The organism is Pseudoclavibacter sp. RFBB5, from assembly GCF_002931555.1.
In the GTDB taxonomy this organism is placed as follows: Bacteria; Actinomycetota; Actinomycetes; order Actinomycetales; family Microbacteriaceae; genus Pseudoclavibacter.
Map to the genome: position 1 here is coordinate 57,441 of NZ_PSTZ01000010.1, position 57,671 is coordinate 115,111.

Below are 57,671 nucleotides of genomic sequence, written 5' to 3' on the forward strand. Positions count from 1 at the left end.
GCGAGCCGTTGCACGTGGCCGGCGCCTTCACGATCGACTCGCTCGGGGCGCCGTTCATCGACCGCATCGAGGGCGACCCGTCGACGGTTGTCGGACTCTCGCTGCCCGCGCTCCGACGGCTCGTGCGCGGGTTCGGCGTCGAGTGGCCGGAGCTCTGGAACCGGGCCTGACCCTCCGCGACCCACGGGCTCGCGGCATCCCCCCGAACAAGCGATCTCGCGTATTCGGACACAAAATGAGCACAGACGCTCCTCACGTCTAGCGAATGTCGGAGGCCGGGCGTAACGTCGCGCTCGAGTCGTCAACGGTGACGCCTCACAGGGGAGGGGTCCTGCCATGTCCGCACACTCATCAGGAGCTTCTGGGCCAGCCCAGGAGATCGTCGACCAGCTCGGTGGGGCCGGGAACATCGACAATCTCACGCACTGCGCCACCCGGCTGCGATTCCAGCTTCGCGACGCATCCGGCATCGACCAGGCGGCCGTCGAAGCCATCCCCGGCGTCATGGGAGTCGTACCCCAGTCGGGTGACCGCTACCAGGTTGTCATCGGTGGCGGCGTGCAGAACGTCTACAACGACATCCAGGCGCTTCCCTCCATGTCGGGAGGCGGGGCGCCCGCTGATCCGGAGGACGCGGCGTCCATCAAGGCGGCCGCGAGGGCGAAGGGGCCTCGCGGCAAGTTCGCCTGGCTCGACAGTGTCTTCGAGTTCCTGTCCGACTCGTTCCGGCCCATCCTCGGCGCGCTGCTCGGCGCATCCCTGTTCATCACGTTCATGGCGCTCATGAGCACCCTCGGCGTCATCCCCAACTGGGCCGACCCGCGCACCGACCTGCCACCGTCGTGGCGCTTCCTCAACCTGTGCTGGCAGGCGGTGTTCGTCTTCCTCCCCCTCTACATCGCCTACAACGCGTCGAAGCGAGTCGGGGCCGACCCGTGGATCGGCTTCGCCATCATGGGCGTCGTCATGCTGCCCGGGTTCACGGGACTCGCGGACGGCATCGACCCGATCGAGGTCTTCGGCTCCGAGGTGTCGGTCGTGCCGATCTTCGGACTGCCGCTGACCGTCTTCGACTACAGCTCGCAGGTGTTCCCGCCCCTGCTCATGGCCGCGCTGCTCGGACCCCTGTACAAGGGATTGAAGAAGCTCATCCCCGAAGACCTCCACCTCATCTTCGTGCCGTTCCTGAGCATGCTGATCATGATCCCGCTCACTGCATTCCTCATCGGGCCCATCGGCGTCTACACGGGTGCCGGCCTCGCGAACCTGCTGCGGGCGATCAACGACTTCTCGCCGCTCATCTTCGCCATCGTCATCCCGCTCGCCTACCCGTTCATGGTGCCGCTCGGCCTGCACTGGCCCATCAACGCGATCATGCTCCTCAACATCCAGACACTCGGCTACGACTACATCCAAGGCCCCATGGGTGCTTGGAACTTCGCCTGCTTCGGCGCCACGGCGGGTGTGCTGTACCTGTCGATCCGCGAGAAGGATGCGCAGATGCGGCAGACCTCCACCGGCGCCCTCGCAGCTGGCCTCCTCGGCGGCATCTCGGAGCCGTCGCTGTACGGCATCCATCTGCGATTCAAGCGCATCTACGGGCGGATGCTCGTCGGCTGCCTCGTGGGCGGCGTCATCATCGGCATCGGCGGCGGCGTCAAGACGAGCGCCTTCGTCTTCACCTCGCTCCTCACGATCCCGGCCTTCGACAACATCCCGCTGTACGCCACCGCGGTCGGCGCGGCGTTCTTCGTGGCGATGTTCCTGGTCATCTTCTCCGGGTACCGCAGCCCCGAGCAGCAGGCGGCCTTCGAGGCGGCCCGCGTGCCTGTGGCCGATCTCGAGACCGCGAAGAAGGGCGAGAGCACGGACGATGTCATCGCGGCGGCCGGCGCCCGCGAGGCAGAGACGCAGCCGCACACCGTCGAAGTCCTCTCCCCGCTCGACGGCGAGATCGTGGCGCTCGCCGAGGTCCCGGACGCCGTCTTCAGCCAGGGCATCATGGGCCCCGGCGCCGCCATCAAGCCGAGCGGGAACGTCGTCTACGCGCCCGGAACCGGAACGGTCGCCGTCGCGCAGGCAACCGGGCACGCGTTCGGCCTGCAGCTCGACAACGGGCTGGAGGTGCTCATCCACGTCGGCATCGACACGGTCGAACTCGACGGGAAGGGGTTCGACGTCAAGGTCAAGGCTGGTGACACGGTGACGCCGGAAACCGTGCTCGTCGAGTTCGACCGCGACGTCGTGGAGGCAGCCGGCTTCTCACTCATCACGCCGGTCATCGTGCTGAACGCGGCCGCGTTCGCGTCGGTCGAGGCGGTCGGCCTCGGGGACGGGAAGGTCGGCACCCCGATCCTCGAGGCGGTGACGAAGGTGACCGCCTCCAGCGACGTGTAGCTGGCGCCGCTCGTCTCGACCAGGGGACGGCGCGCGTCAGCCCCGCGCGGCGCGGATCTCCCTCGCTGAGACGAGCAGCGTCAGGGCGCGTGCGTCGAACGAGTGGAACTCGGCGACCTTGCGCGCAGTCGCCAGTCGCTCCTCCGGAGTCGGCCATCCGGCCGCCCCTTCCGCGAGAAGACCACGCAGCTCATCGACGGAGGAGTAGGTGCGCACGGAGCCACCGAACTCGACGGGGAACCCACCGGTGATCTGGTCGGAGACGACGGCGGCACCGGCGGCGACGGCGTCGAACAGTCGGTTGGAGACGAAACCGTGCTGCGCCATGTCGTCCCAGTGGTCGTTGAGCACGATGCGTGCACCCCGGTAGGCGCCGGGAGCGGCGGCGTTGTCGAGGTACTCGGACGTGATGTGGCGTGCGTCGATGAACTGGTCCCAGAGGTCGCCGTACACCTCGAGGTCGGCGCCAGCGGCGATGGAGTCGCGCACGATGGGCCGGAAGACGTTGCGCGAGCGCCCGACGAACAGCACTCCGGACTCGAGGTCGTCCGGCTGAGGCTCAGGCGTGAACCGGTCGGCGTTCGTGGCCTGCAGCAGGGGGCGGATCTCGCGGTCCGGGCGCGACATGACGGCAGCCCATGGCACGCTCGCGGCGAGACGCAGGTCGAAGGGCAGGTCGAGCTCTTCCTCGCTCACCCAATCCGGGTGGCTGATGATCCAGAGGATGTTGACGGCTCCGTCGACGAGCTCGGGGCGGTGGAACCCACGCAGGTGCACGGCAACATCGTCCTGCACGCTCGGGTCGGGCCGGTTGCGCGTCTCCCAGCGGTCGACGTACACGGTCTGCCCGAGGCGGCGCAGGGCGGCCGCGAGGTCGTCCGCGTAGAACACGTCCCCCCAGACGTCACCCTCAGGGGAATCTGGAGCCGGCACCTTGATGGCCCACGTCAGCGAGGGCTCGTCCGCGGGCGCTCCGACGACACGCTTGGCGCGGGACAGCAGGGTTCGAAGGAGGTTCTCGGCTCGGGGGGACACCGGGTCAGCTTAACCGTCAGACGGCGTCGACCCCATCTCGGGTCATCGCGGCGCGACGACGGCTGCGCCTCGGATGAGTTCCTCCAGGGTGCGGACGCAGACAGCCGGAACGGGGAGTCCCGACTGTTCAGCGGCGACGCGGATGCGCTCCTCGATGTCGGCGTTCTCGGCGAGGTGGTCGGCGGCGACTGACTCGGCCGCGGCCTCGCGGACGAGGATGAGCTGCGCGTCGGCCGGCCAGCGGTGCGCTCGTTCGGCGACGCGCGCTGCGCCGTGGGAGCCAGCCCCCTGGAGCTTGCCGAGGAGACGCTCCGCGACCTGCTCGGCGGTCCCCTCGCCGAGCTCACCGAGCAGCACGCCGAAGTGCGTGACCTCGCCGAGGTTCAACTCGATGCTCTCGCGCAGCTCCGCGAGCGCCTGGGGGTTGTCGCGGTGAGTTCGACGGGCATGATCGCGTCGGCATAGTCGTCGACGAGCAGCGCGAATGGCGCGACGTCGCGCCCCACGATGGCAACGGTGCTGCCGCCGCGCAGGAGGGCGTCGGCGAGGCGCCGGTCGGCCCCGTTCTCGCCGCCGGCAATGCACCAGGTCTCGTTGGTCATGATCGACTCCGTTCTCCGCGGCGCGCTCGCTCGGGCGCCTGCACCCCGAACTATACTTAGGTGCATCCTCACTATTAGAGTGAAGCTTGGCAATCTCAGGAGGTTCCCATGCAAGCAGACGCTTCACGCGACGAGCTGCTCACACAGCTGAACGACGTCCGAGCCGAACTCACCCGCGGGCTTTCCGCCAGACACATGGCCCCCTTCCTCGAGCTCGACATCACCGCACAGCAGCTGAAGACCGTCTTCCTCGTCACGACCGGCACCGTCACGACGATCTCGCAGGCCGCCGAGCACCTCGGGGTCGCCGTCCCCACCGCCTCCGCGAGCATCGACAAGCTCGTCGAGCTCGGCCTCCTGACCCGCACCGAAGGCAAGCCCGACCGGCGCATCCGACACCTCACCCCCACTCGCAAGGCCATTCGGCTGCACGAGCGCTTCCTCGGGCTCCGGACCGACACCGACGAGTTCGCCGCTCACTTGAGCGACGAGGAGCTGCGGGGCCTCGTGCTCGGGTTCGAGGGCATCCGCCGCGTGCTCCGCCAGCTGTCAGACGGAGCAGACGCGACGGACGGCGCCGGCGCGGTCGGCGCCTGACCTCACTCAGGGCGCGAGCGACCGCCAGAACAGCTCGAGGGATCGGCGAGCCAGAGCCTCACGCTCCCCGCGCGGCGTACGAGGCAGCACCCCGGCGAGCATCGAGAGCAGCAGGAGCACGTCCTCCGCGCTGATGTCGCCCCCGACCCGGCCGGCCGAGCGCTCCCGTGGGAGGGCGATGTCGAGCACCGCGAGCATGCGGTCGCGCACCGTCGAGCCGTGCGCGTCACCGACGTCCGTCAGGGTGAGCTGGATGAGCCCGACCGACACGAGCATCTGCTGGACGATGAGGTCGATGAGGTCCGCGAGGCCAGCGCTCGGCGACTGCATGAGCTCCTCCAGCTCGACGATGGCATCGCCGAACACCGCGAGCGCCAGTGCGCCCCGCGTGGGGAAGTGCCGGTAGAGGCTGCCCTGGCCGACGCCGGCCAGCCTGGCGACGGCGCTGAGCGGCGCATCCACTCCCCCCTCGGCGAAGACGACTCGCGCGGCCTCGATGAGCGCGCGGCGATTCTCGGGCCCCGCGCTTGGTCCTCGATTGGCTTTCGCTGGAGTCGACACCGGGATAGCATAATCCGGACAGTGTTGTCCGGTTCGTTCGAGCCGGCGCTGTCACCGCCTGACTCGAGGCTCCGGCGAGCGGCGAGCGGCGGACCGAGCAGAAAGCTGGCACCCAGATGACCTCGAGCGCGAACCCCCTGACCGCCGACAACACCATCGGCGAATGGCTCACCGATCCGACCGGCGGCGTGGTGATCCGCGAGATCCTCGCTCAGGGCGGGCAGGATGCCTCCTCCCTCGCGCCCGTCGCGGGCGTGCCCCTCTCGCAACTCGTCGAGCTCAGCCAGGGCAAGTTCCCCCAGGAGATGGTGGATGCGATGATCGCGCGCGTCAACAGCGGCGAGGTCACCCCCGCCTCCCCCGGCGACTTCGGCCCGGTCGCCGACCTCGACGCGCCGCGCGCGCCCCGCGCCGCCGCCTGGGTCGAGGCGGTGACCGGCGGACGATTCGCCGACAAGACCATCATCGTCACGGGCGCAGGGTCCGGCATCGGTAAGGCCACCGCGTCGCGCATCGCCCGCGAAGGCGGGAGGGTCATCGCCGTCGACGTCTCCGCCGAACGCCTCGCCACCCTCGTCACCGAGCACGAGGGCGCCGACATCGTCACGCTCACGGCCGACATCACCGACGACGCGGGCGTCGCCCAGATCGTCGAGGCCGCCGGTGCGCAGGTTGACGGCCTCGCGAACATCGCCGGCATCATGGACAACATGACGCCCGTCGGCGAGGTCAGCGACGAGATCTGGAACCGCGTCTTCGCCGTGAACGTGACCGGCACGATGAAGCTCATGCGCGCCGTGATCCCGGCGATGCTCGCCGTCGGCAAGGGCGCGATCGTCAACGTGGCCTCCGAGGCCGCCCTCCGCGGGTCGGCTGCTGGCGCCGCCTACACGGCGTCGAAGCACGCCGTGGCCGGCCTCACCAAGTCGAGCGCCTTCATGTACGGCCCGAGCGGACTCCGCATCAACGCCGTCGCACCCGGCGGGGTCGCCACCAACATCGAAGCGCGCTTCGACTCCGAGCTCGGCGCGAAGCGCGTGCAGCAGGGCATGGCGATCATGCCGACGCCGACGACGGGAACCGCCCTCGCCGCATCCATCACCTTCCTGCTGAGCGACGACGGCGTCAACGTGAACGGCGTCATCCTCCCCTCGGACGGCGGCTGGTCGGCCGCGTAGGCCCGCCGCAGGGAGTGCCCGCCGCACGCACGGTGGGCGCTCCCCCGCACGTAGGCTTCCCCCATGAGCAAACCCGTCACGCGCACGCGCAAGTTCTTCTGGATCGGCCTCGTCGTGATCGCGCTGGTCTTCATCGGCTCCGGCGTCTACGAGATGCTCGTCTAGCCGCATCCGTCGCCCCGACACCCCTGAACGCAGTTTCGGGATGGGTTTCGCACTTCGAGATGGGAAAGAACCCATCCGGAAGCGCGGAACCCATCCCGAAACGGTGGTGGACTACGAGGTGAGCGTGCGCTCCTCCACGTCCAGGTCGCTGACGGCCTGCTCGAACTGCGAGTTGTAGAGCCTCGCGTACGCGCCGCCCTGCTTCACGAGCTCGTCGTGCGTCCCCTGCTCGACGATGGAGCCGTGCTCCATGACGAGGATCAGGTCGGCGTCGCGGATCGTGGAGAGACGGTGCGCGATGACGAAGCTCGTGCGCCCCTGGCGGAGTGCCGCCATCGCCTGCTGCAGGAGCAGCTCCGTGCGGGTGTCGACCGAGCTCGTCGCCTCATCGAGGATGAGGACCTGCGGGTCGGAGACGAACGCGCGCGCGATGGTGATGAGCTGGCGCTCCCCCGCGGAGACGTTGGACGCGTCCTCGTCGAGCACGGTGTCGTACCCCTCCGGGAGGGAATGCACGAAGCGGTCGACGTAGCAGGCGGTCGCAGCCGCGAGCACTTCCTCGTCGGTCGCGTCCTGGCGCCCGTAGCGGATGTTCTCGCGGATCGACCCGGCGAACAGCCACGGGTCCTGCAGCACCATGCCGGTGCGGCTGCGGACGTCATCTCGCCGCAGCTCGGCGATGTCCTGCCCATCCAGCAGGATGCGCCCGCCGTCGAGTTCGTAGAACCGCATGATGAGGTTCACGAGCGTCGACTTGCCAGCACCCGTCGGCCCGACGATCGCGACCGTCTGGCCAGGCTCGACCGAGAAGTTGAGGTTCTCGATGAGCTTCTGCTCGGGGGTGTACGAGAAGGTGACGTCGTCGAAGACGATCTCCCCCGCGCCGTTCGCCGGCTTGGGAGCATCCTTCGAGTCGGGCTCCTGCTCGTCCTCGTCGAGGAGCTCGAACACGCGCTCGGCCGAGGCCGTGCCCGACTGCAGCACGGCGGCCATGCCGCCGAGCTCCGCGAGGGGCTGCGTGAACTGCTGCGAGTACTGGATGAACGCCTGCACGTCGCCGAGGCGGAGGTTGCCGCCCGCGACCATGAGGCCACCGAGCACCGCGATGCCCACGTAGGACAGGTTGCCGATGAACATCATCGCCGGCATCATCACGCCCGCCCAGAACTGCGCCTTGAAGGCCGCCTGGAAGAGCTGCTCGTTGTCGACCTGGAACTGCTCACGCGCATCCTGCTCACGTCCGAAGACGCGGACGAGTGCGTGACCCGAGAAGGACTCCTCGACGCGGGCGTTGAGGCGCCCCGTCTTCTTCCACTGCTCGGCGAAGTTCCTCTGCGACTTCGGCCCGATGACACCGAAGATGACCCCCATGAGGGGCAGCGTGACGAGCGCGACGAGCGCGAGCTGCCAGGAGATGGAGAACATCATGACGAGCACGCCGACCACGGTGAGCACGCTCGTGACGACCTGCGACAGCGACTGCTGCATGGTCTGGGTGATGTTGTCGATGTCGTTCGTGACGCGGCTCAGCAGCTCGCCGCGCTGCACGCGGTCGAAGTAGCTGAGCGGCAGCGAGTTGATCTTGCGCTCGACGTCCTCGCGCAGCTTGTACATCGCCTTCATCATGATGATGTTGATGACGTAGCCCTGCAGCCACATGAGCAGCGCCGAGAAGACGTACAGCGCGAGCACGGAGAGCAGCACCATGCCGAGTCGCTCGAAGTTCACACCCTCGCCCGGGGTGATGTCCATGGCCGCGACCATGTCGGCGAACTGCGTCTGGCCGGAGTCGCGGAGCCCCGCGACGACCTGCTCCTTGGAGGCTCCCGAAGGCAGCTGGCTGGAGACGACGCCCTCGAAGATGAGGTTCGTCGCCTCACCCAGCACGCGCGGGGCGATGACCGAGAGCACGACGCCGACCGCGCCGAGGAACGACACGATGATGAGTGCCGCGCGGTAGGGGCGGAGCCTGCCGAGCAGCCTGCCGAAGCTCTGCCCGAAGTTCTTCGCCTTGCCGGGAGCCACGCTGTCCCAGTCGCCGGACGACTGGCGAGCCTGTTCGGCGAGCTCGAGTTCGAGCTGCTCCTCCTCCGTCAGGACCTTCTCGACGACCTCCTTGGCCTTGCGACCGCGGCCGCGCGATGCCTTCGCATCCTGCTTCTGGTTCTCTGCGTCACGGCTCATGACTGTGCCTCCACTGCAAGCTGGGAATCCACGATCTCCTTGTACGTCGTGCAGCTCTCGAGCAGCTCGTCGTGTGTTCCGAGACCGACCATGTGACCGTCGTCGAGGACCACGATGCGGTCGGCGTCGACGATGGTCGAGATGCGCTGGGCGACCACGATCTTGGTGACGCCCGGCAGCTGCTCCCAGAGGGCGCGGCGCAGCCTGGCATCGGTCGTGAGGTCGAGCGCCGAGAAGGAGTCATCGAAGACGAACACCTGCGGCTCGTGCACGATCGCTCGAGCGATGGCGAGTCGCTGGCGCTGCCCGCCAGAGACGTTCGTGCCGCCCTGGGCGATGCGCGACTCGAGCTGCTTGTCCTTCTCCTGGACGAACGCCGTGGCCTGCGCGATCTCGAGCGCCTTCCAGAGGTCGTCGTCCGTCGCGGCCTCGCGGCCGTACCGGAGGTTGGAGGCGATCGTGCCGGTGAAGAGGAACGGGCGCTGCGGGACCAGGCCGATGCCGTCCCACAGGAGCTCCGCATCCGCCTGGCGCACGTCGACCCCGTTGACCTTGACGGTGCCACCCGTCGCATCGAACAGGCGCGGGATGAGCGACACGAGCGTCGTCTTGCCCGCACCCGTCGATCCGACGACGGCGACCGTCTCTCCGGGGGCGGCGCGGAACGAGATACCGGTGAGGACAGGCTCGTCGGCGCCCGGGTACGTGAACTCGACGTCGTCGAACTCGATGACGCCGGGCTCCGGGAAGTCGGTCACCGGGTGCGCCGGCATGATGAGCGTCGACTCGGTGGCGAGCACCTCGGAGATGCGGTCGGCGCTCACCGCGGCGCGCGGGATCATGATCGTCATGAAGCTGGCCATGAGCACGCCCATGAGGATCTGCATGACGTAGGCCATGAACGCGAACAGCGTGCCGATCTCGACCGTGCCCTGGTCGACCTGGATGCCGCCGAACCAGATGACGCCGACCACGGTGATGTTCAGGACGAGCATGGCGAGCGGGAAGAGCGTGACGAAGAGGTCGCCGACGCGCTTGCCGAGCAGGAAGAGGTCGTTGTTCGCGACCTCGAAGCGCTTCTCCTCGATGGGCTCGCGCACGAACGCGCGCACGACGCGCACGCCGGTGAGCTGCTCGCGCAGGATGCGGTTGATGTTGTCGAGCTTCACCTGGAACTGGCGGAACAGCGGCACCATGCGGCTGATGATGATGCCGACCAGCAGGAGCAGCACGGGTGCCGCGACGCCGATGATCCAGGACAGGCCCACGTCCTGCTGCAAGGCCATGATGATGCCGCCGATCGCGAGCATCGGGGCTGAGACCAGCATGGTGGAGCCCATCATGGCGAGCATCTGCACCTGCTGCACGTCGTTCGTGTTGCGCGTGATGAGCGAGCCCGCGCCGAAGCGCGAGACCTCGCGCTCGGAGAAGCTGCTGACCCGGGCGAAGACGTCGGCGCGGATGTCGCGGCCGAGCGCCATGGCGGCGCGGGCGGCGAAGACCGTCGCGATGATGGAGCAGGTGATCTGGCCGAGCGAGATGGCGAGCATGACGGCGCCGGTCGACCAGATGTAGTCGGTGTCGGCGTTGGCAACGCCCTTGTCGATGATGTCGGCGTTGAGTCGCGGCAGGTACAGCGACGCGAGCGCTTGAAGGAACTGGAAGACCAGCACACCCGCGAGGAGCGGCCAGTACTTCCGTAGATAACGGGCGAGGAGCTTACCGAGCATCGATTCTCCGGAACGACGAGGCCTCTTCGACGGCGCATCCACTAACGTGGTGGATGCGCGTCACCGAAGACGCGGAGTGGACGGCAATGTGGGCGGGCCCGGAGCGGACCTGGCACGAATGACCATTGCTGGCTAGGTGCCTGGCTGGGCAAAAAACCGCAGCCCTGTAGCTAAGCACGAGGTGACATCACCTGCAATCGGCTTCCCACCCCATGGGAATGTGTTGCGACGCCAATGTCGCCCAACTGACAGCACCTCGGCGTGGTGAGAACCTCCAACCGCGCGCATCTGACAACCTTCTCCGGATAAGTTTGTCGAATCGAGCCAAATCCGGCCGCCCCGACCTCAATAGGCTTAGGAACCATGTCGCGAATCTCGAAGCTCCTCACCGCCAACCGTGGCGAAATCGCCGTACGCATCGCACGAGCTGCTCGAGACGCGGGTATCGCCTCCGTCGCCGTGTACGCAGACCAGGACCGCGACGCACCGCACGTTCGCCTCGCCGACGAGGCCTACGCGCTGCGCGGCGCGACCAGCGCCGAGACGTACCTCGTGATCGACAAGCTCCTCTCCATCGCGCGCCGCTCCGGTGCTGACGCCGTGCACCCCGGCTACGGCTTCCTGGCCGAGAACGCCGACTTCGCTCGCGCCGTCATCGGCCAGGGCCTCACCTGGATCGGCCCCTCCCCGGAGGCCATCGAGGCGCTCGGCGACAAGGTCACCGCCCGCCACGTCGCCGAGAAGGTCGGCGCACCGCTCGCCCCAGGGACGCTCAACCCCGTCGAGGGTCCGGACGAGGTGCTCGCCTTCATCGACACGCACGGTCTGCCCGTCGCCATCAAGGCCGCGTTCGGCGGCGGCGGACGCGGACTCAAGGTCGCCCGTGAGCGCGAGGAGGTCGCCGAGCTCTTCGAATCGGCCACCCGCGAGGCCATCACGGCCTTCGGCCGCGGCGAGTGCTTCGTCGAGAAGTACCTCGACAAGCCGCGCCACGTCGAGACGCAGTGCCTCGCCGACGCCCACGGCAACGTGGTCGTCGTCTCGACCCGTGACTGCTCGCTGCAGCGCCGCCACCAGAAGCTCGTCGAAGAGGCCCCCGCACCCTTCATCACGGCCGAGCAGGAAGCTGAGATGCGTCGCGCCTCGAAAGCCATCCTCAAGGAGGTCGGCTACGTCGGCGCGGGCACCTGCGAGTTCCTCCTCGCCGCCGACGGCACCGTCGCGTTCCTCGAGGTCAACACGCGCCTCCAAGTCGAGCACCCCGTCTCCGAAGAGGTCACGGGCATCGACCTCGTGCGCGAGCAGTTCCGCATCGCGCAGGGCGAGGCCCTCGGCTACGACGACCCCCAGGTGAGCGGCCACTCCTTCGAGTTCCGCATCAACGGCGAGGACCCGGGCCGCGGCTTCTTCCCCGCTCCCGGAACCATCACGACCTTCCGTGTGCCTGGCGGCCCCGGCGTTCGCGTGGACTCGGGTGTCCGCGAGGGCGACATCGTCTCCGGCGCCTTCGACTCGCTGCTCGCGAAGCTCATCGTCACGGGCGCCACCCGCGAGGAAGCGCTCGAGCGCTCACGCCGCGCTCTCGAGGACTTCGAGCTCAACGGTATGCCGACGGTGCTCCCGTTCCACCGCTCCGTGGTGCGCGACCCCGCGTTCACGGCCGAGAACGGCGAGTTCGGCGTGTACACGAGCTGGATCGAGACCGAGTACAACAACACCCTCGAGCCGTGGGGCGGCGAGGCCGGTGACGTCAACGAGCCCATCGCTCGGCGCAACGTCGTCGTCGAGGTCAACGACAAGCGCCTCGAGGTGTCCCTCCCCGAGCGCCTGCTTGCCGTGACGGGTGCCGGCCACGGCGGCGCAGGCCGCACCATGGCGGGCCACGCGCCGAAGCGTCGCACGCACACCAACGTCGAGACGCATTCGAGCGGAGACATCACCGCCCCCATGCAGGCGACGATCGTGAAGTTCGCCGTGGCAGAGGGCCAGAAGGTCGTCAAGGGCGACCTGCTGGTCGTGCTCGAGGCCATGAAGATGGAACAGCCCATCCAGGCTCCGCGCGACGGCGTCGTCGCGGCCATCACCGGCACGGCGGGTGAGACCGTCTCGAGCGGCACGAAGCTGCTCGAGCTCGCCGACGCCGAGTAGCCTCGACAGGTGCCCGACGCCTTCCTGCTGACCCCCGCTCTGCTCTCGCCTCCGCTCGACGTCACGCTCGCCGCGTCCGACGCGAGCTGGCTCGAGTCGTTGACGGGGCTCGAGGGGTTCAACGGGTGGCTGCTGGCGCTCGTCATCGCCGGCGGCTTCGCGGCCGGCTGGGTGGATGCGGTGGTCGGGGGCGGCGGGCTCATCCAGCTCACGATGCTCCTCACCCTGCCCGGCGTCACGCCCGTGCAGGCGCTCGCGACGAACAAGCTCGGCAGCATCGCCGGCACCACGACCAGCTCCATCACCTACTTCCGGCGCGTGAAGCCCGACCTCCGCACGGCGCTGCCCATGGCGGCGATCGCGCTCTTCGGCGCGTACGGCGGCGCGATCCTCGCGTCCAGCATCCCGGCCGCCGCGTTCAAGCCGATCATCGCCGTCGCGATCCTCGGCATCGGCATCTTCACGGCCTTCAAGCCGAGCGTCGGGCAGCTCGACAAGCTCAAGTACGAGGGCCGCAAGCACCACGTCGTCGCGGGCCTCATCGGCTTCGCGATCGGCGTCTACGACGGCGTGCTCGGGCCGGGCACCGGCTCGTTCCTCGTCATCGCCCTCGTGTCGCTGCTCGGCTACTCGTTCCTGCAGGCCAGCGCGAAGGCGAAGATCGTGAACCTCGGCACCAACCTCGGCGCGCTGCTCTTCTTCGCGCCACAGGGGTACGTGCTGTGGGGCCTCGGTGCCATCCTGGCAGTCTCGAACGTCGCCGGCGGCTACATCGGCGCGCGCACCGCCATCCGCGGCGGCAGCAAGCTCATCCGCTGGGTCTTCCTCATCGTCGTGAGCGTGCTCTTCATCAAGCTCGCCACCGACATCTGGAACGAGTACTTCGGCGGCTGAGCGCACCGCGATCCGCAGAGGGGGATGCTGCGGATCGTCGGCCTCCGTGCGGGCCCGACTACTCGGTCTTGGTGACCGATATCTCGAACTCCAACGTGATGCGCTCCGACACCAGCACCCCGCCGGAGTCCAGCGGCATGTTCCATTCGAGTCCGAAGTCGCGCCGCCGCAATCGGCGGCTCCCCTCGAAGCCAGCTCGGAGCACGCCGAACGCATCCGTCTCGACCCCGACCAACGAGATCGGCACCATGACCTCCTGGGTGACGTCGCGGATCGTGAGATCTCCGGTCACGGCGTACGAGCCCTCGTCGATCTCCTCGATCTTCCTGCTGACGAACGTGATGTCCGGCCAGCGATCCACGTCGAAGAAGTCCGCGCTGCGCAGATGCTCGTCACGCTTCGCGTTCCGGGTGTCGACGCTCGACGCTCTCACCGTCAGCGTGGCCTCAGACCTTGAAGGGTCGTCGGCGTCGACCAGGAGCTCGCCCTCGACGTCATTGAACGCCCCTCGCACCGTCGTGATCATGGCGTGACGCGCCGAGAACCCGATACGAGTGTGCTCCGGGTCGAACGCCCAGACTCCATTCACTTGCTCGACATCGATCATCGCTCCCCAATCGTGGATTCCCCCAGCCACGCACCCGCCAGAAGCAGGAAGACGCGGAACCACGCACAACGCGCAGCCAATCGGCACGATACCTGCGCTTGACGGGACTCCCCGCCAAAACGCTGGCGGCGGGCGAAAAGGAGAATGCGGATTAGCAGCGAGCGCCCGCAGAGGCCGCCTAGCTCTTCGTCTGCTCCGAGTAGGGCACGTGCATGGCGTGCGCCGCATCCGAGATGCTGCTCGCGAGCGACGGGTAGACGGCCCACGCGCGCGCAACCTGGTCGACCGTGAGGCGCTGCTCGATCGCGATCGACAGTGGCAGCACGAGCTCTGAGGCGCGCGGCGCGACGATGACGCCGCCGATGACCGTGCCGAGATCGTTGCCCGCGATGAGCTTCACGAAGCCGTCGCGAACACCCTGCATCTTGGCACGCGGGTTCTCGCTCAGGGGCAGCTTGTAGACGCGCCCCTCCCGGGTGCCGTCCTCGATCGAGCGCTGCTGCCAGCCGACGGTCGCGATCTCCGGGTACGTGAAGATGTTCGACGCCACGTTGCGGAGGTTGATGGGACGCACCTCGTCACCCAGCGCGTGGAAGACCGCCGTGCGCCCCTGCGTGGACGCGACGGACGCGAGCGGGAAGAACTCCGTGCAGTCGCCCGCCGCGTAGATGTTCGGCACAGAGGTGCGGGCGACGCGGTTGACGCGGATGTGGCCGGAGGGCGTGACCTCGACGCCGGCGCCTTCCAGGCCGATGCCCGAAGTGTTCGGGATGGAGCCGACCGCGATGAGGCAGTGCGAGCCGCGCACCTCTCGCCCGTCGTCGAGCGTCGCCACGACCTCGTCGCCGTCGCGGACGACGGTCGCCGCGCGGGACTTGGACAGAACTGTCATGCCGCCCCGCTTGAAGACGTCCTCGATCACGTCAGCCGCATCCGCGTCCTCGTTGGGAAGCACGCGGTCGCGGCTCGAGACGAGCGTGACCTTCGCGCCCAACGCCGAGTAGGCAGAGGCGAACTCGGCCCCCGTGACGCCGGATCCGACGACGATGAGATGGCTCGGCATCTCCTTGAGGTTGTACAGCTGGGTCCAGGTGAGGATGCGCTCGCCGTCCGGCTTGCACGAGTCGAGGGTGCGCGGGCGAGCACCCACCGAGATGACGGCAGAGTCGAACTCGATGCGATCGAAGTCCTGCCCACCGGAGCCCGTGCCCACCGTGACCGCCGAGTTGCCGTCGAGCTTGCCCTCGCCCTGGATGACGTTGACGCCCGCCGCCTCGAGGGTGCGCTGCATGTCATCCGACTGGTTCTGAGCGAGACGCAGCAGACGCTTGTTGAGCTTCGAGAGGTTCACCGCCACCTCCGGCTTCAGCGGCTTGCCGCTGTCACCCTTCGCGAAGAACTGCACGCCCAGCTCGCCGGACTCGCGGATCGCCGTCGCAGCCTCCGCACTCGCGATGAGGGTCTTCGACGGAACGACGTCGGTGAGGACTGCGGAGCCGCCGACGCCGACGCGCTCGACGAGAGTGACTTCCGCGCCGAGGCGGGCGGCCGACAGTGCGGCTTCGTACCCGCCTGGCCCCCCGCCGACGACGACGATGCGATGCTTGCGATCAAAAGGCGTGGCCATGAGCCCATTCTGCTCCTCCCGCATGAACCCGCCAAACCGGGCCGGTATCCAAGCCGTTTCCGGGCACGCGCGGAGTTCATCAGCCCTTGCTCCCCGTTCGCCGCGCCACGGTCGCTACGCTGGTGAGCATGTCTACGCACGAAGCAGCCTCGATCGACGACCCAGCCACCTCACCCTTCGAGTTCGCGCAGGCAGCTGCCGCGGTCATCGCCGAGAAGACGGGTGTCGAACGCCACGACATCGCGCTCACGCTCGGCAGCGGATGGGGCCAGACCGCCGACCTGCTCGGTGAGACGATCGCGACCATCCCGGCCGACGAGGTGCCCGGGTTCGCGAAGTCCGACATCCCCGGTCACTCCGGGACCCTCCGCTCCATCCGCCTCGCGAATGGCAAGCACGCGCTGGTCATCGCCGCGCGCACCCACTACTACGAAGGCAAGGGAGTGCGCCGGGTCGTGCACTCCGTGCGGACCGCCGCCGCCACCGGCGCCTCCGTCATGATCCTCACGAACGGCGCAGGCGGGGTGCGGCCCGAGTGGGGCCCCGGCACGCCGGTGCTGATCTCGGACCACATCAACCTCACGGCCGACTCCCCCCTCGAGGGCGCGACCTTCATCGACCTCACCGACCTGTACTCCGCACGCCTCCGCGAGCTGGCGCTCACGGTGCGCGAACTCGATGAGGGCGTCTACGTGCAGTTCCGCGGCCCGCACTACGAGACACCCGCCGAAGTGAAGATGGCGCGCACGATCGGCGGCGACATCGTCGGCATGTCGACCGCGCTCGAGGCGATCGCCGCACGCGAGGCGGGTATGGAGGTCCTCGGCATGTCGCTCATCACGAACCCCGCCGCCGGCGTCTCGCCGAACCCACTCAGCCACACCGAGGTGCTCGAGGCGGGCAAGGCGGCAGAAGCCGACCTCGCCGAGCTGCTGTCGCAGATCGTGGTGAAGCTCTGATGAGCGGCCTCGCACGCCAACTCCAGGTCGCCCTGCGACACAACGCGATCGCGTGGCGCGACCAGGACCCCGACGAGGTCACGCGCGCCGAGCTGCAGCAGCTGCTCGACGCCGCAGGCGACGTCTCGCCCGAGCTCACCGCCATCGAAGACACCGACACGAGCGAGCGCGCGATCGCCTGGCGCGACCTGCACGACCGGTTCTCGGCACGTCTGGCCTTCGGGACCGCAGGTCTCCGCGGCAGGCTCGGAGCCGGACCCAACCGCATGAACCGGGTGCTCGTCGCCCAGGCCGCGCGTGGCTTCGCCGACTTCCTGCTTGCGCGCGAGGAGTCGCCATCCATCGTGATCGGCTACGACGCCCGCAACAACTCGAAGCGGTTCGCCGAGGACACCGCCGAGATCATGCAGGCCGCAGGCGTGGCCGCGACGATCCTGCCGAGGCAGCTGCCGACGCCCGTGCTGGCCTTCGCGGTCCGCCGCCTCGCCGCATCCGCTGGCGTCATGGTCACCGCCTCGCACAACCCGAAGTGGGACAACGGCTACAAGGTCTACCTCGGCGGCGCCGATGACGGTTCGCAGATCGTCGCACCCGTCGACGCCCAGATCGCCGCGGCCATCGGCGCCGTCGCGGCCGGCACAACCGTGCCCGAGATCCCGCGCTCGACCGACTACGCCACGGCAGACGAGTCCATCGTCAGCGAGTACGTGTCGGCGACCGCTGCGCTGCTGCGCGGAACACCGAGCGATGTCCGCTTCGTCTACACGCCCCTGCACGGCGTCGGATGGGAGACCTTCCGCGCCGTCATCGCCGAGCTCGGCATCGCCGAACCGGTGGTCGTCGCGCAGCAGGTCGAGCCGGACGGAGCCTTCCCAACCCTCGACTTCCCGAACCCCGAAGAGCCCGGCGCCCTCGACCTCGCCTACGAGACGGCGGATGCGGCCGGCATCGACCTCGTCATCGCCCACGACCCCGACGCCGACCGTCTTGCGGTCGCAGTGAAGGACGCAGCCGGGTGGCGCCGATTCGGCGGCAACGACATCGGCAAGATCCTCGGCTGGCGCGCCGCCGAGCAGGCGAAGGCGGACGGCGTGCACGGCACGCTCGCGACCTCCGTCGTCTCCGCCCCGGCGCTCGGGCGCATCGCGCACGAGTACGGGCTCGACTACGCCGAGACGCCCACCGGGTTCAAGTGGATCTCGCGCGCCCCGAACATCCTCTACGGCTACGAGGAGGCCCTCGGCTACCTCGTCAACCCCGAGACCGTGCACGACAAGGACGGCATCTCGGCGTCCGTCGCGATCCTCGAGCTCATCATCGGCCTGCAGGCCGAGGGACGCTCGCTCATCGATCACGACGACGCGTTCGCCGAGCGGTTCGGCACGTTCGTGTCGACACAGGTGTCGGTGCGCTTCGACGACATCACCGAGATCCCACGCGTCATGGCCGTGCTGCGCAGCCACACCCCGAGCGAGGTCGGCGGTGTCGAGGTGCTCGAGACCGGCGACCTGTCCGGCGACGAGGTGCCCATCGACCTGCTCCGCTACCAGCTCGCCGACGGCACCCGCGTCATGGTGCGCCCGTCGGGCACCGAACCCAAGATCAAGGTCTACGTCGACGCGTCGAGCGAGGAAGGCTCGCCCGCGGAACGAGCGACCGACGCCGAATCGAAGGCAGCTCGCGCCGGGGAAGCCCTGCGAATCACCCTCACCACCGCGTAGACACCGCAGCGCACGTATCAGGAGCCCCTCGGGTTGGAGATCCTTCCATCCCGAGGGGCTCCCGTCGTTCTTGCGCCGCTGTGCCTCACCCTCGAACCTTCCGGCCGCATCCCGCGCCTCGCATCCACTTCGGGATGGGAACCTCGCACTCTTACGGGAAACTTCCCACAACGAAGCGAGGTTCCCATCCCGAAACCGCGGGCGTGGCCCGACGCGAGCTTCCCGACCCGAGGCGACCTTCCCGGCCCGGCGCTACCTGCCCGCCCGACAGCATCGTTTCGGGATGGGTTCCACGCTTCGAGATGGGTTGCAACCCATCCGCGTGCGCGAAACCCATCCCGAATACGCACCGAGCAGAGTGCGGTCACGCACCTCCACGCTCGCAGCACCAACCCCAGACTTCGGGATGGAAACCTCGCAGTCTTGAGGGAAACTTCCCGCAACGAAGCGACTTTGCCATCCCGAATACGCACCGAGCAGAGTGCGGTCACGCACCTCCACGCTCGCAGCACCAACCCCAGACTTCGGGATGGGAACCTCGCAGTCTTGCGGGAAACTTCCCGCAACGAAGCGACTTCGCCATCCCGAAACTCCGGGCGAGGCCCAAGTCGACCTTCCTGGCCCGATAGCATCGTTTCGGGATGGGTTTGACGCGCGCAGATGGGTTGCAACCCATCCGCGTGCGCGAAAGCCATCCCGAGTCCGGGGAGGCGAACGGATGCGGCGTGTCAGGAGGCGTGGGCGAGTTCGCGCTGCAGCAGCGAGCGCTTCACGTCGACACCCCATGCGAAGCCGCCGAGGGTGCCGTCTGAGCGCAGGACACGGTGGCACGGCACGAACAGCGCCGGCGCGTTGCTGGCGCAGATGCTCGCTGCCGCCCGCACAGCCGTCGGACGACCGAGGGCTGTCGCGAACTCCGTGTAGGTGAGCGGATGCCCGGCCACGATGTCCCGCAGGCCGCGCCAGCCCTGCATCCGGAACTCCGCGCCGAACTGGGCGACGGGAACGTCATCGATGGCGTCGAGCTGCCCCTCGTAGTACGCCCGGACGGCGTCGGATGCGGCACTGCATCCGCGGGTGAGGACCGTCGGCCTGGCCTTCGGCGTGATGCGGGCCACGACGAGCTGTTCGTCGTCGCTCCACCCGGACGAGAGGACCGCGCCGTCGCTGTCGCGGGTGATGATCGTGAATGGGCCGTCCGGCGTGCCGAACGTCTCGATGACGGCCTGCTGCTCAGCATTGGATGCCGGCGCGACGTCGCTGGCGTGTGTGCGGCCTGCCGCCGTCGCTTGTGGGTTCTCCTGTGTGCTCATGCTGGTTGCTCCGTGCTGTGAGGTGCGGTCTGGGGTGCGGCGGCGGAAGCCGCGGGCGGTTGCTCGGCGGTCTCAGTCCTGTTGGTCTTCTTGGCGACGGCCCGCGCTCTGGGCGGTGCCGCTCCCCAGAGGTGGAGCGAGAGGTAGCTGCGCCACGGCCTGAACTGCTCGGCGACCGCGGTGAGGTCTTTCGGTTCCGATGGGAGGCCGAGGGCTCTTGCTCCGCTGCGCAGGGCGACGTCGCCCGTGAGCAGCACGTCCGGGTTTCCGAGCACGCGCATGCTCACGTAGCCGGCTGTCCAGTCGCCGATGCCCCGGAACGCGGTCAGCGCCGAGTGCTGCTCCGCGACGTCGTCGCCGTGCGAGAGACGCAGCTGTCCGCTGGCGATCGCCTCGGCGACGTTTGTGATCGTCGCTGAGCGCGCGCGGGGGCCGGCGAACGACTCCTCACCGAGCTCTGCGATGGCGGATGCGCTCGGGAAGAGCCGAGTCACGCGGCGACCCGGGACCTGCCCGGTCGCGGCGGCGGCGGTAGCGCTACCCGCCGCGTCCATCTCGTCCGGTCGGCGATCGTCGCCATCCGGCACCAGCGCCGCGCCCGCTCGCGCCGTCAGGCGGCTGAGCGCTGTGCGGGCCGCGGAGACGGTGATCTGCTGTCCGATGATCGCGCGGAACAGCATCTCGTCGGGGTCCACCGCTCCGGGAAGGCGCCTGCCGGGGCGCAGGCGCACGCGCTCCGCGATGCCGGGATGCACGGAGAGGGCCGCGTCGATCGCGGCCGGGTCAGCGTCCAGGTCGAAGAGACGGCGCACGCGGGTGACAAGCGTCTGCAGGTCGCTAAGGTCGGTCAGCTGAGCCCGGAGGCGGAGCGACGAGGGCTGCGAGCCCCCCGCATCCACGCTGAACCATGCTGGTCCGCCTGGCAGCAGGAGACTGCGCTCGTAGCTGTGCCCCGTCGCGATCTCCACGCCGTCGATGGCGCGCTCCCCCAGCCAGGTGAAGACACCGGCGGCGTCGTACGGTTCGCGGTAGGCGAGCGCAAGGGTCAGCGGGACCCCACCGGCACCGAGAGCCGGGCCGCCCTCCTCGACACGGCCGCTGCCTGCTCGCATCCTCGCTGATCGGCCCCGTGAGGCGTCCCGCACCTGCGTGGGCGTCAGCTGGAAGACCTCCTGCACGGTCTCGTTGAACTGCCGGACGCTCGCGAACCCCGCCGCGAAGGCCACGTCGGCGAGGGGGAGGTCGGTGGCGCCGAGCAGGGTCGCCGCGGTCCTCGCCCGCTGTGCGCGGGCGAGGGACAAGGGCCCCGCGCCGAGCTCGGCTGCGAGCACACGACCCAGGTGGCGAGCGGAGTAGCCGAGCCGCGCAGCCAGGCCGGGGACGCCCTCGCGCTCGACGACGCCGTCGGCGATGAGGCGCATCGCGCGAGCTGCGACATCGCCACGCAGGTTCCAGGCGGGGTCGCCGGGAGCCGCATCCGGCAGGCAGCGCTTGCACGCCCGGTAGCCGGCCTCGTGTGCCGCGGCGCTGGTCGCGTAGAACGTGACGTTCTCCCGGTGCGGCGTGCGCGCGGGGCAGCTCGGTCGGCAGTAGATGCCGGTCGAGCCGACGGCCGTGATGAACTGGCCGTCGAAGCGGCGGTCCTTGGCGAGGATCGCTCGGTACCGGTCGTCTCCGGTCAGGTTGGTGCTTGCCATGCGATGAGTCTGGCAGGTTCAGACCGCGTCCACTCGCGGGAATCGGACACGACGGTGGGCGATCGGTGGCGACCGGTCACGGTCCACGTCGGGGACCTCGCAGCGGACGGCGGGCGCCCGCAGCGCAGGCGTCAGGCGATGGCGAGCCCGGCAGCCACGAGGCGCGGCTTGAGCAGCTCGACAAGCGACTCGGGCGACGCGGCGGCGACGAGCTCGCCGAGGACGACCTCGTTGTCAAAGACCTTCGCGAGCGCGGCGATGAGCTGCAGGTGCTCGGATGCGCTCGTCGCGGTCATGCCGACGACGACCCTTACCGGGTCGTAGCGCGCATGTCCGAAACCGACGCCTTCTGGGTAGGTGATGACGGCGAGACCGTTCTGGATGGTCTCCTCGCCGGGTCGCGCGTGCACGAGCGCGACCCCTGGGCCGACGACGACGTACGGACCGAAGCGCTCGATGACACGCACCATGTTGCTCGTGTACCCGCGCTTCGCGAATCCACGCTCGGCCAGCAGCTCGCCCATCTGGCCGACGGCCTGGCGCCAGTCGAGGGCGTGTGCTGCGAGCCGCACACTGGTGGGGTCGAACTGCAGCTCAGGCGTCTCCTGCGCGCTCATGCTCCTGCCTCGTCGAACCCTTCGCTCACGATCTCCGCCAGCTCTTCGCGGTCTTCGATCGGCAAGAAGGCGCCTTCTGCGGCGTTCAGCTGGAAGGTCTCCAGATCTGCGATGTCGTAGTCGAAGGTGTCTGCGAGCAGCGTCAGCTCTCGGGAGATGCTCGTCGCGCTCATGAGGCGGTTGTCGGTGTTGACGGTCACCGTGAACCCGAGCTGGTAGAGCAGGTCGAAGGGGTGGTCTTCGATGCTCTCACCCCACGCGGCGATGGCACCGGTCTGCAGGTTCGAGGATGGGCTGAGCTCGAGCGGGATGCGGCGGTCGCGCACCCACTGCGCGAGTCGCCCGAGCGACACGTACGTGCCGTCCTCGTCTTCACCTTCGAGGTCGATGTCTTCCGCGATGCGCACACCGTGGCCGAGACGCAGGGCGTGCGCGTCGAAGATGGCGCTCTCGATGGAGTCGAGTCCGGCGGCCTCGCCGGCGTGCACCGTCGCGGGGAAGCGCTCCGACATGAGGTAGTCGAAGGCCTCCTGCAGGTTCGTGGGCGGGAAGCCGTCTTCAGGGCCGGCGATGTCGAAGCCGACGACACCCTGTTCGCGGTGGCGGACGGCGAGCTTTGCGATCTCGAGGCCGTTGCCCGCGTGGCGCATCGCGCTGACCAGCTGGCCGATGCGGATGCGCTTGCCGTGCGAGCGCACGTCGTCGATGCCCTCGTTGATGCCTGCCTGCACCGCGTTGACCGCGTCGTCCAAGCTCAGGCCGCGCTTGAGATGCTGTTCGGGAGCCCAGCGGACTTCGCCGTAGACGACGCCGTCGGCGCCGAGGTCGTTGACGAAGTCGCGGGCGACGCGGCGAAGGCCGTGCGCGGTCTGCATGACGGCCGTGGTCACGTCGAAGGTCTTCAGGTATTCGACGAGCGAGCCGGAGTCGGACTGGTCGGCGAACCAGTTCGAGAGCTCCGGTGCGTTTGTTGCGGGGAGCTCGAGGCCGATCTCGTCGGCCAGCTCGATGATCGTCTGAGCACGCAGGCCGCCGTCGAGGTGGTCATGCAGCGACACCTTGGGCAGCGTACGGATGTTGGTGCCGTCTCGCAGCGTGAAATCGCCCTCGTCGTATGGCGCGGAGCTCTGCACAGACACGGTGTTCCCCTTCGAATGTGGCCGCGATCCAGAAAATGCGGCCGTCCAGAGCCATGATTCTATCTGGCGGAGGCAACCGGCGCGCGACCTGGCGTGGCAGTGTGGAGAAGGTTTCCCTTCTCCACACCGCGAGCCCGACTACTCCGCGCCGACGCGGCCAGCGATGAGCGGACCGCCGGTGAGGATCTCCGAGCCGGCGTCGCCGATCTCGTACGCCCCCTCGAGCGCCTCGAGGGCACGCGGGAAGCGGGCGGCATCCTCGGCCGAGAGCGTGAAGAGCACGTCCCCCTTCTTCACGGCATCGCCCGGCTTGGCGGCGAGGTCGATGCCTGCCGAATGGATGACCGGGTCCTGCTTGCGCGCGCGTCCGGCTCCCAGGCGCCAGGCCGCGATGCCGAACGGCAGCGCTTCCTGGCGGACGAGCACACCGTCGCGGTCGGCGCGGACGTCGTGCGTCTCGCGCGCGACGGGCAGCGCCCCATCCGGGTCGCCGTCCTGCGCCGAGACCCACCGGCGCCACACATCCATCGCCGCGCCGTTCTTCAGCGCACCTTCGACGTCGGCGTCCGGCTGCCCCGCGAGGCGGAGCATCTCGCGAGCCAGCTCGACCGTGAGCTCGACGACGTCGGCGGGGCCGCCGCCAGCGAGCACCTCGACCGATTCGCGCACCTCGTTGGCGTTGCCGATCGCGAGCCCGAGCGGGACGTTCATGTTCGTGAGCAGCGCCGAGGTGCGCACACCGGCATCCTCGCCGAGCGCGACCATCGTCTCGGCGAGCGCACGCGAACGCTCGATGTCGCCCATGAAGGAGCCGGAGCCGAACTTCACGTCGAGCACCAGCGAATCGGTGCCCTCGGCGATCTTCTTCGACATGATGCTCGAGGCGATGAGCGGGATGCACTCGACGGTTCCCGTGATGTCGCGGAGCGCGTAGAGCTTCTTGTCGGCTGGAGCCAGGCCTGCACCGGCTGCGCAGATGACGCCGCCGATCTCCTGCAGGAGGGTGAACATCTCCTCGTTGGAGAGCTCGGCACGCCAGCCGGGGATGGCCTCGAGCTTGTCGAGGGTGCCACCCGTGTGGCCGAGTCCGCGGCCCGAGAGCTGCGGCACGGCGACGCCGAAGGAGGCGACGAGCGGCATGAGCGGGAGCGTGATCTTGTCGCCGACACCTCCCGTGGAGTGCTTGTCGACCGTGACCTTGCCGAGCCCGTCGAAGTTCATCCGCTCACCCGACGCGATCATGGCGAGCGTCATGTCGCGGATCTCGGTGCGCTCCATGCCGTTGAGGAAGATGGCCATCGCCATCGCCGCCATCTGCTCGTCACCCACGTAGCCGTTGGCGTAGCGCGAGATGAGCCAGTCGATCTCGGGCGTCGACAGCAGACGACCGTCGCGCTTCGCCTTGATGAGGTCGACGGCGTCGAACGCCTCGACTGCGGACTGGGCGGGGGTGGAGCTCATTTGATCCCTTCGAGATCTCTGGGGCCGAACGCGTCCGGCAGTACCTGGTCGATGGTGCGGATGCCCGAGACGGTGTCGAGGAGCATCCCCGGTGCCGAGAACTCGTACAGCAGCTGGCGGCAGCGGCCGCACGGCATGATGACGTCGCCGTCGCCGTTGCAGCATGTGAAGGCGACGAGCTTGCCGCCACCGCTCGCCTGGAGTGCCGAGACGAGTCCGCACTCAGCGCAGAGGCCGACCCCGTAGCTCGCGTTCTCGACGTTGCAGCCGACGACGATGCGACCGTCGTCGACGAGCGCGGCCGCGCCGACGGAGTAGTTCGAGTAGGGCGCGTACGCCTTCGTCATGATGTCGCGCGCAGCCTCGCGGAGGGTCGCCCAGTCGGGCTCGAGCGCTTCGGTTCCTGTTGCCGTCATGGCTGCACCTATGCCTTCACGTAGGGTTTGCCCGCCGCGGCGGGGCCTCGGGACTGGCCGACGAAACCGGCCACGGCGAGGATCGTCACGATGTACGGGATCATCGCCATGAACTCGGGCGGGATGTTCGCCCCGACCTGGCTCACGAGGGTCTTGAGGTTCGAGGCGAAGCCGAACAGCAGCGCGGCGAGGGTCGCGTAGACCGGGTGCCAGCGGCCGAAGATGAGGGCGGCGAGGGCGATGTAGCCCTGGCCACTCGTCATCTCCTGGCTGAACGAGCCGACGCTGCCGAGCGTGAAGAAGCTGCCGCCCGCGCCGGCGATGGCGCCGGAGAGCAGGACGTTCCAGAAACGCGTCTTGTTGACCTTGATGCCAACCGTGTCGGCCGCCTTCGGGTGCTCGCCGACGGCGCGGAGACGCAGCCCCCAGCGGGTCTTGAAGAGCGCGAAGGTGAGGACGGGCACCGTGATGAACATCAGGTACACGATGAACGTGTTGTCGAACAGCAGCGGCCCGATCACGGGGATGTCGCTCAGCAGCGGGATCGCGAAGCGCGGGTACTTCTCGTTCTGCGCGATGGTGTTGAGGAACCCGCTGTCGCGCGTCATGACGCCCGAGTAGAGGAAGTTCGTCAGTCCGATCACGAGCATGTTGATGACGACACCGACGACGACCTGCTCGACCAGGTAGCGGATCGAGAAGACGGCGAGGATGAGCGAGACGAGCATGCCGGCGAGGATCGCGCCGAGGAGGCCGAGGAACGGGTTGCCCGTCATCGAGCCGATCAGCGCTGAGGTGAAGGCGCCGGCGAGGAGCTGGCCTTCGATGGCGATGTTCACGACGCCGACGCGCTCGGAGACGAGGCCCGCCATCGAGCCGAAGATGAGCGGGGTCGAGATCGCGAGCGTTCCCGTGAGCAGCCAGGTGAGCGGCACGTTGGCGTTCGCGCCGATGAAGACGATGAGCGCCCACACCCAGAGGATGCCGAAGACGACCATGACCCACATGGGCAGCTTCGCCCCTGCGGCCGTGCGGAGGAAGGCGACGACGGTGATGCCGGCGAGGATCACGCCGATCACGAGGTTCGTGACCATGGTCGGGAGGACCAGCGGGTCGAACTTGATGGGCACGCCGTCCGAGTTCAGGTCGATCGTGCTCGAGGCACCGGCAGGTGCGAGAAGCCCGAAGACCACGAGCACGAGTGCACTGAAGAAGGCGTACGCGATGGGGGCCTTCCAGCTGCGCGTCGTGCGGACCTCAGCCTTGGTGCTCGCGCCCACCGGGATCTGCTCCTCGGTGCTCGGCGTCACTGCGGTCATGCGTTCACCTCGTTCTTCGTGCCGTTGCTGCCCGTGCCGTCCTTCGTGCTCGACGGCCCGTCATCCTTCCCTTCCCTCGACGCGCGGATGCGGTCGAGCAGGCGGATGCCGGAGGGCTTCGGCAGGCGGAAGATCGCACGGATGAGCGGAGGTGCCGCGATGAAGAGCACGATGAGGCCCTGGATGACGGCGACGATGTCGATCGGGATGCCCTCGACGACCTGCATCGGGAAGGAGCCGGCCTTGAGCGCGCCGAAGAGGAGACCCGCGAGGATGATGCCGACGGGGTGGCCCGCACCGAGGAGCGCGACTGTGATGGCATCGAAGCCGATGCCCGCGTGGACGCCGGGGTCGTAGCCGGCGGTGGCGCGGCCGAGCACCTGCGTGGCGCCCGCGAGGCCGATGAACGCACCGGCGATGGCCATCGTGAGGAACGTGATGAAGGCGACATTGATGCCTGCAGTGCGAGCGGCACTCGGGTTGAGGCCGACGGCCCGCACCTTGAAGCCGATCGTCGTGCGCTCCATGATCCACCAGTAGACGAAGGCGGCGATGATCGCGAGGATGAAGCCCCAGTCGGCGGCGCCCACGAGATCGGGCAGCTGCGCCGACTCGACGATGGGCTTGGCCTTCGCGTTTCCGCCGGCGCCTTCCGCCTGGAAGACGGGGGTCTTGAGCAGGTACGTGAGGCCCCAGAACGCGATCCAGTTGAGCATGATCGTGACGATCACCTCGTGCGCTCCGGTCTGCGCCTTCAGCCAGCCGGCGATGCCGGCCCAGATCGAGCCGCCGACGATGCCGGCGAATGCTGCGACGAGCACGTGCACGACGAAGGGAAGCTGCAGGCTCGCGCCCACGAAGCCGGTGAAGAGCGCGGCGATGAGGATCTGGCCCTGACCACCGATGTTGAACAGGCCAGCGCGGAACGCGAACGCGACCCCGAGGCCGGCCGTGATGAGCGGCGTCGCCCACATGAGCGTGTTCGTCAGCGGAACGAATCCGTTGCGGGGCGAGTAGACCGCACCCTCCCACAGCGCGCGGAACGCACCGCCGATGACACCGCCCGCGGCGGCGAAGAGGTCCATCGGCCGGGAGAAGAAGTACCCGGTCGTCTCGAGCACATCGTCGCTCGTGAAGACGACGAGGAGCGAGCCGATGAGCAGCGCGAGGACGATCGCGAGGATGGAGCGCAGCGGCCCACCCCCGAGGATGTCGCGCCAGAGGCCGTGCCACGGCGACTGCTCGCTCGCGGTGACCGGCACCTGCGTGCCGGGTGGTGGCGGCGTCTCGGCCGTCACGTTCTGGAGCTGGCTCATACTTCGACCCCCGCCATCATCTGGCCGAGCACGTCGCGAGACGTCTCCGGTCCAACGATTCCCATGCTCTTGCCCTGGTACATGACCATGATCCGATCCGCCAATTGCACAACCTCGTCGAGCTCGGTCGACACGATGATGACCGGGATGCCCGAGTCGCGGACGCGCACGATCTGCTCGTGCACGAACTCGATCGATCCGACGTCGAGACCGCGCGTCGGCTGCGAGGCGATGAACATCCGCAGGTCCCGGCCGAGCTCGCGCGCGAGCACGACCTTCTGCTGGTTGCCGCCGGAGAGTCGGCCGACGGCCGTCTCGATGGAGGGCGCCCTGACGTCGAAGTCCTTGACGTTCTTCTCGGCGAAGGCCGTGATCTCCCGCAGGTTCAGCGCGATCCCGTTTGAGAACGGTGCGCGGTCGGCGCGGTCGAGCACGAGGTTCTCGGCGATCGTGAAGTCGCCGACGATGCCATCTTCCGTGCGGTCTTCCGGCACGAAGCCGAGCCCGGCATCCAGCGTCTTCTTGACCGTCTGCCCGATGAGCTCGTTGCCGTCGAGGCTGATCGAGCCGAGCGCCTTCTTGTGGAGGCCGAGGATGGCCTCCGTCAGCTCGGTCTGCCCGTTTCCCTGCACGCCGGCGATCACGAGGATCTCGCCCTCGCGGACCTCGAAGCTGAGGTCGTCGACCTGCTTGGCGCCGACCTCGTCGAAGACCGTCAGCTCGGAGACGACGAACGTCGTCTCGCCCAGCTTCGGAGCTTCCTTGTCGACGTCGAGGTCGACGGCGCGGCCGACCATCTTCGCCGCGAGCTCCTCGTTCGACTCGCTCGGGAGTGCCGTGCCGACGACCTTGCCGCGGCGGATGACGGTGATGCGGTCTGCGACCTTGCGGACCTCGCGCAGCTTGTGCGTGATGAAGACGATGGACGTGCCCGCTTTGCGCAGCTGGTCCATGATGACGATCAGCTCGTCGGTCTCCTGGGGTGTGAGCACGGCGGTGGGCTCATCCAGGACGAGGATCTTCGCGTCTCGCGAGAGCGCCTTGATGATCTCGACGCGCTGCTGCGCGCCGACGGGCAGGTGCTCGACCAGCGCATCCGGATCGATGTTGAAGCCGAACTGCGCTGAGAGGTCACGGACCTTCTGGCGGGCGCTGTCGATGTCGAGGACGCCGGCGCCGTTGGCCGGCTCGTGGCCGAGCATGAGGTTCTCCGCGACCGTGAAGACGGGGATGAGCATGAAGTGCTGGTGGACCATGCCGATGCCGGAGGCCATGGCGTCGCCCGGCCCGGAGAAGTGCTGGACGGCGTCGTCCAGCAGGATCTCGCCCTCGTCGGCCTGGTACAGGCCGTAGAGCACGTTCATCAGGGTCGACTTGCCAGCACCGTTCTCGCCGAGGAGCGCATGGATCTCGCCCTCCTCGATGGTGAGGTTGATGTTGTCGTTGGCCGTGAAGGCACCAAATCGCTTGGTGATGCCTCGAAGCTCGAGTTTCATAGCGGTCCACTTCGCTGTGCGGTAGTGCGGGATACGGCCTGGTGGGCCGGTCGTGCTGGAGCCGGGGCGGCGGGTGGCCGCCACCGACTCGGATTGCATGCGTAGGCATGCTACGGGGCCGCCGCGAGTTGCGCGACGGCCCCGCATCCATGTTGTGCCTGGACGTCAGTCCAGAGGCCGGAGGGTCAGACCTTTGGTGAGGAAGGCGACAGGTCCGGGTACTTGCCGTCGATGACTTCCTGCTTCAGGGCGTCGATCTCGTCGAGCGTGCCTTCGGGCAGCTCAGACTCGAAGGCGCCGAAGCCCGAGAGGCTGACACCCTCATTCTCGAGGACGCCCGTGTAGGTCGTGCCGCCCTCGAAGGTGCCGTCGACGCTCTGGGAGATGGCGTCGAGAACGGTGACGTCGAGTCCCTTCATGATCGAGACGAGGATGATGTCCGCGTACTGCTCGTCAGCGATGGCGAGGTCGGAGTCGACGCCGAGGATGACAGCGTCCTGGCCGCCTTCGCGGATCGCTTCTGCTGCGCCCTGGTAGAGGGGGCCGCCGACGGGGAGGATGACGTCTGCGCCCTGGCTCAGGAAGCCGGTGGAGATCTCCTTGGCACGGGAGACGTTCGTGAAGTCATCGACGAACGAGCCCTGCTGCGAGTCGACGTCCCAGCCGATGACCTTGACGTCCTTGCCCTTGGCCTCGTTGAAGTGCTTGACACCATTGGCGAAGCCGTCCATGAAGATCGTGACGGTCGGGATGGCGGCGCCGCCGTAGGTGGCGACCGTGCCCGTCTTCGAGTACGCAGCTGCTGCGTAGCCCGCGAGGAACGCGGCCTGCGCCGTGTCGTAGTTGAGCTCGAGCACGTTCGGGATGCCGAGGCCTTCGACGTCGACGATCGCGAAGTCGACCTCTGGGTTCGCCTCGGCGGCGGCAGCCGTCGCGTCGGCCAGCTTGAAGCCGACGGGAACGATGATGTTGCAGCCCTGGTCGACCATGGTCGTCAGGTTGGCCGCGTAGTCGTCCGGTGTCGCCGACTCTGCCTCGAGCACGCTGACTCCGAGCTCGGACTCCGCGTTCTCGAGACCGGTGTGTGCGAGCTGGTTGAAGGAGCGGTCGTCGAACCCGCCCTCGTCAGACACCATGCACGCGGTGAAGTCGGATGCACCTTCAGCTGGCGCGTCGCCCGCGTCCGGAGCTGGGGCACAACCGGCGAGCACGAGGGCTGCGACGCCCATGGTGCCAATTGCAGCGAAGCGCTGCTTCGAAGAGATAGCCACTCTCGATCCTCCTGAGTTGGATGTCCGTCGCGCCGCAGAACGCGGATGCCGACGAAGCTGGTGATTGCCCGAGCATAGCCGTAGCCCGGCGTCACAATACGGCCCAGATCGGAATCGAAACCCGACCGTTGCACAGTTACGAGTGTGTTTCTCGGCGCGTCGGGCGCCGATTCTCACGGGGCCGGAATCTTCCGGGCCGATCGGTCGGTGAGGGTGCTCGATCGGGTCGCAGATCCGCTCAGTTGGCGCCCGTCGGCGACGACGGCGACTCGACGACGATCTCGCCGGCCACGATCTTCGCCTTCAGATCCTCGACCTCGGCCTTCAGCTCGGCGGGGATCTTCGAGTCCCAGTCGTGGAAGGAGGAGAGCCCGACTCCGTCGTTCCCGAGCGTGCCGACGTTGTTGCCCGGCTCGAAGGTGCCATCGATGTCTGAGCCGATGACGCCGAGGATGGCCGGCTCCATCCGCTTCTCGACCGTCGTCACGAGCAGGGGGCGGTACTCCTCGCCGAGGAGCTCGTAGCCGTCGGAGTCGACCCAGATGATGCCGACGTCGCCGGCCGCGAGCGCTGCCGCAGCGGCGCCTTCACCGGCCTGGGCTGCGACGGGCATGATGATGTCTGCCCCCTGCGAGATGAGCCCCTGCGCCGTCGTCTGCGCCGCGTTCGTGTTGGTGAAGTCGTCCGTGAACGAGCCCTGCTGCGTCTTGGGATCCCAGCCGACGACACGCACCGACGCGCCCTTGGCGGTGTTGTACTGCTCGACGCCCGCCGCGAAGCCGTCCATGAACACGGTCACGGGTGGCTGGTTGCCGCCGCCGAAGGTGCCGACGACGCCCGTCTGGCTGACGCCAGCCGCGAGGTACCCGGCCAGGAACGCCGCTTGCGCGGTGTCGTGCACGATCGAGGCCACGTTCGGCCCCTCGACGACCTCGTCGACGACCGAGTACGTGATGTCGGGGTTCGCCTCGGCGGACGCCCTGGTCGCGTCGGCGAGCTCCCACCCGACCGTCACGATGTAGTCGCAGCCCTCGCCGACCATGGTCTCGAGGTTCGTCTCGTAGTCGGCCTGCGACTGCGAGACGGTCTCCCGCATCTCCACGCCGTACTCCTCCTGCGCCGCCTCGAGCGACTCGAAGACGGCCTGATTGAACGAGCGGTCCTGGATGTTGCCGCTGTTCGCGACCATGCACGCGAGGTAGTCGCTGCCAGCGCCCGCCGCATCCGTCGAGCCCGGGGCCTCCGGTGGAGCCTGGCAGGCGGTCAGGGCGAGGGTGGCGACGGCGAGGGCACCGAAGGCGCCTGGGATGCGAGAGCGAGACATGCCGGAAGAGTAGTGGGAGCCGCGCCCAGACCGCTACGCGCGTGCACGGATCGTTGTGACCGTGCACGCGCGCAGAGGAGCGGGAGGCGGACTACAGGACTTCCGGGCGCCTCGACTCCTTGATCTCGGCGACCAGCTGCTTCACCTTCTGCGCGTTGGCCGCGGTCGTGACGAGCAGCGCATCCGGCGTATCGACGACGACGATGTCCTTGATGCCGGCGATGGCGACGACTCGGTCGGTGTGGTTGACGATGAGCCCGGAGCCGTCGACGACGACGACGTTGCTCTCGTCGCCGTGCACCGTCACGCCGTTGCCGTTGGTGCTCTTGCGGAGTCGGCTCACCGCTGCGAAGTCACCCACGTCGTCCCACTGGAAGTAGCCGGGGATGACGGCGAGCTCACCGCGCGCGGCGGCCGGCTCGGCCACCGTGTAGTCGATGGCGATCTTCTCGAGGCCGGGCCAGACGCGCGCCGTGACCTCGGCCTGCTGCTCGGTGCCCCAGGCATCGGCGATCTCGTTGATGCCGGCGGCCAGGACCGGGTTCGACTCGGCGAGCGCCTCCATGAGGCGGTCGACGCGCGCGAAGAACATGCCGGCGTTCCACAGGTACTCGCCAGACGCCAGGTAGCGGCGCGCGGTCGCCTCCTTGGGCTTCTCGACGAACGCGTCGACCTTGCGGGCGCTCGGTGCGGCTGGGATCTTGAGCGGCTTGCCCGCTCGGATGTAGCCGAATGCGGTCGACGGCTCGATGGGCTGGATGCCGATCGTCACGATGACGCCGGCGTCGGCAGCCTCGACGGCCTCGCGCACCGCAGCGGCGAAGCGGTCGGTTGCGCCGATGAGGTGGTCAGCGGCGAAGGAGCCGATGATGGCGTCTGGCACACGGCGCTGCAGGATCGCGGCGGCGAGGCCGATCGCCGCCGTCGATTCCCGCCCCTCGCTCTCGAGGACGATGTTCTCCTCGATGAGCTCGGGAAGCTGCGCGCGCACCTCCTTCGCGTGCGCCTCACCCGTCACGACGAGCAGCCGGTCTTCAGCGCACAGCGGCGCGAGCCGGTCCCAGGTCGCCCTGAGCAGGGTCGAGCCGTTTCCGACGACGTCGTGGAGGAACTTCGGGGCTTCGGCCCGCGAGAGGGGCCAGAGTCGGGAACCGACGCCTCCCGCTGGGATCACGCCATAGAACCGATCGATCGCATCTGCCATGCGCAACACCATAGGGGAACACTGTCTCCTGCTGGTTTCGGCGTGACGATGCTGTGGATATGTCGTCGGGAACACGTCGCCCGGAGTTCACCTCGACGCCACGCTGGCCGCCTACGTTCGCGTCATGCGCATCGCGGTCGTCACCGAGAGCTTCCTCCCCACTGTCAACGGCGTGACGAACAGCGTGTGCAAGGTGCTCGACCACCTCGCACTGCGCGGTCATGAGGCGATAGTCATCACCCCGGCCGCCGGCTCGCCCAGCGAGTATCGCGGCTTTCGGGTCGTCGAGGAGCCAGCCCTCGACTACCGCCAGTTCCCGGTCGGCCTCCCCTCCCCAAGGGTGGACCGACTGCTCGCCGAGTTCGCGCCCGACATCGTGCACGCGGCGAGCCCCCTCTTTCTGGGATCGCAGGCGATCGCCGCCGCGAAGCGACGAGGCATCCCGAGCGTCGCCGTCTTCCAGACCGACGTCGCCGGGTACACGAAGCGCAACCGCCTGAGCGCCATGGAGGGCTTCGCCTGGTGGTTCATCCGCTGGCTGCACAACAACGCCGACCTGACGCTCGCGCCGTCGAGCGCGGCGCTCGGTGATCTGCGTCGCGCGAAGATCACCAACGCCACCCGCTGGGGTCGAGGGGTTGATCTCGAGACCTATCACCCGCGGAACAAGCACGAACAGGCCGTCCAGAACAGCCGCCGACGGCTTGGCGCCGAGTCGCGCACGATCATCGGCTACGTCGGCCGACTCGCGCCGGAGAAGCAGGTCGAGCGCCTCGCCTCCCTGCGCGGCCTCGACGGGGTGCAGCTCGTCGTCGTGGGCGATGGGCCTTCCGAACCGAGCATCCGCAAGGCGCTCAAGGGCGTGCCCGTGCACTTCGCCGGCAGGCTCGGTGGCCGCGACCTGGCTCTGGCCTACGCCAGCTTCGACGTCTTCGTGCACACGGGAACTGAGGAGACGTTCGGCCAGACCATCCAGGAGGCGCACGCGAGCGGCCTCCCCGTCGTGGCGCCGTACGCCGGTGGGCCGATCGACCTCGTCGAGCACGGCGTCGATGGCTTCCACTTCGATCCGGACCGAGCGGGCGACCTCGACCTCAGGGGCATGCTCGAGCAGCTCGTCGATTCCCCGGGTCTTCGAGCACGCATGGGCGAGGCGGGCCGGCGGCGCGTGCTCTCCCGTTCGTGGACGAGCGTCTGCGACGAGCTCCTTGCGCACTACGCTTCCGTCATGACGGATGTGCGGCAGCCGAGCGTTCTGCCCCACGTCTGAAGGCCAGGTCCTGGCCACGCGGCCTCGCACGAAGGAAGGTATACCTTCCCAGCTGAAAAGCGCGGAAGGCGTAGTCTAGGCGGGTATCAACATGCCCAACGCAGTGTAGTTGGGACCTGCCGCTCATCTTCACCTCCTCGGCGCAAGAGTCCTGAGCGGAGAACGCAACGCGACAGAAGGGCAATCCCGTGTCAGCCGTACAGACACCAGCTCCGGCGGGCTCGACAGCCCCGAAGAAGTCAGCGAAGAAGCCGCATCGCGGCGGCACGCTGTACCGGGGGAACGAGGGCATGTGGTCCTGGGTTCTCCACCGCATCACCGGCGTCTCCATCTTCTTCTTCCTGATCGTGCACGTGCTCGACACGTCGCTCGTGCGCGTCAGCCCTGAGGCTTACAACGCGGCCATCCACACCTACCAGACGCCCATCATGGGCATCGGCGAGGTCGGACTCGTGGCAGCCATCTGCTACCACGCGTTCAACGGCATCCGCATCATCCTCATCGACTTCCTGCCGGGCGGCGCGAAGTACCAGAAGCTCATGTTCTGGATCGTCATCGGCCTCTGCGTCGTCACGATGATCGGCTTCACGCCCCGCCACCTGATCAACGTGTTCAGCCACTAGGAGGGAGCTGCCATGACTATCGAAACCATCGAGTACCCGCGCTCGGCAGCTGCCGCCAAGAACAGCACGAACTGGGAGCGCATCGGATGGGCGTTCATGCGCGTCTCCGGCGTGCTGCTCGTCATCCTGATCTTCGGCCACCTGTTCACGAACCTCATGGTCGGGCAGGGCGTCGCAGCGATCGACTTCGCCTTCGTCGCCGGCAAGATGGCCGACCCGTTCTGGGTCGTCTGGGACACGCTCATGCTCGTCCTCGCGTTCATCCACGGTGCCAACGGCATGCGCACGATCATCAACGACTACGTGTCGAAGGCCAGCACGCGCCGCGCGCTGCAGGTCACGCTGTTCATCGTCACGACGGTGCTCATCGTCCTCGGCCTCCTGGTGATCTACACGTTCGACCCGTGCCCCGCCAACGGCGCCGCCGAGAACCTGCCGAGCTTCTGCCCGGCCTAGCCGCGGCGCTCGGCCACACGACTTCCACCACCTGAGAAAGAAGAGCCACAGACATATGGCAGAGAAGCTCGCTCCGACGCGCACCGTCGACGGCGTCCACTACCACCAGCACGAGATCGTCATCGTCGGCGCCGGTGGTGCAGGGATGCGCGCGGCCATCGAGGCCGCACAGGGCGCAGACACGGCTGTCGTCACGAAGCTCTACCCGACGCGCTCGCACACCGGTGCGGCCCAGGGCGGCATGGCTGCGGCCCTCGCGAACGTCGAGGACGACAACTGGGAGTGGCACACCTACGACACCGTCAAGGGCGGCGACTACATCGTCGACCAGGACTCTGCCGAGATCCTCGCGAAGGAAGCCATCGAGGCGGTCATCGACCTCGAGAACATGGGCCTCCCCTTCAACCGCACGCCAGAGGGCAAGATCGACCAGCGCCGCTTCGGTGGCCACACGCGCGACCACGGCAAGGCGCCCGTCCGTCGGGCCTGCTACGCGGCCGACCGCACCGGTCACATGATCCTCCAGACGCTCTACCAGAACTGCGTCAAGCACAACGTGAAGTTCTTCAACGAGTTCTACGCGCTCGACATCGTCATGACCGAGGTCGACGGCCAGGAGGTCCCCGCGGCCATCGTGGCGCTAGAGCTCAAGACGGGCGAGCTGCACGTCTTCCAGGGCAAGGCCTTCATCTTCGCGACGGGCGGCTTCGGCAAGGTCTTCAAGACCACGTCCAACGCGCACACGCTCACGGGTGACGGCATGGGCATCGTCTGGCGCCGTGGCCTCCCGCTCGAGGACATGGAGTTCTACCAGTTCCACCCCACCGGTCTCGCTGGCCTCGGCATCCTCCTCACCGAGGGCGCACGCGGCGAGGGCGCGATCCTGCGCAACGCATCCGGTGAGCGCTTCATGGAGCGCTACGCGCCCACCATCAAGGACCTCGCACCCCGCGACATCGTCGCCCGCTCCATGGTGCAGGAAGTCCTCGACGGTCGCGGCGCCGGCCCGCACAAGGACTATGTCTACCTCGACTGCACCCACCTCGGTGCCGAGGTCCTCGAGACGAAGCTCCCCGACATCACCGAGTTCGCTCGCACGTACCTCGGCGTCGACCCCGTCACCGAGCCCGTGCCCGTGTACCCGACCGCGCACTACGCGATGGGCGGCATCCCCACGAACAACGCCGGCGAGGTGCTCTCCGACAACGAGACCGTCATCCCGGGCCTCTACGCGGCCGGCGAGTGCGCCTGCGTCTCGGTGCACGGCTCGAACCGCCTCGGCACCAACTCGCTGCTCGACATCAACGTCTTCGGCAAGCGAAGCGGCCGCAACGCCGTCGAGTACGTCAAGACCGCCGAGTTCGCTCCCCTGCCCGACGACGCCGCCGCGTTCGTGAAGAGCATGGTCGACGACCTCCAGGCATCCACCGGCACCGAGTCGGTCGCCGGCCTGCGTCGCGAGCTGCAGGAGACGATGGACAAGAACGCCCAGGTGTTCCGCACCTCGGAGACGCTGACCGAGGCGACCAAGGTCATCCACTCGCTGCGCGAGCGCTACACGCAGATCGCCGTCTTCGACAAGGGCAAGCGCTACAACACGGAGCTCCTCGAAGGCATCGAGCTCGGCTTCCTGCTCGACCTCGCCGAGGTGCTCGTCTACTGCGCCCTCAACCGCGAGGAAAGCCGTGGCGGCCACATGCGCGACGACTTCCCGAAGCGCGACGACGTCAACTGGATGCACCACACCATGGCGTACCTCACCGGCGACCGGAAGTCCCCCGACCCCGCCGACCACATCCGACTCGACAAGAAGCCCGTGCGCGTAACGCGCTACGAGCCGACCGAGCGCAAGTACTAGGAAGGGCTTCACAGAATGACTGCTGCAACAACTGAAGCACCCGAGGCGCCCATCGAGGCTCCCAAGCCGTTCACGGTGACGCTCAACGTCCGCCGCTACAGCCCCGAGACGGACACCGAGCCGTACTGGGAGGCGTTCGACGTCGAGATGTACCCGACCGACCGCATCCTCGACGCGCTGCACCGCATCAAGTGGGACCAGGACGGCTCGCTCGCGTTCCGTCGCTCCTGCGCGCACGGCATCTGCGGGTCCGATGCCATGCGCATCAACGGCCGCAACCGCCTCGCCTGCAAGACGCTGGTCAAGGACCTCGACATCTCGAAGCCCATCTACGTCGAGGCCATCAAGGGGCTCCCCCTCGAGAAGGACCTCATCGTCGACATGGAGCCGTTCTTCGAGGCGTACCGCGAGGTGCAGCCCTTCCTGAAGGCACAGGCAGAGCCCGAGAAGGGCAAGGAGCGCTTCCAGTCGATCGCCGACCGCGAGCGCTTCGACGACACCACCAAGTGCATCCTCTGCGCCGCGTGCACCACGTCGTGCCCCGTGTTCTGGACCGACGGCCAGTACTTCGGCCCCGCCGCGATCGTCAACGCGCACCGCTTCATCTTCGACTCCCGTGACGAGGACGCGAAGGTCCGCCTCGACATCCTCAACGACCGCGAGGGCGTCTGGCGCTGCCGCACGACCTTCAACTGCACCGAGGCCTGCCCCCGCGGCATCCAGGTGACGAAGGCCATCGCCGAGGTCAAGCAGGCCATGCTCAAGGGCCGCGTCTAACCGACGAGCATCCACACGCGAAGAGGGGCAGCCGAATTCGGCTGCCCCTCTTCGCGTGTCGGCCCGTCACGTCGACGTGACTCTCGCTCCCGAGCGCGCGCCCTCCACCCTCGACCCACCGCCCCACCTAGCCTGCTCCTATGACCACACCCGGCTCACCCCACGAGACCAGCGTCGTCAAGGCGCAGACGGCCCCGGATGCGCGGGACCCTCGCAAGCCGGAGGGACTCAAACCGGTTCTCGGCCCAGCCTGGCGGTACATCCTGACGCGCGCCATCCGCGAGTTCCTCCGCGACAAGAGCACGGTGCTCGCCGCCGCGCTCACGTTCTACATGCTGCTCGGGGTCTTCCCCGCGCTGTTGGCGCTCATGTCGGTCATCGGCCTCTTCGGGCTGACGGAGGAGGCAGTGTCGTTCATCGATGAGATGTCGACCTACCTGACCGATCCGACCTTCGCGGAGACGCTGCGGAACACGGTCGAGCAGCTCGGCGAGTCCAGCGGCGCGGGCACTGCGTTCGTGGTCGGTCTGCTCGGCGCCCTCTGGTCGGCGTCCGGGTACGTGAACTGCTTCTCGCACGCCATGAACACGGTCTACGAGATCGACGAGGGTCGCCCGTTCTGGAAGCTCCGCCCGATCATGATGATCTGGACGATCGTCCTCCTCGTGCTCATGCTGCTGATCTTCGGGATCCTGGCGCTGTCCGGACCCGTAGCCGCGGCGGTCGGCGGCCTCATCGGCCTCGGCGACGCATCGCTCGCGGTCTGGAGCTTCGCCCGCTGGCCCATCGTCCTCGCTGTCGTGATCGTGATGATCGCGGTGCTCTTCTACGGAACGCCCAACGTGAGGCTGCCGAAGTTCAAGTGGATGACGCTCGGCGCGTTCATCGCTCTCTTCGTGACGGTCGTCGCAAGCGGCGGGTTCTTCTTCTACGTCGCGAACTTCAGCAGCTACGAGCGGCTGTACGGCGGCGTCGCCGGAGTCATCATCGCGCTGCTCTGGCTGTGGATCGTCAACCTCGCTCTGCTCTTCGGCGCGCAGTGCGACGCTGAGATCGAGCGGGTGCGGGAGCTGCGCGGGGGCATCGAGGCTGAGCAGAGCATCCAGCTGCCGCCGCGCGACACGAAGGCGAGCGCGAAGAGGCTCGAGCAGATCGACAGGGACATCGCGAAGGGTCGCGAGCTGCGAAACGGTGTCGGGCTCGACTGAGCGTCTCCGCGCCGGGATGCCCACCCCGGGGTGACGGTGCGCGCGCGGCGGAGGGAACCCGCGGGGAGACGCCCGACACGGCACCCCGCGCACGCCTCAGCCGCACAGAGGTCCGCGACCTAGAATCGTGTGGTGCCCATCACTCGCACGCTCATCGACACCGCCGCCCGCTGGCCGAGCCGCACTGCGCTTGCCGGCGACGGCGATCGCCTCAGCTACAGCGAGCTGTCCCGCTCCTGCGCCCAGGTCCGGGCAGGCGTCGAGACGCTGCTCGGCTCGTCGGAGCCCATCGCGAGCGGCGCATCCGCCGCCGAGACCGCCGGCGTGCCGATCGTCGCGCTCTCCCTGTCGCGCGCCTTCGACACCGCGCGCCTTCTGACGGGAGTCATCAGCTTCCGCGCCGTCGCCGCCGTGCTCGACCCGCTCTGGCCGCTCGAGCACCGACTCGAGATCCTGCGCCGCGTCGAACCGGCGCTCGTCATCACCGACGACCCGGAGTTCACCGAGCAGCTGGACGCCGCAGCCTGGGGTGCGACGGTGACGTCGCTGGCGTCGTTCGACCTGGCCGCCGCAGAAGCGCTCGCCAGACGAGGCGAGGCGGCACCTGGCCCCGAGGTCAGGCCGCGTGACGAGCCCTTCCTGCTGCTCTTCACGTCGGGCACCACCGACCTCCCCAAGGGGTTCCTGCGCACGCGCGGCAGCTGGGACCACAACGTCGGCATCAGCCGACGGTACCTCGGCACCGCCGACGGCCGCTCGACGATCGCGCCCGGCCCACTCTCCTACAGCCTCACGCTGTACGCGCTCGTCGAGGTGCTCGGGACGGGTGGTTCGCTGCACCTGCAGAGCGGATTCGATGCGCGAGCGGCTTCGCGCACCATCGCGGAGGAGCGCATCGGGCGTTTCGTCGGTGTACCCGCCATGCTGCTCGCCCTCCTCCAAGCAGCACGCCGGAGCGAGCAGTCGCTCGCTTCGCTCGTCGAGGTCATCACGGGCGGAGCCAACCAGCCGGAGCACATCCGCAGCGGCTTCGAGGAGGCCGTCCCGACAGCCCACCTGCGCAGCTACTACGGAGCCTCGGAGATCGGGTTCATCGGGTACAGCGACGAGGGCGACGGCACGAACCTCGCCCCCTTCGCTGGCGTCGAGGTGAGCGTCCGCGATGAAGCCGGGGTCGAGGTGCCGGCTGGCGAGACCGGCACACTGCACATCCGCGTGGGGTCAGCCGTCGAGCGGTACCTCGCGGCGACAAGCGCAGACCGCATCATGGACGCCGAGGGGTGGGCGAGCGTCAACGACCTCGCGTCGTTCGAGGACGGGCGCATCCAGCTGCTCGGCCGCGCCGGTGACGTGGCCGTCTCCGGCGGGCACAAGGTGTCGCTCCCCCAGGTCGAGCGCGCGCTCGCCTCGCTGCCCGGCTGCGAGCAGTGCTGCGCCGTCGCGCTGCCGGACGACACCCTCGGATCGCTCGTGGCGGTGGTGATCGAGGGTGATCCGGATGCGCTCCCCACCAAGGCGCAGATGCTCGGCCACCTGAGGGCACGGCTCGCGCCCCAGTTCGTGCCGCACCGCCTGTACCGCGTGCAGCTCCTGCCGCGCACCGCCAGCGGGAAGATCCGCCGCGCGGCGGCTCTCGAGCTCGTCACCTCCGGTGAGGCGGACCGCCTGTGAGGCGCGCGGTCGTCACCGCCGTCGGCGCGGTCACCCCGAACGGGCTCGACGCCGCCAGCACCTGGGCGTCGCTGCTCGCGGGGCGGAGCGGCATCCGACGGATCGAGAGCATCGACGTCGCCGACCTCACCGTGCGCGTCGCGGGCGAGGTCCACGGCTTCATCGCAGCCGACCACCTCCCCAAGCGGGATGTCGCCCGCCTCGATCGGCACGCGCACTACGCTGTGGCCGCCGCCGACGAAGCCATGCGCTCGACGGGCATCACGCCAGGCTCGCTGCCGTTCGACTCGACCAGGTTCGCTGTGACCATCGCGACCGGCTCCGGTCCCGTCTCGCTCACTCAGGACGCCGCGCGCATCCTCGACAGCTCCGGGCCTCGCCGCGTGCCACCAGGCGTCGTCGTGTACGGCGGCCCGGACGCAGCCGCCGCCTACCTCAGCGAGCGCTACGGCGCGCGCGGCGCCACGGCTGGGCTCTCCGCGACCTGCGCGAGCGGCACCGTCGCCCTCGGAGAGGCCATGCGCACCATTCGGCACGGGTACGCCGACGCCGTGCTCGTCGTCGCGGCCGACGACTGCCTGAACCGCGTCAATCTCGCTGTCAACGCAACCCTCGGCGCCCTCGCGATCGGGCACGAGGATGCGCCGCACACCGCGAGCAGACCCTTCGACCGCGCGCGCCACGGGTTCGTCATGTCAGCGGGTGCTGCAGCGCTGCTCGTCGAATCGGAGGAGAGCGCGATCGCGCGGGGCGCCGAGATCCTCGGCGAGGTCGCCGGCTACGGCGCCACGTCAGACGCATACCACCCGACGGCGCCCCGCCCGGACGGCAGCGGCGCCCTCGCGGCGATGCGCGCGGCTCTGGACGACGCAAACCTTGACGCGAGCGGGCTCGACCACGTCAACGCGCACGGAACGAGCACGCCGCTCAACGACGCCATGGAGACCGCCGCGCTGCGCGAGCTCCTCGGCTCACGCCTTGGCGAGGTTCCCGTGACCGCGAACAAGTCCGCCACGGGCCACCTGCTCGGCGCCGCGGGAGCCCTCGAGGCGGTCATCTCGCTGCTCACGATGCGCGACTCCGTGATCCCGCCGACCCTCAACCTCGATGACCCGGAGTTCCCGGACCTGGACGTCGTCGCGCACGAGGCCCGCCCAGCGCGCATCCGCACCGTGCTGTCGAACTCGTTCGGCTTCGGCGGGCACAACGCGTCACTGCTGCTGCGCGAGTTCAGCGCCTGACCGCCAGCCCACGGCTCAACTCCGCGCCGACCGCGACGGCCGCCCGCACGCCCTCTCGTCCGCCCGCCCTCGAACGCTGCCAGCCGACTGGCCCGAATGACGCCCCGAGAAGGGCACATCGACTGGCGGCGATCGCCTCAGCGAAGGCCGTCCGGGACATTCGCCTGGCAGCGATCCGCGACGGTGAACCTGCTCATTAGAAGGCCGGCGGCACGTCCAGCGACTCGAGCGTCTCCCGAACCTTGTCGCTCGTGAACGCCTTCTCGAGTGCGGTGATCTCCGGAGTGCCGAGCTTGTCCTCGCGCGTCACGAGCGTCACCGCGAACTGCTCATCCTGCTCGACCGCGAGGCCGTTGTCGACGGGCGTCAGCCCGAGCTGTCGCGCGAACGACGGCAGGTTGAAGACCGCGTCTGCCTCCTCGTAGGCCGTGTTGAGCTGCAGCAGATCGACCTGCGTGATGGCCAGCTCGCGCGGGTTCTCGGTGATGTCCGCCACCTTGGCCGTGAATCGTTCGACCCCCTCATCGAGGGTGATGATGCCGCCATCGGCAAGCAGCTGCAGCGCGCGTCCCGCGTTCGCGCTGTCGTTGGGGATCACGACGCTGCCACCCTGCGGCAGCTCGTCGAGCGAGCCCAACGTCTTGGAGTAGAACGCGACGACCGTCGAGTAGATCGGCGTGACGCCGGCGAGCGACGCGTCGTTCTTGGTGTTGAACTCCTCCATGAACGGCACGAACTGCACGAAGTTCGCGTCGATCTCGCCGTTCTCGACGAGCACGTTCGGCTGCACGTAGTCGGAGACGGGAACGAGTTCGATCTCGTAGCCGTCCTCGATGGCCTCGGCCGCCGCTTCGACGACATCCGTCATGGGGGTCACGGTGGCGGCGACCTTGATGGTGACGACATCGCCACCGCCGCTCGCCCCATCGGCGGCCGGCGCGCATCCCGCGGCGAGGAGGGCGAGGGATCCGACGGCGAGCGCCGCCCCGATCGTGCGGAGTCGAAGTGTCATGGCTGGTGGTTCCTTTTCGGTGCGTTCGCGGGGTGGATGCAGGGGAGGGATGCGCTCAGCGGCGGTCGAGCGCCACCGAGAGCCGGTGTCCACCGGTCTGCAGCAGCTGAACGCACACGATGACGATCACGATCGTCGTGTACATGAGCGGGTAGTCGTACTCCTGGTAGCCGTAGCGCAGAGCGAAGTCGCCGAGGCCGCCGCCGCCGACGACGCCGAGCACCGTCGAGTACGAGAGCAGGCTGATCGCTGCGGAGGTGAGCGCGTAGACGAGCCCGCTGCGCGCTTCGACGAAGAGGAACCGGGTGACGATCTGCCCGGTGTCGGCCCCCATCGACCTTGCCGCGTGCAGGACGCCGGACGGCACCTCGAGCAGGATCTGCTCGACGAGCCGCGCGTAGATCGCGACACCGACGAAGCACAACGGGAACGTGGCCGCCTGCGTACCGAACGTCGTGCCGAACACGAGGCGCGTGAGTGGGATGAGGAAGACGACGAAGAGCAGGAACGGGAACGAGCGCACGACGGTCACGTAGAGGTTCGCTGCCCGCCAGATGACGCGGTTCTCGCGCACTCCGCCGGGGCGCGTCAGGAAGATGACCACGCCGAGCGGCAGCCCGAGCACGATCGCGGCGGCCAGGGAGAAGACGAGCATGTACCCCGTCTCGCCGAGTGCCTGCCAGATGGCGTCGGCGTTGGCTGTGAGAGAGGTCACGATGCTGTCGACGAGCTCCATCACGATCCGAGCACCCGCTTGGCGTGCTCGACGTACGAGCCGCGGTCGTCCCGAGCGCTGTGCTCGACCGCCACGATGCCCTGCAAGTGGCCCCTGTCGAGGATCGCGGCCCGGTCGCAGATCGCTTTCACCGCGGCGAGCTCGTGCGTGACGAGCGCGATGGTCGTGCCGAAGTCGTCCCTGGTGGAGGCGAGCAGTCGCAGGATGTCGCTTGTCGTGCGCTCGTCGAGCGCGGAGGTGGGTTCATCGCAGAGCAGCAGCGGGGGCCTCGTCACGAGGGCGCGCGCGATGGCGACGCGCTGCTTCTGTCCGCCTGAGAGCTGCGCCGGGTAATCCCCGCCACGGTCGCCGAGCCCCACGTAGTCGAGCAGCTCGTCGACGAAGGCCGGATCGCGGCGATGCTGCAGCCGAAGCGGAAGCTCCACGTTCTGCCGAGCCGTGCGATTCGCGAGCAGGTTGAAGCTCTGGAAGACCATGCCGATGCGGCGGCGCAGAGCCCGACGCTCTCGTTCGCGCATCGCAGACGGGTCGGCGCCCTCGATGAGCACCCGGCCCTCGCTCGGCGTCTCGTCGGCGTCGAGCAGCCGCAGCAGTGTCGACTTTCCCGCGCCCGACTCTCCCACGATGCCGATGATCTCGCCGCGGCGGATCTCGAAGTCGATGCTGTCGAGCGCTGGCTCACCCGCTCCGTATCGCACCGTGACGCGTTCGAGAGCAGCCACGGGGCCGGGGTCTGGCATGCACACTCCATCGTTTCTGGATTCTGTACAATTATACGCGCTAGACGCCCGCATTGACGGCCGAGCGCACAGCGAAGCGGGGTGCATCCGGAAGACTCCGGATGCACCCCGCTCGGGATCAGCGCGGCCGCGCGGCGACGCGCTCGGCCTCGGATCGAGTGGCTAGACCTCGACGACCGGCACGGCCGTCGTGATGACGCCGCGCGTCGCGAGCGCGTCGACGACGCGGCCCTTCGCGCCCTCTGCCGACTTCGCGAAGATCGCGAGATGCGCGATCTCCTTCGCCTGCTCGAGCGTGACGCGCTTGAGTGCCGCGCGGACCTCGACGAACGCGGGCGGCGCCATCGAGAGGGAGCGCACGCCGAGCCCGACGAGCACGATCGCGAGGTTCGGGTCGGCCGCGGCCTCCCCGCACACGCCGACATTCTTCTGGTGGTGCTCGCCAGCGTCACCGATGCGCTCGATGAGTCGCAGCACGGCCGGGTGCCACGGGTCCTGGAACGCCGCGACGCTGCCCAGCAGGCGGTCCGCGGCCAGCGTGTACTGCGTCAGGTCGTTGGTGCCGACGGAGACGAAGTCGCTGGTCTCGAGGATCTGCTCGGCGAGGAGCGCTGCCGAGGGAACCTCGATCATGCTTCCCGCGGTCATGAGGCCGTACTCGCGGGCGAGCGACGTGAAGTGCTCGCTCTCGTGCGCGTCGGAGACCATCGGGGCCATGACCCAGACCTTCGCCTCGGTCGCGGCCTGCGCGTTGGCGAGCGCCTGGAGCTGGTCGCGGAGGATCTGCTCCTTCTTCATGAGCACGCGGATGCCGCGGAGCCCGAGAGCCGGGTTCGGCTCGTCGGCCTCGGTGAGGAACGCGAGGGGCTTGTCCGCCCCGGCGTCGAGGACGCGCACGACGACCTTCTTGCCCGGGAAGTGGGCAAGTGCGGCCGTGTAGTCGGCCGTCTGCTTCTCGACCGTCGGGGCGGTGTCGCTGTCGAGGAAGAGGAACTCGGTGCGGAAGAGGCCGACGCCCTCTGCGCCGAGTGCAGCTGCACGCTCCGCGTCGGCCGGCTTGCCGATGTTTGCGAGGATCTGCACGGGTGTGCCGTCTGCGAGCTCGCCGGGCTCGACTGGGGCTGCCTTCATCGCCGCGACGCGGTCGATCTCGGCCTGCGCCTCAGCGATGCGCTCCGCGCTGGGCTCGGTGATGACCTGCCCCTTGGCGGCGTCGACGACGATCGTCATGCCGTCGAGCAGGCTGTCGGCCTCCTTGACGGCGACGACGGCGGGGAGGCCCTTCTCGGCCGCGAGGATGCCCGTGTGCGCCTTCGGGCTGCCGTCGCGCGTGACGAGTGCGAGCACCTTCGACAGGTCGAGCTTCGCCGTGTCGGCCGGCGCGAGGTCGTGCGCGACGAGGATGAACGGGGTGTCGCTCGAGGGGACCTCGGGGGCGGGGACGCCGCGGAGCAGGGCGATGACGCGCTGCGAGACGTCGCCGAGGTCGGTGGCGCGCTCAGCGAGGTAGCCGCCGAGGCTCTTCAGCATCTCGGCGAAGGAGGAGAAGGACTCGAAGACAGCGCGCTCGGCGGTCTTGCCGGCTTCGGTGGCCGACTTGATGCTGTCTGCAAGCGACGGGTCCGCAGCCATCATGGCCTGCGACTCGAGCACGTTCTTCGCGGCGCCGTCGACCGTCGCCGCGCGAGCGGTGAGGGCCTCGCCGGTTTCACGGAGTGCCTCGATCGCTCGCTCGTACTCGGTCGCGGCGTCGCCAGTGGCGCGCTCGTCGGCCGGCTCGGGGAGCGGATCAGGCATGCGCAGGACTTCACCGAAAGCGACGCCGGTCCCGACGCCAAACCCCGTGTATTTCATAGCAACTCCTTCGTGCTGGTAACTCAGACAGCGTATCGGCACAGCAACGTAGGCTTCGACCGTGACCGAGCAAAACTCAGGCAAGAGTTCGCGCAGTTCCACGTTCGCGCCGCCGTTTCCGAAGTTCCCCCCGGAGGCGCCGTTCGGCGAGCGCATGAAAGCGCTGATCGCCTGGGCTCAAGCTACTCGCCCTGCCCGAGTCTTCGCTCATTTCGGGGCAAGAAGCGCCTCGGTACTCGCCGGCGGCATGGCGTATTCCGCTATCTTCTCCATCTTCGCGGGTATCTGGCTCCTCTTCTCTGTAGCGGGCATCTTCCTCGCGACCAGTCCGGAGCTGCGCGACGGGCTCATCGGAGTGCTCAATTCCTCGCTTCCGGGCCTGATCGGGGAAGACGGCGCCATCGACCCGAGCCTGCTCGAGAACACCGGCGCATTCGGCTGGGCGAGCGCCATCGCGCTGGTCGGTACCCTCGGCACGGCGCTCGGCTGGCTCGCCCAGGCGCGCACGGGCATCCGCACGATCTTCGACGTACCCGTCGCCACAAAGCGCAACTTCGTCGTGCAGAAGCTCGTCGACCTGGGCTTCCTTCTCGCGTTCGCGATCGCCCTCGCCATCTCGGCGGCGCTCACCGTGCTCTCCTCCACGTTCCTGTCGTCGCTGCTCGAGACCGTTGGCATCGACGAGTCGAGCGGCTTCGCGCTGGTCGTCATCCGCATCGTCACGGTGCTGATCCTGCTCGCGTTCGACACCGTCGTTCTCGCCGGCATCCTGCGCATCCTCGCCGGCCTGCGCATCCCGACCCGTTCCCTGTTCTTCGCCGCATTCCTCGGGGCGATCATCATCGGCATCCTGAAGCAGATCTCGACCGCGCTCATCGGCGGCGCGACGAGCAACCCGCTTGTCGCCTCCTTCGCCGTCCTCCTGGGCCTCATGATCTTCCTCAACCTGCTCTGCACGGTGCTACTGCTCACCGCCTCGTGGGTCAAGGTGACGATGGATGACATCGGAGCGTCTCCGAGGCTCCTCACCGCGAAGGAAGCCAGGGAGGAGTCGACCGACACCATCCTGCGCGCCGAGCGTCAGAAGATCGCGACCGAGGTCATCGAGGCGAGGGAGCGCCTCAACTCGGCGCCACGCTTCTTCCGCTGGAAGGCGATGGCCGAGTACCGCTCCCTGCTGCGCGAGCAGCGTCGCGTCGAGGCCGAGGCCCAGCGTCGCCGCTTCGAGGGCGGACGGGTCTAGCGTCGGTTGGAGCGAGGGCGCCCCGGGGCCCCGTGTCGGTGGTCGCGTCTAGACTCGAGCCCATGCCAAAGACCATTCGCATCGCGTCAGTGAACGTCAACGGAGTCCGTGCCGCCTACAAGAAGGGCATGGGCGAGTGGCTCGCTGAGCGCGACGTCGACATCCTCGCGCTGCAGGAGGTGCGTGCACCCACCGAGGAGCTGCACAAGCTCATCGACACGGCCGACTGGGAGCTGCACGACCACCTGGCCACCGCGAAGGGGCGAGCAGGTGTCGCGATCGCGTCGCGCATCCCGATCCGCGAGGTCCGCACCGACCTCGGGGCGGAAGACTTCGACTCGGCCGGCCGCTGGCTCGAGGCCGACTTCGACATCGACGGCACTCCGCTGACCGTCGTGAGCTGCTACGTGAACTCGGGTGAGGCAGACACGCCGAAGCAGGACGAGAAGTGGAAGTTCCTCGACGCCATGAGCGCGAGACTCCCCGAGCTGCAGGCGCACAGCGCGCACTCGCTCGTCGTCGGCGACCTCAATGTCGGGCACACGAAGCTCGACATCAAGAACTGGAAGGGCAACGTGAAGCGAGCAGGCTTCCTGCCGCGCGAGCGCGCGTACTTCGACCGCATCTTCGGGGAGAGCGGTGCCAGCGTCGAGGGTGCGGACGGCTCCACCGGCACCGGGCTCGGGTTCGTGGATGTGGGCCGCCGCCTCTCCGGCGAGGTCGAGGGCCCGTACACCTGGTGGTCGCAGCGCGGCCAGGCCTTCGACAACGACACGGGCTGGCGCATCGACTACCACGTCGCCACCCCTGACCTCGCGCAGCGGGCCGCCAGCTACGCCGTCGACCGTGCGGCGAGCTACGACACTCGCTGGTCGGACCACGCGCCTGTCGTCGTCGACTACACGTTCTGAAGCACCTTCCCACTCGCGTCACCAACCGCACGACCCCGAGGAACAACAGATGACCAAGCCCGTGCTCTTCTCCGGCATGCAGCCCTCCGCCGACTCGCTCCACCTCGGCAACTTCGTGGGCGCGCTCAGCAACTGGGTGCCCATGCAGGAGGACCACACGGCCATCTACTGCGTCGTCGACCAGCACGCCATCACGGTGCCGTTCGAGCCGGCGTCTCTGCTCGAGCGCACCCGGGTGACGGCGGCGCAGTACATCGCGGCCGGGATTGACCCCGAGCGCTCGATCCTCTTCGTGCAGTCGGCCGTTCCCGCGCACGCGCAGCTGCAGTGGGTGCTCTCCACGATCACCGGCTTCGGCGAGGCCAGCCGCATGACGCAGTTCAAGGACAAGTCGCAGCGCTACGGCACCGACACGACCACCGTCGGCCTCTTCACCTACCCCGTCCTCATGGCTGCCGACATCCTGCTCTACCAGGCAGCCTCCGTGCCGGTCGGTGAAGACCAGCGCCAGCACATCGAGCTGACGCGCAACCTCGCCGAGCGCTTCAACTCTCGTTTCGGAGAGACCTTCGTCGTGCCGGAACCGCACATCATGAAGGAGACGGCGAAGGTCTACGACCTGCAGAACCCGACCGCGAAGATGTCCAAGTCGGCCGAGTCCGACGCCGGACTCCTGCGGCTCCTCGACGACGAGAAGGTCACGCGCAAGAAGATCATGCGCGCCGTGACCGACGCCGACGGCGAGATCCGCTTCGACCGCGAGGCCAAGCCCGGCGTCTCCAACCTCCTCACGATCGCCTCGGTCCTCTCCGGATCGACGATCGACGACGTCGCCGCCCAATACGCGGGTGGTGGGTACGGCGACCTGAAGAAGGGCCTCGCAGAGCTGGTCGAGTCGACCTTCGCGCCCATCCGCGAGCGCACCATCGAGCTCCTCGCCGACCCGGCCGAGCTCGACCGCATCCTCGCCCGAGGCGCTGAGCGCGCCAACGAACTCGCGCTCAGCACGCTCGATCAGGTCTACGAGCGGGTCGGGTTCCCGAAGCCGATCCGCTGAGTCTCCGCACCGCCAGGTCGTTGCATCAGGGCGCTCTGCACAGCTCACGAGATCGCATCATTTCCGGCTCCTCCCCGCGCTAGGATGACGCAATGCCCGAAACGCTCGTCATCATCCCCACCTACAACGAACGCGAGAACGTCCGCTCCATCGTGGACCGCGTTCTTGGTGCCGACTCGCGCATCCATGTGCTGGTCGTCGATGACAACAGCCCGGACGGCACCGGCGAGATGGCCGACGAGATGGCCGCGGCGGATGAACGCGTCAGCGTGCTGCATCGCGCAGGCAAGCTCGGGCTGGGCACCGCCTACCTCGAGGGCTTCGCCATCGCAGCGGAGCGCGGGTACACCTACGTGTTCGAGTTCGACGCCGACGGATCGCACCCGCCGGAGCGGCTGCCCGAGATGATCGACGCCCTCGACGCCGGCGCTGGCCTCGTCATCGGCACCAGGTGGATGCCGGGCGGACGCACCGAGAACTGGCCACTGCAGCGCCAGATCCTCTCCCGGGGAGCGTCGATCTACGCGCGCGTGCTGCTGCAGAGCAAGATCCGCGACATTACGGCCGGCTATCGCGGCTACCGCGTCGCCCTCCTCCAGGGCTTCGACCTCACCCGCATCAAGAGCGCGGGCTACTGCTTCCAGATCGAGATGGCCTGGCTCTTCGAACGATCCGGCATCCGCGTGAGCGAGGTGCCGATCACGTTCGTCGAACGCCAGGAAGGCGCCTCCAAGATGTCGAGCGACATCATCGTCGAGGCAGTCTGGCGCGTCTTCGCGTGGGGCCTCGGCTACCGACTCGGCGCATTCTCGCGCCTGGCCGGTCGGTAGAACGAAAGCGATTCCATGAGCGATTCCCCAGCGTCCATCACCTTCGAGGCGGAGACCTCGATCCCCACCAGGCACGGCGTGCTGCGCTTCCGTGCCTACACCGATGAAGCCAACGGCCAGCTGCACCTCGCGATCATCTCCGGCGAGCCGGAGAACGGCGCCATCGTCCGAGTGCATTCCGAGTGCCTCACCGGGGAAGCCTTCGGCTCGCTGAAGTGCGAGTGCGGGCCACAGCTCGACGCCTCCCTCGAGGCCATCGGCAGAGACGGTGGCATCGTGCTGTACCTGCGCGGCCACGAGGGTCGAGGCATCGGCCTTCTCAACAAGCTCCGCGCCTACGCCCTCCAGGAACAGGGGCTCGACACCGTGGATGCGAACCTCGCGCTGGGCCTGCCCGCCGACAGTCGCGCCTACACGGCCGCCGCGCAGATGCTCGACGACCTCGAGATCTCCCGCATCCGCCTGCTCACGAACAACCCAGCGAAGGCTGAGGCGCTCGAAGCCCACGGCATCACCGTCGAGGAGCGCGTGCCCCTCGAGGTCGGCCGCGAGGATGCGAATCTGGCGTACCTCACGACCAAGGTCCAGCGCATGGGGCACATCATGAGCGAGCTCCCACAGCTTCCGGGTGACGACGCCGCGAGCTGACCTGCGCCACGCCGTCGCGTCCGGGCCGCCGCGCGCTGGGTAGGGGGCCAGCGAACGCGACGAATGCGGTGTAACCTCTTCTCGGCCGGAAGCCACAAGCATCCGGTCGAACTCGCGTCAGCAGACCTGCAATCAACCGGGCCGGGCGCGTTCCATCCACCGCTGCTCTGAGTTCCTGCACCGCGCAACCCGCACCGAAACCGCGTCTCACCAGCGAGCCAGCTGTCTCAGGAGCAACGTGTCATCCCCCAGCAAGACCACGCCAGGTGCATCGGCCGAGGAGTTCGAGGTCAAGAACTCCCGCGGGAAGGTCCTCACCGCGAGCCTCGTCGGAACTTCCATCGAGTTCTACGACTTCTACATCTACGCGACCGCGGCAAGCCTCGTCTTCCCCGCTCTCTTCTTCCCGAACGACAACGAGACGACGGCGCTGCTCGCCTCGTTCGCCGTCTTCGGTGTCGCGTTCATCGCGCGCCCCATCGGCTCCATCCTCTTCGGCCACTTCGGTGACCGCATCGGCCGCAAGGGCACCCTCGTGGCGACGCTCCTCACCATGGGTATCGCGACCTTCGCGATCGGCCTCCTCCCAACGGCGCTCACGCCGGGCTGGGAGATCCTCGCGCCGACGCTGCTCGTCATCATGCGCTTCTGCCAGGGCCTCGGGCTCGGCGGCGAGTGGAGTGGCGCCGCCCTCCTCGCCACCGAGAACGCACCGGCGGGCAAGCGCGCCATCTACGGTACGTTCCCGCAGCTCGGCGCCCCGATCGGCTTCATCCTCGGCAACCTGCTCTTCGTGCTGCTCTCGCACTTCATGAGCGACGAGACGTTCTTCGCGTGGGGCTGGCGCGTGCCGTTCCTCCTCAGCGCGATCCTCGTCATCGTGGGCCTCTGGGTGCGCATCAGCCTCATGGAGACGCCCGCGTTCGAGAAGGTCGTTCAGGCCGGCGAGGTCTCCAAGGTCCCGCTCTTCGCCGCGTTCAAGAGCAGCTGGCGCCAGATCATCCTCGGCACGTTCATCATGCTCGCCACCTACGTGCTCTTCTACATGATGACGGCGTTCACGCTGTCGTTCGGCACCAAGGCAACGCGCGAGCAGGCTGCCGCGAAGGCGGCCGAAGCCGGGGAGCCCTTCGACCCGAGCACCTGGGTGCCGGGGCTCGGGTACCAGCGCGAGACGTTCCTCATCATGCTCATCGTGTCCGTCGTGTTCTTCGGCATCTTCACGCTCGTCTCCGGCCCGTTGGCCGAGAAGTACGGGCGCCGCAAGATGCTGCTCTGGACAACCGGCGCGATCTTCGTCTTCGGCTTCGCGATGACGCCGCTCATCGGCCTGCACGAGTTCTTCGGCCCGCAGGCGATGCTCATCATCGGTATGACCCTCATGGGTCTCACCTTCGGCCCCATGAGCGCCGTCCTCCCCGAGCTGTTCCCCGCCAACGTGCGCTACACGGGCAGCGCGATCGCCTACAACCTGTCGAGCGTGTTCGGTGCCGGCTTCGCGCCCACCGTCTTCATCGCCCTCTGGGCGTTCGGCGACGGCAGCCCGTTCTGGGTCGGCGTGTACCTCGCCGGTGCGGCCGTGCTGACGTTCGGTGCGCTCCTGCTCTCCAAGGAGACCCGCGACATCGCCTACGTGACCAACACGAAGTAGCTCTCGCACCTCGCCGACGGGGCCGCGCATCCATTGCGGATGCACGGCCCCGTCCTCGTCGCTCGCCCGCGTTCGGCCAGGCGAGTCGTTCCAGGTCGCGCCGGGTACCCTTGGCGGGTGCGCGCACACGACTGCGCGCCATCGGCGTGCGCGCACTTCAGCGCGCTGCGGGCGAAAGGCCAGGAGTTTGGGCGACAAGCCAGTGAGTTCAGCATCGGTGGGCGGCGAGGACACGACGCAGAAGAAGCGGGGTGGCTTCCTCGGGCGTCCGCCTCGCGAGGCATCCGGTGCGCCGAGGGCCACGTTCAAGCAGCTCCTCCCCCACCTGCTGGTGAACAAGCCGCTCCTCGCCGGCATCATCGCGATCAGCATCTTCAGCTCGGCGTTGAGCCTCGCGCAGCCGCTGCTCGTCAACGTGCTCATCGGGCAGGTCGAGGTCGGCACGATCGCCGCCTGGGTCGTCTGGGTGCTTGTCGGCGCTGTCGTCCTCGGTGCGATCGCGAACGGCGTCCAGCACTTCCTCCTGCAGCGCACTGGCGAGTCGATCGTCCTCAACACCCGCCGTCGTCTCGTCGCGAAGCTGCTGCGGCTGCCCGTCGCGGAGTTCGACGCCCGCCGAACGGGTGACCTCGTGTCGCGCGTCGGCAGCGACACCACGATGCTGCGGGCTGTCCTCACGCAGGGTCTCGTCGAGGCCATCGGCGGTGCGCTCACCTTCATCGGTGCCGTCATCGCCATGATCGTGCTCGACGGCGTGCTCTTCCTCATCACCTTCGCCGTCGTCGTCGTCGCGCTCCTGCTCGTCGTCGGCATGTCGATGCGCATCCGCGAGGCCAGCGCCGCAGCACAGCAGAAGGTGGGTGACCTCACCGCATCCGTCGAGCGGGCCATCTCTTCCGTCCGCACCGTGCGGGCGTTCGGGGCGACCGAGCGCGAGGAGCGCCTCGTCGACGCCGACGCCGTCGGGGCGTACCAGCGCGGCCTCGACGTGGCCCGCATCTCGGCGTTCATCGTGCCCGTCGCGGGCTTCGCCATGCAGGGCGCGCTCATCGCGGTGCTCGGCGTCGGCGGGCTCCGCGTCGCCGCCGGCGACCTCAGCATCGCCAACCTCATCGCCTTCATCATGTTCCTGTTCATGATGATCATGCCCCTCGGCCTGTTCTTCGGTGCCCTCACGGCCGTCAATACAGCGCTCGGCGCCCTGGGCCGCATCGAGGAGATCATCGCCATTCCTGAAGAGGGGTCAGGCGACCGAACCGAGGCCCCGCTTGTTGTCCTCGAAGGGCCGGCGAACGAGCACGGGGCTCCGGATGCGCCCGCCGTCGAGTTCGACGCGGTCTCCTTCCACTACCCAGAGGACGTCGTGCGCGCCCGCGCCGCCCGCGAGCGTGCCGCCGCGAGACTCGAGACGATCCGCCGCGAGTCCTCACGCGGCGGCATGGCAGCGGCCATGACGGGCGCCGCATCCGATCCCGACGCCCGGCTCTTCGCCGAGGACGGCGCGCAGGCACGAGTCGAGGCGCCCCTCGTGCTCGACGGCGTCAGCTTCGCGCTGCGTCGCGGTGAGCGTCTCGCCCTCGTCGGTCCCTCAGGCTCCGGCAAGTCCACAGCCCTCGCCCTGCTGGAGCGCTTCTACGACCCGACGGGCGGAAACATCCGCCTCGGCGGCGTCGATCTGAGGTCCATCGACCGGCAGCAGCTGCGCGCGCAGCTCGGCTACGTGCAGCAGGATGCGCCGGTCCTCGCCGGCTCCCTGCGAGAGAACCTGCTCCTCGGGCGGCCGGACGCCGACGACGTCGCCTGCGAGCAGGTGCTGCGCGAGGTGAACCTCGGCGACGTGCTCGACCGCAGCGACGACCGCCTCGACACCCAGGTCGGCGAATCAGGCGTCATGCTCTCCGGGGGCGAGCGGCAGCGCCTCGCCATCGCGCGCGCGCTGCTCTCAGCCCCGCCCATCCTGCTGCTCGACGAGTCGACATCCGCCCTCGATGGGGCCAACGAGCGACTCATGCGCGACGCGCTCGACAAGGTGTCCGAAGGCCGAAGCGTCATCGTCATCGCCCACCGCCTCTCGACCGTCGTCGACAGCGACGAGATCGTCGTCCTCGAGCATGGCCAGGTGCTCGGCCGCGGCAAGCACCTCGAGCTCGTCGACACCGTGCCTCTCTACCGCGAGCTCGCGCAGCACCAGCTGCTGCTCCCCCGCTGACTCCGCGGCGACCTGCGCCTTCGGCCACGCCCACGCCCACGGTTCCGGGATGGGACGGGATGGAAAAGTCGCTCCGTGCTGGGAAACTTTCCAGCACGAAGCGACTTTTCCATCCCGAATGCCTGAGGTCGAGACCTGATCAGCGCGCCCGGGGCGGCGGCGCACGCGGCACGAGCGGCGCTCGGCGTGCAAGTTTCGGGATGGGTTGCGCGCTTCGGGATGGGGTACAAGCCATCCCGAAGCGTGCAAGCCATCCCGAAATCAGGTGCCTGTCCACGCCGCGGACGCAGACGCAGACGCGGACGCGATCCGATCCGGTCCGATCCGATCCGACCGCCATACGCCGTCTCGGTATGGGATAGTGACGTCGCTCGGGGAAACTTTCCAACACGAAGCGACTTTTCCATCCCGAGAACCCGGAGGTCGGGACGCGGGCAGTGCGACGAAGGGCCGGGGCGCTACTCGACGGTGATGCCGGCGGCGCGGAGCTCTTCGAGGGCAGCCGCACGCGTCTGGGGGCTGACGGCGGAGGTGAGTCCGTCGATGACGCGCACCGCGAACCCGGCCCGTTGGCCGTCGAGCGCGGATGCGCGCACGCAGTGGTCGGTCGCGATGCCGACGACGTCGAGCTCGTCGACGCCGCGTGCGCGCAGTGCGTCGGCTAACGTCTCGCCGTCAGCCGTTGCGCCGTCGAAGGCGGAGTAGGAGGGCGTTCCCTGGCCCTTGAAGATGTGCAGGTCGACGAGCTTCGTGTCGAGGGCGGGGTGGTAGTCGGCACCGGCTGTCCCCGCGACGCAGTGCTCCGGCCAGCTGTCGACGAAGTCGGGCTGCGCGTGGAAGTGCCCGCCGTTGTCGCTGTCCGCGTCGTGCCAGTCTCGGGACGCGGCGACGACGTCGTACTGCTCGCGGCTGCTGGCGAGGTGCTCGGTGATGCCGGCGGCGACGGCCGCACCGCCGTCGGTCTCGAGGGCGCCGCCCTCGGTGAAGTCGTTCTGGACGTCGACGATCAGCAGTGCACGGCTCATGTCACCAGTCTGCCGCAGGCCACCTGGATGGGCCAGGCGCACGTGGACCGCGCACGGCGTGCGTCACCAGTTGGCGAGGGACGCTCCGCACGAGTAGGTGCGCGCGGCGATGGTGTCGAGGGCGTCGCGGTTCGCGGGCGTGACGGCGCCGACGACGAAGAACGCGAACGTGAGCCTGCTGCCGTCCGCGGCGGTCAGGTAGCCGGCCAGGCCGTAGACCTCGTTGATCCAGCCGGTCTTCGCGGTGATCGCCCCCGGGGGCACTCCGAGCGGCGTGAGGCGCGACTGCAGGGTGCCCGTCTGGCCTGATGCGGGGAGGTCGTCGAGCAGCTGGGAGGCGGCGATGTCGGGCTGCGAGATGGTCTGGAGGAGCTCTGCGACCAGCTCGGGCGGCACCCGGTTGTCAGCGGAGAGGCCGGATCCGTCAGCGAGCACGAGTCCGCTCGTGTCGAGGCCCAGCGTCGTGAGCGCCTGGCTCGTGGAGTCCTGGATTGCGCCGAAGTCCGTTCCGACGCCCTGTTCGATCGCCACGAGGCGCGCGAGCATCTCGGCGACGTTGTTGTCGCTGTCGATGAGCGCGTAGTGCACGAGTTCGGAGACGGGTTGCGACCAGACTTCGGCGAGGAGCTTGGCGCCGTCCGGCGCAGACCCGCTCGCTCCCGTGGTCGCGGCACCGAGCCTCGTGGCGAACGCTGCGGCCGCGGCCCCGCTCGGGTCCTCTGTGCGGGGCGAGACGAGGCTCGCCGGGTCCTGGCGTCCGCCGTCGACCATGAGCGCGGAGATGGGGCTGATGTAGCCGTCCGTGCGGTCGGCCTGGGACCAGGAAGGCTGCCATTCGGCGCCGCTGAAGGCGGATTCGTCGACGAGGACCTGGGTGGGCGCCGTGCCGGACAGGCTCGGGTCGTTCGCCCATGCCGTCCGGGTCTGCGCTGCGAGGTCCGCGAGGGTGCCGGTCGCTCCGGAGTAGTAGCTGCCGGCGCCGCTGTCGGTGGAGGCGAGCGTCACGTCTCCCCCGCCGACGATGACGACCGTTCCGGGCTCGCTGCCGGCGTAGACGCGGGTCGGGATGCGGAAGTCGGGGCCGAGCACCTCGATCGCGGCAGTCGTCGTGAGGAGCTTCATGACGGAGGCCGTCGGGACCGCATCCGTCGCCTTCCGCTCGTAGACCGTCTCGCCGCTCTGGGTGTCGACGACGACACCGTGGAAGTCGAGGGCCCCAGCGGCACTGGCGACGTCTTCGATGGAGCACGTGCGCACGGGCTCTGCGGCGGCGGCCTCGACGGGGGTCTCCCGGACGGCACCGAGCGTCTTCGGGGCGAGCTCCTGGGCCTCGCCCGCGAAGGCAGGGGCCGCGACGGCGAAGCCGCCTCCTCCCGCGGCGAACCCTGCGCCGAGCGCGAGGACGCCCGCGAGGGTGAAGCCGATCAGGCGGCCAGCACCTGGGCGCTGCGTGCGCGCGCTGCCTGAGCCGGCCATGTCACCTCCGAATGGAACCTGGGCGCCCCGCGTCTCGTGACGCCGCGCCAAGGTGCCAGTCTAGCCAGCGCTCGAGTGCGTGCCGTCTGACGTCGGGCATGCGACCCAGGCCATCGGTCGCACAGTGCGATCTCGAGATCGGGTCAGCTGAGCCCGGCCGAGCGCCGGTAGTGGAGCAGCAGCGTGTGATCGCATTC

General features: G+C 68.5%; 50 protein-coding genes (2 of these 50 cut by a window edge). 23 read left to right on the plus strand and 27 right to left on the minus strand.

What is annotated here, in order from left to right:
• A protein-coding gene (locus C5B97_RS15015) for a nucleoside triphosphate pyrophosphatase (protein WP_104312821.1) crosses the window boundary here: on the plus strand, positions 1-170 show its end. The gene continues 481 nt to the left of window position 1, outside the view; 170 of the gene's 651 nt are visible here — the last part of the coding sequence; the start codon falls outside the window, past its left edge; it ends in the stop codon at positions 168-170.
• A gap of 166 nt (positions 171-336) precedes the next feature.
• Positions 337-2,397 carry a glucose PTS transporter subunit IIA gene (locus C5B97_RS15020; protein ID WP_104312822.1) on the plus strand — a complete coding sequence of 687 codons (2,061 nt, stop codon included), beginning with the start codon at positions 337-339 and terminating at the stop codon, positions 2,395-2,397.
• Positions 2,398-2,433: 36 nt separating this feature from the next.
• On the opposite strand, the gene C5B97_RS15025 is transcribed toward C5B97_RS15020, so the two are convergent.
• The 3 genes from C5B97_RS15025 to C5B97_RS15035 are packed head-to-tail and all read right to left on the minus strand — an operon-like array spanning position 2,434 to position 4,034.
• Positions 2,434-3,432 (minus strand): hypothetical protein, encoded by a 999-nt coding sequence (locus C5B97_RS15025; RefSeq protein WP_104312823.1) that lies wholly within the window; start codon positions 3,430-3,432, stop codon positions 2,434-2,436.
• A 42-nt stretch (positions 3,433-3,474) separates the two neighbouring features.
• Positions 3,475-3,819: a hypothetical protein gene (locus tag C5B97_RS15030; protein ID WP_104312824.1), complete on the minus strand. Its 345-nt coding sequence runs from the start codon at positions 3,817-3,819 to the stop codon at positions 3,475-3,477.
• Positions 3,816-4,034, minus strand: coding sequence for a hypothetical protein (locus tag C5B97_RS15035; protein WP_104312825.1), 219 nt, complete (start codon positions 4,032-4,034; stop codon positions 3,816-3,818). Before C5B97_RS15035 ends, C5B97_RS15030 begins: the two co-directional genes overlap by 4 nt.
• 108 nt (positions 4,035-4,142) lie before the next feature.
• Here C5B97_RS15035 and C5B97_RS15040 point away from each other — a divergent pair, with 108 nt between their 5' ends.
• Positions 4,143-4,631, plus strand: a complete 489-nt coding sequence (locus C5B97_RS15040; RefSeq protein WP_104312826.1) for a MarR family winged helix-turn-helix transcriptional regulator — start codon at positions 4,143-4,145, stop codon at positions 4,629-4,631.
• A 6-nt stretch (positions 4,632-4,637) separates the two neighbouring features.
• Here C5B97_RS15040 and C5B97_RS15045 read toward each other — a convergent pair whose 3' ends face one another.
• Entirely contained in the window at positions 4,638-5,192 is a 555-nt protein-coding gene (locus tag C5B97_RS15045) for a TetR/AcrR family transcriptional regulator (RefSeq protein ID WP_258068300.1), read from the minus strand.
• Between the two features lie 116 nt (positions 5,193-5,308).
• Between C5B97_RS15045 and C5B97_RS15050 the strand changes: the two genes are divergently transcribed.
• Positions 5,309-6,370, plus strand: coding sequence for an SDR family NAD(P)-dependent oxidoreductase (locus C5B97_RS15050; protein WP_104312828.1), 1,062 nt, complete (start codon positions 5,309-5,311; stop codon positions 6,368-6,370).
• A gap of 276 nt (positions 6,371-6,646) precedes the next feature.
• On the opposite strand, the gene C5B97_RS15055 is transcribed toward C5B97_RS15050, so the two are convergent.
• Positions 6,647-8,719 (minus strand): ABC transporter ATP-binding protein, encoded by a 2,073-nt coding sequence (locus C5B97_RS15055; protein ID WP_104312829.1) that lies wholly within the window; start codon positions 8,717-8,719, stop codon positions 6,647-6,649.
• Positions 8,716-10,449, minus strand: a complete 1,734-nt coding sequence (locus tag C5B97_RS15060) for an ABC transporter ATP-binding protein (protein WP_104312830.1) — start codon at positions 10,447-10,449, stop codon at positions 8,716-8,718. The genes C5B97_RS15055 and C5B97_RS15060 overlap by 4 nt, the downstream gene beginning before the upstream one ends.
• 363 nt (positions 10,450-10,812) lie before the next feature.
• Here C5B97_RS15060 and C5B97_RS15065 point away from each other — a divergent pair, with 363 nt between their 5' ends.
• Together C5B97_RS15065 and C5B97_RS15070 are read left to right on the plus strand one after the other, a co-directional pair.
• The gene (locus C5B97_RS15065) at positions 10,813-12,597 is read left to right on the plus strand and encodes a biotin carboxylase N-terminal domain-containing protein (RefSeq protein ID WP_104312831.1); all 1,785 of its coding nucleotides are present in this window, start codon (positions 10,813-10,815) and stop codon (positions 12,595-12,597) included.
• 99 nt (positions 12,598-12,696) lie between these two features.
• Positions 12,697-13,491: a TSUP family transporter gene (locus tag C5B97_RS15070; RefSeq protein WP_104313024.1), complete on the plus strand. Its 795-nt coding sequence runs from the start codon at positions 12,697-12,699 to the stop codon at positions 13,489-13,491.
• Between the two features lie 58 nt (positions 13,492-13,549).
• On the opposite strand, the gene C5B97_RS15075 is transcribed toward C5B97_RS15070, so the two are convergent.
• Together C5B97_RS15075 and C5B97_RS15080 are read right to left on the minus strand one after the other, a co-directional pair.
• Complete coding sequence (locus C5B97_RS15075; RefSeq protein WP_104312832.1) at positions 13,550-14,098, minus strand: YceI family protein; 549 nt, start codon at positions 14,096-14,098, stop codon at positions 13,550-13,552.
• 178 nt (positions 14,099-14,276) lie between these two features.
• On the minus strand, positions 14,277-15,725 hold the full coding sequence (locus C5B97_RS15080) for an NAD(P)H-quinone dehydrogenase (protein ID WP_104252218.1): 1,449 nt from the start codon (positions 15,723-15,725) through the stop codon (positions 14,277-14,279).
• 128 nt (positions 15,726-15,853) lie between these two features.
• On the opposite strand from C5B97_RS15080, the gene C5B97_RS15085 reads away from it, so the two are divergent.
• Together C5B97_RS15085 and C5B97_RS15090 are read left to right on the plus strand one after the other, a co-directional pair.
• Positions 15,854-16,684: a purine-nucleoside phosphorylase gene (locus C5B97_RS15085; RefSeq protein WP_104313025.1), complete on the plus strand. Its 831-nt coding sequence runs from the start codon at positions 15,854-15,856 to the stop codon at positions 16,682-16,684.
• Positions 16,684-18,405: a phospho-sugar mutase gene (locus C5B97_RS15090; RefSeq protein WP_104312833.1), complete on the plus strand. Its 1,722-nt coding sequence runs from the start codon at positions 16,684-16,686 to the stop codon at positions 18,403-18,405. The genes C5B97_RS15085 and C5B97_RS15090 overlap by 1 nt, the downstream gene beginning before the upstream one ends.
• A 728-nt stretch (positions 18,406-19,133) precedes the next feature.
• Here C5B97_RS15090 and C5B97_RS15095 read toward each other — a convergent pair.
• The 12 genes from C5B97_RS15095 to C5B97_RS15150 form a co-directional block, all read right to left on the minus strand.
• Entirely contained in the window at positions 19,134-19,718 is a 585-nt protein-coding gene (locus tag C5B97_RS15095) for a methylated-DNA--[protein]-cysteine S-methyltransferase (protein ID WP_104312834.1), read from the minus strand.
• Positions 19,715-21,415, minus strand: a complete 1,701-nt coding sequence (locus C5B97_RS15100; protein ID WP_104312835.1) for a DNA-3-methyladenine glycosylase 2 family protein — start codon at positions 21,413-21,415, stop codon at positions 19,715-19,717. The genes C5B97_RS15095 and C5B97_RS15100 overlap by 4 nt, the downstream gene beginning before the upstream one ends.
• 131 nt (positions 21,416-21,546) lie before the next feature.
• Positions 21,547-22,032 carry a PTS sugar transporter subunit IIA gene (locus C5B97_RS15105; RefSeq protein ID WP_104312836.1) on the minus strand — a complete coding sequence of 162 codons (486 nt, stop codon included), beginning with the start codon at positions 22,030-22,032 and terminating at the stop codon, positions 21,547-21,549.
• A complete protein-coding gene (locus tag C5B97_RS15110) occupies positions 22,029-23,171 on the minus strand; it encodes an adenosine deaminase (protein ID WP_258068301.1) in 1,143 nt (380 codons plus the stop codon). The genes C5B97_RS15105 and C5B97_RS15110 overlap by 4 nt, the downstream gene beginning before the upstream one ends.
• Positions 23,172-23,309: 138 nt before the next feature.
• The gene (locus tag C5B97_RS15115) at positions 23,310-24,632 is read right to left on the minus strand and encodes a thymidine phosphorylase (protein WP_104312837.1); all 1,323 of its coding nucleotides are present in this window, start codon (positions 24,630-24,632) and stop codon (positions 23,310-23,312) included.
• Positions 24,629-25,048: a cytidine deaminase gene (locus tag C5B97_RS15120; protein ID WP_104312838.1), complete on the minus strand. Its 420-nt coding sequence runs from the start codon at positions 25,046-25,048 to the stop codon at positions 24,629-24,631. The genes C5B97_RS15115 and C5B97_RS15120 overlap by 4 nt, the downstream gene beginning before the upstream one ends.
• 8 nt (positions 25,049-25,056) lie before the next feature.
• Entirely contained in the window at positions 25,057-26,367 is a 1,311-nt protein-coding gene (locus tag C5B97_RS15125; protein WP_104312839.1) for an ABC transporter permease, read from the minus strand.
• Complete coding sequence (locus C5B97_RS15130) at positions 26,364-27,683, minus strand: ABC transporter permease (RefSeq protein ID WP_104312840.1); 1,320 nt, start codon at positions 27,681-27,683, stop codon at positions 26,364-26,366. The genes C5B97_RS15125 and C5B97_RS15130 overlap by 4 nt, the downstream gene beginning before the upstream one ends.
• Positions 27,680-29,179 carry an ABC transporter ATP-binding protein gene (locus tag C5B97_RS15135; RefSeq protein ID WP_104252208.1) on the minus strand — a complete coding sequence of 500 codons (1,500 nt, stop codon included), beginning with the start codon at positions 29,177-29,179 and terminating at the stop codon, positions 27,680-27,682. Before C5B97_RS15135 ends, C5B97_RS15130 begins: the two co-directional genes overlap by 4 nt.
• A gap of 185 nt (positions 29,180-29,364) precedes the next feature.
• On the minus strand, positions 29,365-30,450 hold the full coding sequence (locus C5B97_RS15140) for a BMP family protein (protein ID WP_104312841.1): 1,086 nt from the start codon (positions 30,448-30,450) through the stop codon (positions 29,365-29,367).
• 238 nt (positions 30,451-30,688) lie between these two features.
• Positions 30,689-31,774 (minus strand): BMP family protein, encoded by a 1,086-nt coding sequence (locus tag C5B97_RS15145; RefSeq protein WP_104312842.1) that lies wholly within the window; start codon positions 31,772-31,774, stop codon positions 30,689-30,691.
• A 91-nt stretch (positions 31,775-31,865) separates the two neighbouring features.
• Positions 31,866-32,978, minus strand: a complete 1,113-nt coding sequence (locus C5B97_RS15150; protein ID WP_104313027.1) for a mannose-1-phosphate guanylyltransferase — start codon at positions 32,976-32,978, stop codon at positions 31,866-31,868.
• 124 nt (positions 32,979-33,102) lie between these two features.
• Here C5B97_RS15150 and C5B97_RS15155 point away from each other — a divergent pair, with 124 nt between their 5' ends.
• From C5B97_RS15155 to C5B97_RS15190, 8 genes are all read left to right on the plus strand, one after another.
• Positions 33,103-34,248 (plus strand): glycosyltransferase family 1 protein, encoded by a 1,146-nt coding sequence (locus tag C5B97_RS15155; protein ID WP_104312843.1) that lies wholly within the window; start codon positions 33,103-33,105, stop codon positions 34,246-34,248.
• A 188-nt stretch (positions 34,249-34,436) separates the two neighbouring features.
• A complete protein-coding gene (gene sdhC / locus C5B97_RS15160; protein WP_219819820.1) occupies positions 34,437-34,871 on the plus strand; it encodes a succinate dehydrogenase, cytochrome b556 subunit in 435 nt (144 codons plus the stop codon).
• Positions 34,872-34,883: 12 nt separating this feature from the next.
• The gene (sdhD, locus tag C5B97_RS15165) at positions 34,884-35,327 is read left to right on the plus strand and encodes a succinate dehydrogenase, hydrophobic membrane anchor protein (protein WP_179557903.1); all 444 of its coding nucleotides are present in this window, start codon (positions 34,884-34,886) and stop codon (positions 35,325-35,327) included.
• A gap of 55 nt (positions 35,328-35,382) precedes the next feature.
• Positions 35,383-37,185 (plus strand): succinate dehydrogenase flavoprotein subunit, encoded by a 1,803-nt coding sequence (gene sdhA, locus C5B97_RS15170; RefSeq protein WP_104252203.1) that lies wholly within the window; start codon positions 35,383-35,385, stop codon positions 37,183-37,185.
• 15 nt (positions 37,186-37,200) lie between these two features.
• Positions 37,201-37,962 carry a succinate dehydrogenase iron-sulfur subunit gene (locus C5B97_RS15175; RefSeq protein WP_104243064.1) on the plus strand — a complete coding sequence of 254 codons (762 nt, stop codon included), beginning with the start codon at positions 37,201-37,203 and terminating at the stop codon, positions 37,960-37,962.
• A gap of 140 nt (positions 37,963-38,102) precedes the next feature.
• The gene (locus tag C5B97_RS15180; protein WP_104312844.1) at positions 38,103-39,170 is read left to right on the plus strand and encodes a YihY/virulence factor BrkB family protein; all 1,068 of its coding nucleotides are present in this window, start codon (positions 38,103-38,105) and stop codon (positions 39,168-39,170) included.
• A gap of 132 nt (positions 39,171-39,302) precedes the next feature.
• Positions 39,303-40,841 carry a class I adenylate-forming enzyme family protein gene (locus C5B97_RS15185; protein ID WP_104313028.1) on the plus strand — a complete coding sequence of 513 codons (1,539 nt, stop codon included), beginning with the start codon at positions 39,303-39,305 and terminating at the stop codon, positions 40,839-40,841.
• Entirely contained in the window at positions 40,838-42,082 is a 1,245-nt protein-coding gene (locus tag C5B97_RS15190) for a beta-ketoacyl synthase (RefSeq protein ID WP_104312845.1), read from the plus strand. Before C5B97_RS15185 ends, C5B97_RS15190 begins: the two co-directional genes overlap by 4 nt.
• Before the next feature lie 196 nt (positions 42,083-42,278).
• Here the strand turns inward: C5B97_RS15190 and C5B97_RS15195 are convergent, their stop codons facing one another.
• The 4 genes from C5B97_RS15195 to ptsP form a co-directional block, all read right to left on the minus strand.
• The gene (locus C5B97_RS15195; protein ID WP_104312846.1) at positions 42,279-43,094 is read right to left on the minus strand and encodes a MetQ/NlpA family ABC transporter substrate-binding protein; all 816 of its coding nucleotides are present in this window, start codon (positions 43,092-43,094) and stop codon (positions 42,279-42,281) included.
• Between the two features lie 55 nt (positions 43,095-43,149).
• The gene (locus tag C5B97_RS15200) at positions 43,150-43,809 is read right to left on the minus strand and encodes a methionine ABC transporter permease (protein WP_258068302.1); all 660 of its coding nucleotides are present in this window, start codon (positions 43,807-43,809) and stop codon (positions 43,150-43,152) included.
• Positions 43,810-43,829: 20 nt separating this feature from the next.
• Positions 43,830-44,570, minus strand: a complete 741-nt coding sequence (locus tag C5B97_RS15205) for an ATP-binding cassette domain-containing protein (RefSeq protein WP_104312848.1) — start codon at positions 44,568-44,570, stop codon at positions 43,830-43,832.
• 162 nt (positions 44,571-44,732) lie between these two features.
• The gene (gene ptsP / locus C5B97_RS15210) at positions 44,733-46,424 is read right to left on the minus strand and encodes a phosphoenolpyruvate--protein phosphotransferase (RefSeq protein WP_104312849.1); all 1,692 of its coding nucleotides are present in this window, start codon (positions 46,422-46,424) and stop codon (positions 44,733-44,735) included.
• 154 nt (positions 46,425-46,578) lie between these two features.
• Here ptsP and C5B97_RS15215 point away from each other — a divergent pair, with 154 nt between their 5' ends.
• The 7 genes from C5B97_RS15215 to C5B97_RS15245 all read left to right on the plus strand — a co-directional run bounded on the left by C5B97_RS15215 (position 46,579) and on the right by C5B97_RS15245 (position 54,973).
• Entirely contained in the window at positions 46,579-47,667 is a 1,089-nt protein-coding gene (locus tag C5B97_RS15215) for a YihY/virulence factor BrkB family protein (RefSeq protein WP_104312850.1), read from the plus strand.
• A 62-nt stretch (positions 47,668-47,729) separates the two neighbouring features.
• A complete protein-coding gene (locus C5B97_RS15220) occupies positions 47,730-48,578 on the plus strand; it encodes an exodeoxyribonuclease III (protein ID WP_104312851.1) in 849 nt (282 codons plus the stop codon).
• A gap of 49 nt (positions 48,579-48,627) precedes the next feature.
• Positions 48,628-49,635 (plus strand): tryptophan--tRNA ligase, encoded by a 1,008-nt coding sequence (trpS, locus tag C5B97_RS15225; RefSeq protein WP_104312852.1) that lies wholly within the window; start codon positions 48,628-48,630, stop codon positions 49,633-49,635.
• Positions 49,636-49,727: 92 nt separating this feature from the next.
• Entirely contained in the window at positions 49,728-50,465 is a 738-nt protein-coding gene (locus C5B97_RS15230) for a polyprenol monophosphomannose synthase (protein ID WP_104312853.1), read from the plus strand.
• A 15-nt stretch (positions 50,466-50,480) separates the two neighbouring features.
• Entirely contained in the window at positions 50,481-51,113 is a 633-nt protein-coding gene (ribA, locus tag C5B97_RS15235) for a GTP cyclohydrolase II (protein WP_104312854.1), read from the plus strand.
• 238 nt (positions 51,114-51,351) lie between these two features.
• On the plus strand, positions 51,352-52,764 hold the full coding sequence (locus C5B97_RS15240; RefSeq protein ID WP_104312855.1) for an MFS transporter: 1,413 nt from the start codon (positions 51,352-51,354) through the stop codon (positions 52,762-52,764).
• Positions 52,765-52,966: 202 nt separating this feature from the next.
• Positions 52,967-54,973 (plus strand): ABC transporter ATP-binding protein, encoded by a 2,007-nt coding sequence (locus C5B97_RS15245; RefSeq protein ID WP_258068303.1) that lies wholly within the window; start codon positions 52,967-52,969, stop codon positions 54,971-54,973.
• Between the two features lie 458 nt (positions 54,974-55,431).
• On the opposite strand, the gene C5B97_RS15250 is transcribed toward C5B97_RS15245, so the two are convergent.
• The 3 genes from C5B97_RS15250 to C5B97_RS15260 form a co-directional block, all read right to left on the minus strand.
• A complete protein-coding gene (locus C5B97_RS15250; RefSeq protein WP_104312857.1) occupies positions 55,432-55,998 on the minus strand; it encodes an isochorismatase family protein in 567 nt (188 codons plus the stop codon).
• 63 nt (positions 55,999-56,061) lie between these two features.
• The gene (gene dacB / locus C5B97_RS15255) at positions 56,062-57,474 is read right to left on the minus strand and encodes a D-alanyl-D-alanine carboxypeptidase/D-alanyl-D-alanine-endopeptidase (RefSeq protein WP_104312858.1); all 1,413 of its coding nucleotides are present in this window, start codon (positions 57,472-57,474) and stop codon (positions 56,062-56,064) included.
• Positions 57,475-57,617: 143 nt separating this feature from the next.
• A protein-coding gene (locus C5B97_RS15260) for a dihydrofolate reductase family protein (RefSeq protein ID WP_104312859.1) crosses the window boundary here: on the minus strand, positions 57,618-57,671 show its 3' portion. Its footprint extends 729 nt past the window's final position; the window shows 54 of its 783 coding nt (coding positions 730-783); its start codon lies off the right edge, out of view; it ends in the stop codon at positions 57,618-57,620.

Excerpts from the sequence above, each read along its gene's own strand:
- C5B97_RS15020 (WP_104312822.1), top strand. The coding sequence starts at position 337 with ATGTCCGCACACTCATCAGGAGCTTCTGGGCCAGCCCAGGAGATCGTC.
- C5B97_RS15035 (WP_104312825.1), bottom strand. The coding sequence starts at position 4,034 with ATGACCAACGAGACCTGGTGCATTGCCGGCGGCGAGAACGGGGCCGAC.
- C5B97_RS15040 (WP_104312826.1), top strand. The coding sequence starts at position 4,143 with ATGCAAGCAGACGCTTCACGCGACGAGCTGCTCACACAGCTGAACGAC.
- C5B97_RS15050 (WP_104312828.1), top strand. The coding sequence starts at position 5,309 with ATGACCTCGAGCGCGAACCCCCTGACCGCCGACAACACCATCGGCGAA.
- C5B97_RS15055 (WP_104312829.1), bottom strand. The coding sequence starts at position 8,719 with ATGAGCCGTGACGCAGAGAACCAGAAGCAGGATGCGAAGGCATCGCGC.
- C5B97_RS15060 (WP_104312830.1), bottom strand. The coding sequence starts at position 10,449 with ATGCTCGGTAAGCTCCTCGCCCGTTATCTACGGAAGTACTGGCCGCTC.
- C5B97_RS15065 (WP_104312831.1), top strand. The coding sequence starts at position 10,813 with ATGTCGCGAATCTCGAAGCTCCTCACCGCCAACCGTGGCGAAATCGCC.
- C5B97_RS15075 (WP_104312832.1), bottom strand. The coding sequence starts at position 14,098 with ATGATCGATGTCGAGCAAGTGAATGGAGTCTGGGCGTTCGACCCGGAG.
- C5B97_RS15080 (WP_104252218.1), bottom strand. The coding sequence starts at position 15,725 with ATGGCCACGCCTTTTGATCGCAAGCATCGCATCGTCGTCGTCGGCGGG.
- C5B97_RS15085 (WP_104313025.1), top strand. The coding sequence starts at position 15,854 with ATGTCTACGCACGAAGCAGCCTCGATCGACGACCCAGCCACCTCACCC.
- C5B97_RS15090 (WP_104312833.1), top strand. The coding sequence starts at position 16,684 with ATGAGCGGCCTCGCACGCCAACTCCAGGTCGCCCTGCGACACAACGCG.
- C5B97_RS15095 (WP_104312834.1), bottom strand. The coding sequence starts at position 19,718 with ATGAGCACACAGGAGAACCCACAAGCGACGGCGGCAGGCCGCACACAC.
- C5B97_RS15100 (WP_104312835.1), bottom strand. The coding sequence starts at position 21,415 with ATGGCAAGCACCAACCTGACCGGAGACGACCGGTACCGAGCGATCCTC.
- C5B97_RS15105 (WP_104312836.1), bottom strand. The coding sequence starts at position 22,032 with ATGAGCGCGCAGGAGACGCCTGAGCTGCAGTTCGACCCCACCAGTGTG.
- C5B97_RS15115 (WP_104312837.1), bottom strand. The coding sequence starts at position 24,632 with ATGAGCTCCACCCCCGCCCAGTCCGCAGTCGAGGCGTTCGACGCCGTC.
- C5B97_RS15120 (WP_104312838.1), bottom strand. The coding sequence starts at position 25,048 with ATGACGGCAACAGGAACCGAAGCGCTCGAGCCCGACTGGGCGACCCTC.
- C5B97_RS15125 (WP_104312839.1), bottom strand. The coding sequence starts at position 26,367 with ATGACCGCAGTGACGCCGAGCACCGAGGAGCAGATCCCGGTGGGCGCG.
- C5B97_RS15130 (WP_104312840.1), bottom strand. The coding sequence starts at position 27,683 with ATGAGCCAGCTCCAGAACGTGACGGCCGAGACGCCGCCACCACCCGGC.
- C5B97_RS15135 (WP_104252208.1), bottom strand. The coding sequence starts at position 29,179 with ATGAAACTCGAGCTTCGAGGCATCACCAAGCGATTTGGTGCCTTCACG.
- C5B97_RS15145 (WP_104312842.1), bottom strand. The coding sequence starts at position 31,774 with ATGTCTCGCTCTCGCATCCCAGGCGCCTTCGGTGCCCTCGCCGTCGCC.
- C5B97_RS15150 (WP_104313027.1), bottom strand. The coding sequence starts at position 32,978 with ATGGCAGATGCGATCGATCGGTTCTATGGCGTGATCCCAGCGGGAGGC.
- C5B97_RS15155 (WP_104312843.1), top strand. The coding sequence starts at position 33,103 with ATGCGCATCGCGGTCGTCACCGAGAGCTTCCTCCCCACTGTCAACGGC.
- sdhD (WP_179557903.1), top strand. The coding sequence starts at position 34,884 with ATGACTATCGAAACCATCGAGTACCCGCGCTCGGCAGCTGCCGCCAAG.
- sdhA (WP_104252203.1), top strand. The coding sequence starts at position 35,383 with ATGGCAGAGAAGCTCGCTCCGACGCGCACCGTCGACGGCGTCCACTAC.
- C5B97_RS15175 (WP_104243064.1), top strand. The coding sequence starts at position 37,201 with ATGACTGCTGCAACAACTGAAGCACCCGAGGCGCCCATCGAGGCTCCC.
- C5B97_RS15180 (WP_104312844.1), top strand. The coding sequence starts at position 38,103 with ATGACCACACCCGGCTCACCCCACGAGACCAGCGTCGTCAAGGCGCAG.
- C5B97_RS15195 (WP_104312846.1), bottom strand. The coding sequence starts at position 43,094 with ATGACACTTCGACTCCGCACGATCGGGGCGGCGCTCGCCGTCGGATCC.
- C5B97_RS15205 (WP_104312848.1), bottom strand. The coding sequence starts at position 44,570 with ATGCCAGACCCCGGCCCCGTGGCTGCTCTCGAACGCGTCACGGTGCGA.
- ptsP (WP_104312849.1), bottom strand. The coding sequence starts at position 46,424 with ATGAAATACACGGGGTTTGGCGTCGGGACCGGCGTCGCTTTCGGTGAA.
- C5B97_RS15215 (WP_104312850.1), top strand. The coding sequence starts at position 46,579 with ATGAAAGCGCTGATCGCCTGGGCTCAAGCTACTCGCCCTGCCCGAGTC.
- C5B97_RS15220 (WP_104312851.1), top strand. The coding sequence starts at position 47,730 with ATGCCAAAGACCATTCGCATCGCGTCAGTGAACGTCAACGGAGTCCGT.
- trpS (WP_104312852.1), top strand. The coding sequence starts at position 48,628 with ATGACCAAGCCCGTGCTCTTCTCCGGCATGCAGCCCTCCGCCGACTCG.
- C5B97_RS15230 (WP_104312853.1), top strand. The coding sequence starts at position 49,728 with ATGCCCGAAACGCTCGTCATCATCCCCACCTACAACGAACGCGAGAAC.
- ribA (WP_104312854.1), top strand. The coding sequence starts at position 50,481 with ATGAGCGATTCCCCAGCGTCCATCACCTTCGAGGCGGAGACCTCGATC.
- C5B97_RS15250 (WP_104312857.1), bottom strand. The coding sequence starts at position 55,998 with ATGAGCCGTGCACTGCTGATCGTCGACGTCCAGAACGACTTCACCGAG.
- dacB (WP_104312858.1), bottom strand. The coding sequence starts at position 57,474 with ATGGCCGGCTCAGGCAGCGCGCGCACGCAGCGCCCAGGTGCTGGCCGC.